The sequence below is a fragment of the Cedecea sp. AS113 genome, from assembly GCF_037152415.1.
Lineage (GTDB): Bacteria > Pseudomonadota > Gammaproteobacteria > Enterobacterales > Enterobacteriaceae > Cedecea.
Genome location: NZ_JBBCMI010000003.1, coordinates 115,344 through 172,585, shown reverse-complemented (window position 1 = coordinate 172,585; position 57,242 = coordinate 115,344). Strand labels below are relative to the sequence as shown.

Below are 57,242 nucleotides of genomic sequence, written 5' to 3'. Positions count from 1 at the left end.
ACCATGCCGAAAAAAACCGAATCTCCGGCCAGCTTCGAAACCGCACTGGTCGAACTGGAGCAAATAGTTACTCGTCTGGAAAGCGGCGATCTTGCCCTTGAAGAGGCGTTAAACGAATTTGAGCGCGGCGTGCAGCTGGCTCGCCAGGGACAAGTGAAACTCCAGCAGGCAGAGCAGCGCGTACAGATCTTACTGAGCGACAGCGAAGACGCCCCTCTGACTCCCTTTACCCCGGACGCCGAGTAATATGGATTTTAATCAACAGCTTCAGGCCCACGTTGTACGGGTTAACGACGCTATTGCGCGCTTTCTGGCGCCGCTGCCGTTTCAGAACAGTCCACTGGTTGAAGCGATGCACTATGGCGCACTATTGGGCGGTAAACGCCTGCGCCCGTTCCTGGTGTACGCCACCGGCGAAATGTTTGGCGTCGCCGACGAAGCGCTCGACGCGCCTGCTGCGGCAGTGGAATGCATTCACGCCTACTCCCTGATTCACGATGATTTACCGGCCATGGATAACGACGATTTACGTCGTGGGCAGCCGACCTGCCACATAAAATTTGGTGAAGAGAACGCCATTCTGGCCGGAGACGCCCTGCAAACGCTGGCGTTTTCTATACTGAGTGATGCGCCAATGCCCGGCGTTGATATGGCCGATCGCTTAGCCATGGTTTCGGAATTAGCCACCGCCAGCGGTGTGGCTGGTATGTGTGGCGGCCAGGCGCTGGATTTAGAAGCCGAAGGCAAGCAAGTTGACCTGGCTTCCCTGGAACGCATTCACCGTCATAAAACCGGGGCATTGATTCGCGCCGCCGTTCGCCTGGGCGCGCTGAGCGCCGGTGAAGCAGGCCGAAAAGCTCTGCCGATTCTGGACCGCTATGCTGCAAGCATCGGCCTCGCTTTCCAGGTTCAGGATGACATCCTGGACGTTGTCGGCGATACCGCTACGATAGGCAAACGCCAGGGTGCCGACCAGCAGTTAGGCAAAAGTACCTATCCGGCGCTGCTGGGACTTGAACAGGCGCAGGCAAAAGCGCAGGATCTCTATCAGGAAGCACTGCAGGCTCTGGCCGAACTTGCCGAGCTGTCGCTGGACACGGCGGCACTGGAAGCGTTAGCCAACTACATTATCCACCGTGATAAATAACGTATAACAACGATGAGTTTAGATTTCTGATGAGTTTTGATATCGCCAAATACCCGACCCTCGCTCTGGTGGATGCCAGCCCGGATCTGCGAGTGCTGCCTAAAGAGAGCTTACCTAAGCTTTGCGATGAGCTGCGCCGTTACCTGCTCGACAGCGTAAGCCGCTCCAGCGGGCACTTTGCCTCCGGCCTCGGCACGGTCGAACTGACCGTGGCGCTGCACTACGTCTATAACACGCCGTTCGATCAACTCATCTGGGACGTCGGCCACCAGGCCTACCCGCACAAAATTCTGACTGGGCGCCGCGATAAAATTGGCACCATTCGCCAGAAAGGCGGCCTGCATCCGTTCCCATGGCGCGCGGAAAGCGAGTACGACGTGCTGAGCGTGGGCCACTCTTCCACCTCCATTAGCGCGGGTATCGGGATCGCCGTTGCCGCTGAAAAGGAAGGGAAAGACCGGAAAACCGTTTGCGTGATTGGCGATGGCGCAATTACCGCCGGGATGGCCTTCGAAGCGATGAACCATGCCGGCGATATCCGCCCGGACATGCTGGTGGTGCTTAACGACAATGAAATGTCGATTTCCGAGAACGTCGGCGCGCTGAACAACCATCTGGCGCAGCTGCTTTCCGGCAAGCTTTATTCGACACTGCGCGAAGGTGGCAAGAAAGTCTTCTCCGGCGTGCCGCCGATTAAAGAGCTGCTGAAGCGTACCGAAGAACACATCAAAGGCATGGTGGTGCCTGGCACGCTGTTTGAAGAGCTAGGCTTTAACTACATCGGGCCAATTGATGGCCACGACGTGATTGGTCTGGTCAATACGCTGAAGAACATGCGCAGCCTGAAAGGCCCGCAGTTCCTGCATATCATGACTAAAAAAGGACGCGGCTACGCGCCAGCGGAAAAAGATCCGATCAGTTTCCACGCGGTGCCTAAGTTCGATCCGCAGAGCGGGACGCTGCCGAAAAGCACCGGAGGCCTGCCAAGTTACTCGAAGATTTTCGGCAACTGGCTGTGCGAAACCGCAGCCCACGATGACAAGCTGATGGCAATTACACCTGCCATGCGTGAAGGCTCCGGCATGGTGGAATTCTCGCGCCAGTATCCTGACCAGTACTTTGATGTGGCGATTGCCGAGCAGCACGCAGTGACCTTCGCGGCGGGCCTGGCGATTGGCGGCTATAAGCCAGTGGTTGCGATCTATTCCACCTTCCTGCAGCGCGCTTACGACCAGGTGATTCACGACGTAGCGATTCAGAAGCTACCGGTGATGTTTGCCATCGATCGCGCAGGCATTGTCGGCGCTGACGGCCAGACGCACCAGGGCGCTTTTGATATCTCCTTCCTGCGCTGCATCCCGGACATGGTTATCATGACGCCAAGCGACGAAAACGAATGCCGCCAGATGCTGCACACGGGTTACCACTACAGCGCAGGCCCAAGCGCCGTGCGTTACCCGCGTGGGACCGGAACAGGCGCAGAGCTGGAACCGCTCGTGGAGCTGCCGATAGGTAAAGGCGTTGTGAAACGCGAAGGCGAAAAAATTGCGCTGCTCAACTTCGGCACTTTGCTGCCGGAAGCCGCAGCGGTAGCCGAAGCGCTGAATGCCACGCTGGTCGATATGCGTTTTGTTAAGCCACTGGATGAAGCCCGGATTCTGGAACTTGCCGCCAGCCACGACTCTCTGGTGACGATTGAAGAGAACGCCATTATGGGCGGGGCCGGGAGCGGCGTAAACGAAGTGCTGATGGCTCACCGTAAACCGGTTCCGGTGCTTAACCTCGGCCTGCCTGATTTCTTCATTCCTCAGGGCACCCAGGAAGAAGCACGTGAGGCGATTGGCCTTGATGCGGCCGGGATCGAAGCTAAGATTCGGAGCTGGGTGGGTTAACTTCATCCGTACACTAAATAATTCAACCCACAGCACAACGGCAAGTGAGCATATCCCGATGAGCTTACTCAGGTAAGTGATTCGGGTATGAGAGCGCCGCCAACACCGCAGTGGTTTGAAGGATGACGTGTACGGCCTGCTATGCTTAATAGATATTCCTACATAGCAGGAGCGATATCATGCAATACAACCCGTTAGGCACCACCGACCTTAGCGTCTCCCGCCTTTGCCTCGGCTGTATGACCTTTGGCGAGCCGGACCGCGGCAGCCATGCCTGGACGCTTCCCGAAGAGAGCAGCCGGGAAATAATCCGCCGCGCGCTGGAAAACGGCATCAATTTCTTCGACACCTCAAATAACTACTCCGACGGCAGCAGCGAAGAGATTTTAGGCCGCGCGCTGCGCGACTTCGCTCGCCGCCAGGACGTTGTGGTTGCCACTAAGGTTTACAACAAAGTTGGCGACCTGCCTCAGGGCCTCTCCCGCCCACAGATCCTGCGTTCGATCGACGAAAGCCTGACACGACTCGGCACCGACTACGTCGATTTGCTACAAATCCACCGCTGGGACTACAGCACGCCTATTGAAGAGACGCTAGAGGCACTTAACGACGTGGTTAAGGCCGGGAAAGCACGTTATATCGGCGCCTCTTCAATGCGCAGCGATCAGTTTGCTCAGGCCCTGACTTTGCAGTCTCAGGCAGGCTGGGCAAGATTCGTTACCATGCAGGATCACTACAACCTGATTTACCGTGAAGAAGAGCTGGAGATGCTCCCGCTGTGCTACAAAGAAAAAATTGCGGTGATCCCCTAGAGCCCGCTCGCACGCGGCAAACTGACTCGTCCATGGGGAGATACCACGGCAAGATCTGTCTCGGATGAAGTGGGCAAATCGCTGTACCAGACCAATAACGAAAACGACGCGCTTATCGCCGAGCGGCTGGCAAATATCGCCGCAGATAAGGGCGTTTCACGCGCGCAGGTAGCGCTGGCCTGGCTGCTTAGCAAACCGGGTATTGCCGCACCAATTATTGGCCCATCAAGGCAGGAACAGCTGGACGACCTGCTTGGTGCGGTAGATTTAACGTTGAAACCCGAGGAGATTGCCGAGCTGGAGACGCCGTATCAACGGCATCCGGTGGCGGGATATAAATAATCGCCCTCGCAGGTTCACTCTTTCGACTTTGGGTTTTGCTCCCTCTCCCTTTTAGGGAGAGGGTTGGGGTGAGGGTCATGACCAGCTACCAGGAAAAGTGATCGTAACCCTTCATCTCCAGCGTCACCGGCTTCCCTTCACGGGTAAACTGCAGCCCTTCAGAGGAAGAAACAATCTGCCCGATACAGGTATAAGGCACGCCCAGATTGCCGATAGCCACTTCCAGCGCCCCACGATTTAGCTCCGGCACGGTGAAGCACAGCTCATAGTCTTCGCCGCCGGACATCGCCCATTTCAGCGCCTGCTCTGGTTCAACATGCTCGCGCAACGCTTCGGAATACGGCAGCAAATCGAGATCGATACGTGCCCCGCAGTCGCTGGCCTTCAGGATATGACCGAGATCGGAAATCAACCCGTCTGAAAGATCGATGGCACTGTTGGCCAGATCGCGCAGCGCCTGCCCGTGTAAAACACGCGGCGTTGGGCGCAGGTGCCGCTTAAGCAGATAATCCGCATGCTGTGTATTCGCAACATGCAGGCGCTTCTGCAGAATTGCCAGACCAGCCGCGCTGTCGCCCGGCGTGCCGGTGACATAGATCCAGTCCCCTGCTTTTGCACCGCTGCGCTTCAGCGCCCGGCCAGCCGGGATCATGCCGTGAATACCCAGCGTCAAAGAGAGCGGGCCACGGGTTGTGTCGCCGCCAATCAGCTGCATATCGTAATAATCCAGCTGTTCAAACAGGCTGTCGCTGAATGCCTCCAGCCACGCTTCATCCACTTCCGGGAGCGTGATCGCCAGCGTCAGCCAGGCCGGATCTGCGCCCATTGCGGCCAGATCGCTTAAATTCACCGCCAGCGCTTTGTAGCCCAAATCACGCGGGTCGATATCCGGCAGGAAGTGATTACCGCTCACCAGCGTATCGGTGCTGATCGCCAGCAGTTGTTTTTCGGGTACCGACAGCAACGCACAGTCGTCGCCAATACCGGCTTCCACATCACGACGAGAACTTGTAACGCGATCGAAGTAACGGGCAATCAGGGAAAACTCACCGCATGCCATGCGTGATACCTCAGGAATGTCAGTTGCAGGAAAAAAGAAGGCCGGGAAAACCCGGCCAGGAGATTACTTCTTGTGGGGACGAATAGCGGGAGCAGCTTTGTCGAGAACGCCGTTAACGAACTTATGGCTGTCTTCGGCACCGAAGGTTTTCGCCAGCTCAATCGCTTCGTTGATGGCCACTTTGTACGGCACATCATCACGTTTAGACAGTTCAAACAGCGCAATGCGCAGTACCGCTTTTTCCACCTGGCCCAGCTCTTCAAGCAGACGGGACAGGTAAGGCTTCATCAGCCCATCCAGATACGCGCTGTTGGTAGCCACGCCGCTCAGCAGCTCGCGGAAGTAGACAACGTCAACGTCTTTGACGTCCTGTTCCGCCAGGAACTGGTATTCAACATCAGCGATGTCGTTTTTAGACAACTGCCAGGAGTAGAGCGCCTGGACGGCACACTCACGGGCGCGGCGACGAGCAGCAGGTTTCACGGATTTCCCCTTACAAAAATCAGGCCTTGATGGCTTTCAATACATTAATCATTTCAAGCGCGGTCAGTGCAGCTTCTGCACCTTTGTTACCGGCTTTGGTGCCAGCACGTTCGATGGCTTGTTCAATGCTTTCAGTGGTCAGCACGCCGAAGGCAACGGGAATACCGCTGTCCTGGCCTACGCTTAACAGACCGTTGCTGGCACCGCCGGCAACGTATTCGAAGTGTGCAGTGCCTCCGCGAATCACGGTACCCAGCGCGATAACAGCATCGTATTTACCGGTTTTAGCCAGTGCATCAGCGGCCAGCGGCAGCTCGTAAGCGCCCGGCACCCAAACTACGGTGATGTTTTTGTCTTTCACCTGACCAATGCGTTTCAGGGCGTCGATAGCACCTTCCAGCAGGCTGTCATTGATGAAGTTGTTAAAACGCGCGATGGTGATGGCGACGCGAGCGTCAGGAGTAGCAACAGCAGCTTCAATAATGTTCATAATCTTCCTTTACGGGTTCTGTTTAGCCCCGCAGGGGGGCGGATTTTATCATAATCTTTTCGTGACTGCTTACGTTTTACTGGCGTCCGTAAATGGGCGTCAAATGCAGGCACAAATCGGGGCCAACCTGGCGGACTTCGCTAAAGCTGAACGCCGGCGCATCAGCAAGTTTTTCAAGGCCAGGAAGCTCGCACAAACCGCGGGCATCATTGCCTAATAATTTAGGTGCGACATAGACAATCAGCTCATCCACCAGGCCTGCCTGCAACAGCGCCCCGGCAAGCGTTGCCCCGGCCTCAACCCAGACAGAATTCACCTGGCGTTTGCCAAGCTGCATCATTAACACGACCAAATCAAGATGCCCATTATGTTCAGGCACCAGCAGTTGCTCGACGTCCTCCGGCCAGGATTGTTCATCCGCCTGGCTGCGGGCAAGCCAGGTTTGCCCCGGATTGGCAATAATTTGGTGCTGTGGCGTTACCCGGTTTTGACGATCCAGCACAATGCGAATCGGCTGACGTAAATCCTGCTCGGCATAAATAGCCTGGCTGGCGCTATCCAGCTCATCCCAGCGAACTGTTAATGACGGGTTATCTGCCAATACGGTCGCGTCGCTGGAAAGAATCGCGGCACTTTGCGCACGCTGGCGCTGCACATCGCGACGCGCCTGGGGAGAGGTAATCCATTTACTCTCTCCGCTTGCCATCGCGGTACGGCCGTCCAGCGAAGCACCAAGCTTAAGCTGGATAAATGGAAAACCCGTGCGCATACGCTTGAGGAACCCGCGGTTCAGCGCTTCAGCTTCGTTCATCATCAGGCCGTGGCTGACTTCAATGCCAGCCTGCTGCAAGCGGTAGAGGCCCCGGCCGGCAACCTGCGGGTTAGGATCCTGCATGGCGGCCACCACGCGAGAAACGCCTGCGGCAATCAAGGCATCACAGCACGGTGGCGTGCGGCCATGGTGGCTGCAGGGTTCGAGCGTGACATAGGCCGTTGCGCCCCGGGCCTGTTCGCCTGCCATGCGCAAAGCGTGAACTTCCGCATGAGGTTCACCGGCGCGAAAGTGGAACCCTTCCCCCACAATCTTGCCGTCTTTAACTATCACGCAGCCGACATTCGGGTTCGGTGCAGTGGTAAAACGCCCGCGCTTAGCCAGCTCAAGCGCTCGAGCCATAAACTGTTCATCAAGGGACATCGGCATTAATCCTGTAAACGGGCGATTTCTTCACCAAATTCTTTGATATCTTCAAAGCTACGGTAGACCGAAGCAAAGCGAATATAGGCGACTTTATCCAGCTTTTTGAGCTGCTCCATCACCAGGTTACCGATGAGTTTACTCGGGATTTCGCGTTCGCCGGTTGCTCGAAGGTGCGACTTAATATGGCTGATGGCCATTTCCACGTCGTCAGAATTGACCGGACGTTTTTCCAGCGCTTTCAGGATGCCGCTGCGCAGTTTGTCTTCGTTAAACGGCTCGCGCACCTCATTACTCTTCACCACTCTCGGCATCACCAGCTCCGCAACCTCGAAAGTCGTGAAGCGTTCGTGACAGACCAGACACTGGCGCCGACGGCGCACGGAGGAACCTTCACCCACCAGGCGAGAGTCGATAACTTTGGTGTCCACGGCGAAACAGAATGGGCAATGCATAGCGTTTCCTGCTGGGATTATAAAGATGAACAATAGTTTACCGCGAAGTTGCGGGAGTACAAAGACAGCGCCGACACTGCAACATCAAATATGACTTTTCAAGCGCGAAGAACTACGCTTAAATCAGCGAACCTTAGCAAGGAAAAACTAACCATGACAAAGACTTACTTAAGAATTATCCTGGTTTCAAGCCTGATAAGCCTGACCGCTTGTGCCCAGCAAACTGAAGTGCGTCAGATGCGCAGTCAAATTGGTTCGTTAAATCAGGAAATGACTAAACTTAGCCAGCAAACGGTGAAGCTGACCCAGCAGAATGCCCTGAACGCGAAGTCGACCAGCGGCGTTTATCTGCTACCGGGTTCAAACACGGCAGCGCGCCTCAACAGCCAGATAGGTAACCTGAAAATGTCGCTGACAAACGTTGCGGCTGAAGCCAACGGCACCCGCGCCACGCTGCTGATTCAGGGAGAATCCAACGATCCGCTGCCGGCATTTAGCGGCAAAGTAGAATGGGGGCAGATCCAGGGCACCACCGACAGTTTCCAGGAAGTTAATGTGCAAACGCAGTCCATAGACGCCCCGGCCAGCATTCTCGCCCCAAGCGACGTGTCGATTCCGCTTCGCCTGTCCGGCATCACGCCCGACCAATTAGGGTTTGTGCGCGTTCATGATATCCAGCCAGTTTCTTCCGCACAGCCAGCACCCGCGCAATAATTCTTTCGCCCCCTTGTCCGGCGCTCGCTTCAACCACAGCTTCGCTTCTTACCCTCTCCCTAAAAGGGAGAGGGAATAAATCATCGGCAGTTTTCCCCCTCTCCCTCCGGGAAAGGGCCGGGGTGAGGGCTGAAGTCACCCCACTCATCCGCAAAAATGTGAAAGCAAAAGATGGCTAAGAGACATTTTCCGGCGAGGCGCGCCTGTCACACTCTTTCACACCCCCCGCACAATATGTGAAGCAAACCCCCTGTTATCATCTCGTCTTTATAGTGATCCATATCACACTTACATGTAACAACTGGGCATACGTTTGCGTAATTTGTCGAAGCAGGTACAATCACGCCGTTTTTAATGTGCGCAAACGTGAACGCAATCGATTACGCATATGAGAAGAATGTGAAATAGAACATATTTTTGTGAGCAGGGATTTCTATAATAGTCGCGCTGCAAAGGTCCTTCCCTGAGACCGGCGGCCAGGGATGACATCTCACATCCGCATCGCACCAAAATTACGTAAACAGTGGCTAAAAATATGAAAAAAATTATTCTGGCAGCCGGCACCGTTCTGGCACTTTCCAGCTCTTTCTCTGCCAGCGCAGAAGAAGCAAAAAACAGCGAATACCTCTCCGACTGGTGGCACCAGAGCGTTAACGTTGTCGGCAGCTATCACACCCGTTTCGGGCCGCAGCTGCGCAACGATACCTACCTGGAATATGAAGCGTTCGCCAAAAAAGACTGGTTCGATTTCTACGGCTACGTGGATGCGCCAGTCTTCTTCGGCGGCAACACTCAGGCGAAAGGGATCTGGAACCACGGCTCCCCACTGTTTATGGAAATCGAACCTCGCTTCTCCATCGACAAGCTGACCGGGACCGACCTGAGCTTTGGTCCGTTCAAAGAGTGGTACTTCGCGAACAACTACATTTACGACATGGGTCGTAACCAGGCTAATCGCCAGAGCACCTGGTACATGGGTCTGGGTACCGACATCGATACCGGCCTGCCAATGAGCCTGTCGATGAACGTGTATGCCAAGTACCAGTGGCAGAACTACGGTGCGTCTAACGAAAACGAGTGGGATGGCTACCGCTTCAAGGTGAAATACTTCGTGCCGATTACCTCCCTGTGGGGCGGTAAGCTGAGCTATATCGGTTTCACCAACGTTGACTGGGACTCTGACCTGGGCAACGAGCAGTACCGTACCAATAACTCCGTTGCGTCCAGCCACATCCTGTCGCTGAACTACGATCACCTGCACTACTCCTTCGTGGCCCGTTACTTCCATAACGGCGGCCAGTGGAAAGATGGCGAGCAGCCGTTCTTCATGAACGAACGCGTGAAGTCGACCGGCTTCGGCTACTACGTGGTTGTCGGTTACAACTTCTAATCGCCACCACTTGTAAAAAACCGGCCCGCTGGCCGGTTTTTTTATTTCTCAGGCAGGTAACCTTTGGCCTTCTGAAGGGCAATAAAAGCCTGCAGAGAACGATCGTGTCGCTCCTGAAACACATTTCCTGTTAAATGAATATCCCGGCAGCGATCCAGCCTGAAGCTACGATAATCATTCCGAGCCTCGCACCAGGCCACCAGCAGCCAGACCTCTCCCCAAAATGACAGCCCCAGAGGGTGAATATCCCGCTCCGTCAATTCCCCTTTTTCATCCTCATACAGCAAATGAACAACCTGGCATTTGTCGATGGCGGAATGAAACAGATCGAACCGGGCTTTCACCTGCGGAAACTTGTTAAAATTAGGCGAAATTATACGGCTACGTTCGGCAACCCGACGCTTTTCCGGGGTGAGCACTGCGAGAAGCTTCTCATGCACGGACTCGGCAGATTTCGCCAGCGTTTCTCCGCTCCAGGTTTGCACCATTCTTAACGCCGCAATCACCGCCTCCACCTCTCCGGTCGTCAGCATCAGCGGTGGAAGATCGTACCCGGCCAGCAGGCGATAGCCGCAGCCAGCCTCCCCTTCTATCGGCACGCCGGAGAGAGAAAGATCCTGAATGTCGCGGTAGACAGTCCGCTCTGAGACTTCCAGCCGTTCGGCAAGCTGTGCAGCCGTCGTCAGGCGCCTGCCGCGTAGGATTTGCACTATCTGAAATAATCGATCGGCTCTTCGGCTCATGGATGTTCCGGAAAAAATAAGGCCTGCCCGAGCGGCAGGCTTTAGCGTCAGTATTGAGGCTTAAACAGGCTGATGCAACCCAACGCGATTGCCTTCGCTGTCGATCATTAACGCAATCGTGCCGATATCATAGGGCAGCACCTGAGGACCAAAGTCAAGCCGGCCTCCCGCCATCTCTACCTGCTGTAATGCTTTAACAATATCGGGCGTATAAAGATAAATCACCGCGCCTGTCGCAGAAGGCACAAACCGCTCCCCTTTCACTAAAGAACCACCGGTGGCCGGTTGGTTATACGAAAATACAGCATTCTCCACGCCGGCTATCGTTTCGCGACGAAATTCAGCGTTCAGTACTCGTTGGTAAAAAGCGACCGCTCGCGCCATATCGGTAACGGGGATCTCAAACCAGTTGATGAGTGTGCTCATTGTTTTTCTCCTGTGTTGTCAGTAACCACGAGTCTACTGGCCCCCTCCTGACACCATACTGTCAGGAGAAAATCACCGGACGAAAAAAAACCGCAGCTCGAAGGCTGCGGTTTTATCAAACGCTTAACGCTATTACGGCAGAATGGACGGCTGATCCGCCCCTTCTTTCTCTACCTTTTGCTGCAGCATGTGCTCGCGCTTCATGCCCAGTTTCAACGCCAGCGCAGAGGCGACGTAGATAGAAGACACGGTACCGATGGTGACACCGATAAGCATCGTCAGGGAGAAGCCTTTCAGCAGCGCCCCACCGAACAGATACAGCATCAGGATAACCACTAAGGTGGTACCGGATGTGATCAAGGTCCTTTGCAGCGTCTGGGTCAGGGAGACGTTAAAGATCTCGTAAGGCGTCCCGCGGCGGATCTTGCGGAAGTTTTCACGAATACGGTCCGAAACCACGATGCTGTCGTTCAGCGAGTAGCCGATAACCGACATCAACGACGCGACGATGGTCAGGTCAATCTCAATGTGGAACAGCGACAGCACGCCCATGGTAATTACCACGTCGTGCGCCAGCTTGATAACCACACCGGCAGCCAGACGCCACTCGAAGCGGAACCCAACGTACACCAGAATCGACAACAGCGCGACGAGCAGCGCCATCGCACCGTTTTGAGCCAGATCCGCACCCACGCTTGGGCCGACAAACTCAATACGCTTCACTGCCGCATTCTGACTGGTCGCTTCGTTAATCACGCTCACAACCTTGCTGCCGAGCACCTGGCCGCCGGTTTCGCCTTTAGCAGGTGGCATGCGCACCATGATGTCACGGCTGCTGCCAAAGTTCTGCACCAGCGGCTCTTCAAAGCCCGCCTTCTGCAGCGCGGCGCGCATGGTGTCCAGCTCGGCTGGTTTTTCCAGCCCGATTTCGATAACCGTACCGCCGGTAAAGTCCAGACCCCAGTTGAAGCCTTTCACGCCGATAATCGCGACGGAAAGGATCAGCAGGATACCGGAGATGCCGAAGGCCCAGTTGTCCCAGCGCATAAAGTCATAGACTTTACGGCCGTGGTTCAATTGTTCAACAGTATATTCCTGTGCCACAACGCACTCCTTAGATAGACAGCTTGTTGATGCGTTTGCCGCCGTACAACAGGTTCACGATGGCACGGGTGCCGACGATTGCGGTAAACATCGAGGTCGCAACGCCAATACCGGTGGTAATAGCAAACCCTTTGATCGCCCCGGTGCCCACGGCATACAGGATGATAACTTTGATAAGCGTGGTGATGTTGGCATCGAAAATGGAGCTGAACGCGCCTTTGTAGCCTTCATCAATTGCCTGCTGTACCGAACGTCCGTTTCGCAGTTCTTCTTTGATACGTTCGTTAATCAGTACGTTGGCATCCACCGCTACCGCAAGGGTTAAGACGACACCCGCAATACCCGGCATGGTCAGCGTCGCCCCCGGCAGCAGGGACATGATCCCCACAATCAGCACCAGGTTAGCCAGCAGCGCAGAGGTCGCAATCAGGCCAAACTTCTTATAGAAGAAGACCATGAAGATGATGGAGACCACCAGACCCGCCAGGCACGCTTCCAGGCCCTGCTTGATGTTTTCCAGGCCCAGGGTTGGACCGATGGTACGTTCTTCAACAATCTGAATCGGCGCAATCAGCGCACCAGCACGCAGCAGCAGAGAAAGCTGGCGAGCTTCATTCGGGTTGCTGATCCCGGTGATGCGGAAGCTGTTACCCAGGCGAGACTGAATGTTCGCCACGTTGATAACTTCTTCTTCTTTCATCAGGACGGAACGGCCATTCGCGTCTTTCTTACCGCTGTCCTTGTACTCCACAAAGAGGGTTGCCATCGGCTTGCCGATGTTGTCTTTAGTGAAGTTAGACATGATGTTACCGCCAGCGCTGTCCAGGGAAATGTTTACCTGAGGCTGGTTGTATTCATCCATGCTGGACGTGGAGTCAGTGATGTGGTCCCCGGTCAGAATCACGCGCTTGTACAGCACAACCGGCTGACCTTCGCGAGTCTGCTTCACTTCGGAGTCACCCGGCACGCGGCCAGAGGCTGCCGCAGAGGCATCCACGTTGGTGTTCACCAGGCGGAATTCCAGCGTAGCGGTTGCCCCCAGAATTTCTTTGGCACGCGCGGTGTCCTGAATACCCGGCAGCTCAACCACGATACGGTCAGCACCCTGACGCTGCACCAGTGGTTCGGCGACGCCAAGCTGGTTGACACGGTTACGCAGGATATTGATGTTCTGCTGGACCGCGTACTCACGCGCTTCGCTCAGGCGAGCATCGCTCATCACGGCACGCAGCGTATTGCTCCCCTGGTTGGAGAACACCAGATCGCGATGGCGGGAGGAGAGGTAATCTCTTGCTGAGTCGCGCGCGCTTGAATCACGGAAGACGATGTCTACGCCGTAATTGTCGGCTTTACGCACGTTGGTGTAAGCAATGCCCTTGTCACGCAGGTCGCTGCGCAGGCCATCGATATTTTGTTCCTGGAGCTTGCCCAGCGCTGTGTCCATATCGACTTCCATCAGGAAGTGGACGCCGCCGCGCAGGTCAAGGCCGAGCTTCATCGGGTTCGCACCGATAGTCGACATCCAGCGAGGGGTAGCAGGAGCAAGGTTAAGCGCCACGACATAGTTGTCGCCCATCACGCTCATCAACGCTTCACGCGCGCGGAGCTGGGTATCGGTAGAGTCGAAGCGAGCGAGAATAGCGCCCTCTTCCAGCGCCACAGACTTAGCGGTGATATTTTCTTGTTTTAAGGTGTTTTCGACCTGGATCAGCGTTTGTTCACTGGCGGCGGCACCGCGCACGCCAGTTAACTGAACTGCCGGATCCTCACCATACAGGTTGGGAAGCGCATACAGCAGGCCAATCGCCAGTACGGCGATCAGCATGATGTACTTCCACAAAGGATAACGGTTTAACACGTGTAGTTCCCTTAGGGAAAACGAAAATTACAGCGCCTTCATGGTGCCTTTCGGCAGAACGGCAGCTACGAAATCACGTTTGATAACCACTTCGGTGGTATCGTTCAGCGCGATAGCAACATAGCCAGTTTCAGCTACTTTGGTCACGCGGCCAACCAGGCCACCGTTGGTCAGCACTTCATCACCCTTGGAGATGGAGTCCATCAGTTTTTTATGCTCTTTGGTACGCTTTTGCTGCGGACGCAGGATCATAAAATAGAAAATCAGGCCAAACACCACCAGCATAAGAATCAAAGAGTACGGGCTACCCTGCGATGGAGCACCTGTTGCAGCTACCGCATCAGAAATGAAAAAGCTCATTAAAATTCCCTCATTATTAAATTAATCAACGTTCAAAGGTGGAACCGGCTTACCTGTCCGCTCGTAAAAATCCGTCACGAAGTGGTCTAATTTACCCTCTTCAATGGCCTGACGTAAACCAGCCATTAAACGCTGGTAATAGCGCAGGTTATGAATGGTATTAAGACGCGCGCCCAGTATTTCGTTGCAACGGTCAAGATGATGCAAGTAGGCACGTGAATAATTGCGACACGTATAGCAATCACACTCGGCATCGAGCGGGGCGGTGTCATCTTTATGCTTAGCATTGCGGATTTTCACTACGCCGTCCGTCACGAACAGGTGACCGTTACGCGCATTACGAGTTGGCATGACGCAGTCGAACATATCGATACCGCGACGTACCCCTTCAACCAGGTCTTCCGGTTTACCTACGCCCATCAGGTAACGTGGTTTGTCGGCAGGGATTTGCGGGCAAACGTGCTCCAGAATACGGTGCATGTCTTCCTTCGGCTCGCCTACCGCCAGGCCGCCGACAGCGTAGCCATCAAAGCCAATCTCTACCAGACCTTTTACCGAGATATCTCGTAAATCTTCGTAAACACTGCCCTGGATAATGCCAAACAGCGCATTTTTATTTCCAAGGGAATCAAAGCGATCGCGGCTACGCTGCGCCCAACGCAGGGACATTTCCATGGAGCGTTTCGCGTAATCCCAGTCCGCCGGGTACGGCGTACATTCGTCGAAGATCATGACGATATCGGACCCCAGATCGTACTGAATTTCCATGGATTTTTCAGGATCGAGGAAAATAGGATCGCCGTTGATCGGGTTGCGGAAATGTACGCCCGCTTCGGTGATCTTACGGATATCGCCCAGGCTGAATACCTGGAAACCACCGGAGTCCGTCAGGATTGGGCCTTTCCACTGCATAAAATCATGCAGGTCGCCGTGCAGTTTCATGATTTCCTGGCCAGGACGAAGCCATAAATGGAAGGTATTGCCCAGGATAATCTGCGCGCCCGTGGCTTCAACTTCTTCCGGCGTCATACCTTTCACGGTGCCGTAAGTACCCACCGGCATAAAGGCCGGGGTTTCGACGGTGCCACGTTCAAAGACCAGGCGACCGCGTCGTGCGCGTCCGTCGGTGGTATCTAATTCAAATTTCACATTTCCTCCAGCACCAGAGAAACAGTCTGGTGAGTCAATTAACGCCGTGGGCGGTGCTCACGGCGGAATAAGCGGGGGTGGGTTACCCTCACCCCGGCCCTCTCCCTGGAAGGGAGAGGGAGAATACTTTCTCTGTTACCCAATACTCTCACGGGGGAGAGGGCCAGGGTGAGGGGCAATCACGCCCCCGGGCGTTCGTTTATCGCCTGCGGATTACAGGTAATGAACATCGCATCGCCGTAGCTAAAGAAGCGATATTCCGCTTTCACCGCCTCGTGGTAAGCGTGCATTGTGTTTTTATAACCGGCAAACGCGGAGACCAGCATAATCAGCGTAGACTCCGGCAGGTGGAAGTTCGTCACCAGCGCGTCGATCACTTTGTACTGATAGCCCGGATAGATAAAGATTTGGGTATCGCCGAAGAACGGCTCGATCAGGTCGTTCTGCGCAGCCTGAGCGGCGCTTTCCAGGGAGCGTACCGACGTAGTTCCGACCGCAATAACGCGATTGCCACGCGCTTTACAGGCCAGCACTTCATCCACAACGTCCTGGGGCACTTCGGCATACTCAGAGTGCATGATGTGGTCTTCGATGCTGTCCACGCGCACCGGCTGGAACGTCCCCGCCCCGACGTGCAGCGTGACGAACGCCATATCGACACCTTTATTGCGCAGTTTTTCCAGCAGCGGCTCGTCAAAGTGCAGACCTGCTGTCGGCGCAGCAACCGCCCCCGGCTTCTGGCTATAAACCGTTTGATAAAGCTCGCGGTCGGCTTCTTCATCCGGGCGGTCGATGTACGGTGGCAGCGGCATATGGCCGATGTTATTTAAGATATCCAGTACGGCGCGCTCGTCGTTAAACTCGACCTCAAACAGCGCATCGTGGCGCGCAACCATGGTGGCGTGTACGCTTTCATCATCGCCCAACAGCAGCTCGGCGCCGGGTTTTGGCGCTTTAGAGGCGCGAATATGTGCCAGAATGCGTTTATCATCCAGCATACGCTCGACCAGTATTTCAATTTTCCCGCCGCTGGCTTTACGGCCAAACAGGCGAGCCGGGATTACGCGGGTGTTATTGAACACCAGCAGGTCGCCGGGGTTGAGCTTGTCGAGCAAATCGGTGAAAGTGCCATGCGCCAATGCGCCCGTCGGCCCGTCAAGTGACAGCAAGCGGCAGCTGCTGCGCTCGGCTTGCGGATAATGAGCAATCAGGGATTCAGGCAGTTCAAAGGAAAAATCAGCAACGCGCATGGTATAGCACTCAGACTTAAAAACAGGCGGCTTAGTCTAGTGGCAGGGGGCTTTCCCTGCAACACGTTTACCCTGCTCAGGCCGTTTTAACGCCATAAATGGAATAACTATTCGATGAATTTTCTCGCCCACCTGCATTTGGCACATCTGGCCCAAAGTTCACTGCTGGGAAATTTGCTGGCGGATTTCGTGCGCGGCAGCCCGGACGACAGCTTTTCGCCCGAGGTCGTGGCCGGCATTTATATGCACCGCAGAGTCGATGTCCTGACGGACGGACTGCCGGAGGTGGCTTTAGCCCGCGGCTGGTTCAGCCCAGAGACGCGGCGAGTTTCGCCGATTTCTCTGGATGTCATGTGGGACCACTTCCTGTCGCGCCACTGGCATAAGGTTTGCCCGGATATCGGGCTCGAGGATTTTATCGCCTATGCTCGCGGGCAGATTGTGCCCAGGCTTAACGACACGCCGCCGCGCTTCATTAATCTTAATAACTATTTATGGCGTGAACGCTGGCTGGAGCGTTATCAGGATATGGATTTTATTGCTAACGTTCTCAATGGGATGGCGAGCCGTAGACCAAAACTTGATGCCCTGCGAGCCTCCTGGCACGATCTCGACGCCCATTATGACCAGTTGGAGGAGTTGTTCTGGCAGTTCTACCCACGCATGATGGTGATGGCGGAACAAAAAAGTTTGTGATCGTTCCCGGTTCACGTTAGAACAACTTGCCCTTTTCGAAAAAAGGGCTATCTTGGTTATCGGCATCAAGATATGCGTCTTTTTGATAGCCAAAACCTATCTGATTGATTGGCAAGATGCCATTGAGCTACATGGAATGGAGCCCCTATACTCCCCCCGTTGCGTTAACATTCACTTTAACAAAATTAACAGGAGTACATATGGTCCTGGTTACTCGTCCAGCCCCTGACTTTACCGCTGCTGCCGTTCTGGGCAATGGCGAAATCGTTGAAAACTTCAACTTCAAAAAACACACCAACGGTAAAGCCACCGTTGTGTTCTTCTGGCCGATGGACTTCACCTTCGTTTGCCCGTCTGAACTGATCGCGTTCGACAAGCGTTACGAAGAATTCCAGAAACGTGGCGTAGAAGTCGTTGGTGTATCTTTTGACTCCGAGTTCGTTCACAACGCATGGCGTAAAACCCCGGTTGATAAAGGCGGCATCGGCGAAGTGAAATACGCGATGGTTGCTGATATCAAACGTGAAATCCAGCAAGCCTACGGCATCGAACACCCGGAAGCGGGCGTTGCGCTGCGCGGTTCCTTCCTGATCGACAAAGCCGGTATCGTTCGCCACCAGGTGGTTAACGATCTGCCGCTGGGTCGTAACATCGACGAAATGCTGCGTATGGTTGACGCGCTGCAGTTCCACGAAGAGCACGGCGAAGTGTGCCCGGCTCAGTGGGAAAAAGGGAAAGAAGGCATGAACGCGTCTCCGGACGGCGTTGCTAAGTACCTGAGCGAGAACGTTGCTAAGCTGTAATGGCTAAGCAAGTTCGAAGAAAAGGCCGCGATTGCGGCCTTTTTTGTTTTTGTCAGAAGGCGAAGCAGGAACAGCCCATCATGCCCCAGAACGCCGTCTCATCGCCGACGGGAATCGAGGAATTACGCGCCACATCATGCTGATGCCCGTGGACGTTACAGCTCCCGCAGCACTGATGCACCGATGCCATCATCCCCACTTTTGCCGCCGCTGGTGGCGCGGAGCGGTAATGCCCCGGCACGTTCACCACAGGCGACCAGTCAGGCACAACGGGAATGGCTGGCGGTGCCAGAGGCGTAAAGGCTCCAGTGGCATAAACCACTTTTCCATCCACCACGGTCATCACCGATTCAATACCCTTGATAGCCTCTTCCGCCACGCTGAAGTAGTCCTGAGACAGCACAACCAGGTCAGCCAGTTGCCCCGCCTGAATCCGCCCTTTCTTGCCCTGCTCGTTAGAGAACCAGGCGCTGCCTGCGGTCCATAGCTCAAGGGCGACATCGCGGGACATACGGTTATTCTCGTCGTACATCTGCATACCGCCCACAGTGCGCCCGGACACCAGCCAGTAAAGCGCCGTCCACGGGTTGTAGCTCGCCACGCGCGTGGCGTCGGTGCCTAACCCCACGGGCACACCTGCGGCTAGCATTTTCGCCACCGGCGGCGTTTGTTTCACCGCCTCAATCCCGTAGCGCTCCGCATAGTATTCGCCCTGGAAAGCCATGCGGTGCTGAACCGCAATCCCACCGCCCAGCGCCTTAACCCGGTCGATATTGCGTTCGGTAATCGTCTCTGCGTGGTCAAACAGCCAGTGCAGACCGTTGAACGGAATATCGCGATTGACCTTTTCGAACACGTCCAGCATGCGGCTGATGGACTCGTTGTAGGTGGCATGCAGCCGGAACGGCCAGCGGTGTTCAACCAGATGGCGCACCACACGCTCCAGCTCCTGTTCCATGCCGTCCGGCAAATCCGGGCGTGGCTGCAGGAAGTCTTCAAAGTCTGCCGCCGAGAACACCAGCATTTCACCGGCCCCGTTGGCGCGGTAGAAGTCGGTGCCCTGCCCCGGCGCCAGCATGTCGGTCCATTTTTCAAAATCTTCCAGCTCATGCTGAGGGCGCTGGGTAAACAGGTTATAGGCAATGCGCACCGTCATCTGCTTTTTACTGTGCAGCTCGTCGATAACCTGGTAATCCTCAGGGTAGTTCTGGAAACCACCGCCCGCGTCAATCGCGCTGGTCACGCCCAGGCGGTTCAGCTCCCGCATAAACTGCCGCGTTGAGTTCACCTGCATCTCCAGCGGCAGTTTCGGCCCTTTTGCCAGCGTGGAATAAAGGATCATCGCGTTAGGCTTCGCCACCAGCATTCCGGTCGGATTCCCGTTGCCGTCACGGACAATCTCGCCACCCGGCGGGTTTGGCGTCTCTTTGGTATAGCCCACCGCTTTCAGCGCGGCGCGGTTGAGCAAAGCTCTGTCGTACAGATGCAGAACGAATACCGGCGTATCGGGCGCGGCCTCGTTAAGTTCTTCGATGGTAGGCATGCGGCGTTCGGCAAACTGGAACTCTGTCCAGCCCCCCACCACGCGTACCCACTGCGGAGACGGCGTGCGCAGCGCCTGTTCTTTTAGCATGCGCAGGGCATCGGCCAGCGAAGGCACGCCTTCCCAGCGCAGCTCAAGGTTGTAGTTCAGCCCGCCGCGAATCAGGTGCAGGTGCGAATCGTTCAGGCCGGGGATCACCGTGTGGCCTTTCAAATCGACGACCTGGCTACCTTCTCCGGCAAAGCTCATCGCATAGGCGGTGCTGCCCGCTGCCAGAATTTTACCGTCTTTAATCGCTACCGCTTCGGCAAGCGGATTCTCTTTATCCAGCGTGTGAAACTGGCCATGAGTTAAAATCAGTGAGGCATGTTGAGACATAATCAGGGACTCCTGAGAAATCATGCTTTTTTTAGCCAACCGGCAAACAGCTTCGTCACCATCGGCATCCAGAGCCAGACCACCAGCGCTACCACGCAGGCATCGTTAAGCAAGTGCCCGGGAAGCGTGCCGCGTAAACCTGGGAACAACATGCCCGTCAGCCACGGCACAAGGTTGGTACTGGGGAAGATTACCAGCAGCGTGATCAGGAACTGCTTCCACTGCGGCGGGCGTTTCACCGTCGCACTTTCCGGGGTAAACCAGAAGGCCGTTTCGGTGTGCACCTGCACTTTGTCGTCATCGGCAAGAGAGGATTTGATCTCTGCCACAAGGCGATGGCGTTCAGGGGAGTCAGTCCAGGCATTGAGATGCTCGAGCGTGTCGAAGCGAATCACCACGTTATAGGTGTCGTTCCCGGCCGTGGGGCGAATCACATGTACCCCAAGGTGACCGGGGAAACGAGCGGCGGTCGGCATGATCTTTTCCAGCCATTGTTCGTAGCGAGCGGCCTCGCCTGGCCGGATTTCGTGGGTGATCACCAGCGTAACGGTATTGTTGTCGGCCATGCCGCAATTCCTGAGTCAGAATAGGGAGGAAAAACGGAGCGGCGAACCCGCCCCGAGTGTGATCCATCAGGCTTTACGTTCCGGCGCGCCGTGAACCATCGTATAAGCGTAGTCGACGCCCATGCCATAAGCCCCGCTGTGCTCACGAACCAGGTTCATCACCGCGTCATAAGTTTCTTTGCGTGACCAGTCGCGCTGGTACTCCAGCAGAACCTGCTGCCAGGTCACCGGCACGGCACCGGCCTGCACCATCCGGTCAATGGCGCGTTCGTGGGCATCCACAGAAGTCCCGCCGGAAGTGTCGGTCACCACATACACTTCAAAGCCTTCTTCCAGCGCCATCAGCGCCGGGAAGGTCAGGCACACTTCGGTCCACAGCGCTGAAATAATCAGTTTTTTACGGCCCGTCGCCTTCACCGCCTCAACAAAGGCTTTATCTTCCCAGGAGTTCATGGAAGTACGCTCAATGGGCTTAATGTCAGGATGAACAGCTAATAATTCAGGCCAGATATAGCCGCTGAAGCTTTTGGTTTCGACGGAGGTATAAATCGTCGGCACCTTAAATATTTTGCCCGCCTTTGCCAGCGCCACGGTGTTATTTTTCAGGGTCTGGCGATCGATATTCGCCACGCCGAAAGCCATTTGCGGCTGGTGATCGATAAAAATAAGGGTGGAGTTAGTTGGGTCAATCAGTTCACGAATAGACATTTTATTCCCTCAGCTATCAATGAGTTATTAAGGTATCCATCTCTGGATGACGCCTTTATTTTCTGCATACAGCCGCAGGGTTGATAGCCGGAATTTTCTAACGTCTTATTTAATTTTTTGGTGATAGACTTTTGCAAGGCCAAAGCCCGAACGGATTATCACTATGCGCGTAAATTTAGATGTGCTGCTCATTCTTGATGCCTTAGATAAGCACGGCAGTTTTGCCGCCGCCGCTGAATCGCTGTTTAAAACGCCTGCGGCGCTGAGTTATATGGTGCAGAAGCTAGAAAACGATCTGAATATTAAACTTCTGGATCGCTCAGGCCATCGGGCAAAATTTACCGACACCGGCAGGATTGTGCTGGAAAAAGGGCGGATGGTGCTCAGCGCCGCGAAGGATCTGGAAAGCCAGGCTTTGCGCTCCACCTCCGGCTGGGAAAAAACGCTGACCATTGCGCTGGACGGTTCATTTCCCTTCCACCTGCTGCTGCCGTTGATGGAGGAGTTCTACGCTCTCGACCAGCAAACCACGCTTAATTTTACCCACCATACGCTGGCAGGAGCCTGGGAAGAGCTGACCCACAACGGCGCGAACATTATTCTCGGCGCCATTAACGAGCCGCCGACGTCATCCGAATACGCCTACAAGATGCTGGGCACGCTGGACAACGTGTTTGTCGTCTCCCCCAAGCACGCGCTGGCAAAAGCGGAACATGTGCTTTCCAGTGACGAAGTTTGCCGCCATCGTGCGGCCATCATTGGCGATACGGCACGTTACTGCCAGCCAATCAACACCAATTACATTGAAGAGCAAGAACGCGTGGTGGTGTTCGACTTCCCTAGCAAGGTCGCTATTTTAGTCTCGGGCCTGGCCTGCGGATTTTTACCCCGCCACATCGCCCAGCCACTCCTTAACAGCGGCAAATTAATTGAAAAACCAGTTGTATCGTTCCGCCAGACGGACGTGACCTACATCGGCTGGCATAACCGGGGTGAAGGCCTGGCCGCACGCTGGTGGCGAGAAAAGATCATTGAAGGGGATTTGGTCAACGCCCTTTATCAGCCCCCGGCGGAGAGCTAAACCTCTCCCCGCCGGGTTACCGACCTAAAGACTGCGCCAGACCGCGGCGCTGACGGCAGGCAAGCTCAGCTCGCGGTTATTGAGCGCCGCCTCGCCTTCGATCTGCGTCCAGGCTCTGCCGCTCAGCAAGGCATCCCACGGGAGCGTGGCCTGAACCTCGCTGCCGCGATTGATGGCCACCAGAACACGTTCGTTTTGATAAGCACGCACGAACACGACGACGTCCTGCTCAGCGTAGATGACCCGGCAACCACCGTGACGAAGCGCCCGGCTTTGTTTGCGCAGCTTGCCGAGCCGCTGATAAAGCGCCAGCAGATCTAAATCCTGATCCTGTTTCTGCCACGGGAAAGGCTTGCGGCAGAAAGGATCGTTGTTGCCATCCAGCCCCACCTCATCGCCGTAATAGATACAGGGCACGCCGGGCCAGGCGTACAGCCAGATGACGGCCAGCGGCAAGCGGGCAACATCTTTACCAAGAATCGACTTAAAACGGGCGGTATCGTGGCTGTCGAGCTGGTTAAACATGCGCAGCTGCTGCTGATGGGAAAGTGCCGAGCGGTACTCTTCCATCCATGCTATACAGGTTTGGGCGTCAATATCCTGCGGCTCGTAAGAGATATCGGTGTTTGCCAAAAATCCCCACAGCGGGAAAGTAAAACCGCGATAGTTCATGGCGGCATCTTCGGCATCGGCCTGCAGCCACTGCCGGGCATCGCCAAAGTGCTCGCCGAGGACGTAAGCATTCTGTTTGGTTTCTTTTGCCGCCTGGGTAATGCCGCTGACGTGCAGAAGATTATTTTTCGCCCCGCCTTCCTCTCCCAGCATATGCACTACGTCCAGCCGCCAGCCGTCAATGCCCCAGGGCTCCCGCAGCCAGTGCCGCACAATGCTTTGCTCGCCGCGATAGATCTCATCCACCAGCGTGGCCGAGCGATAATCCAGCTTAGGCAGGCTGGAATAGCCCAACCAGTCCAGCGCCAACCCTTCGTCAGAAAAGCTGTACCAGTCGCGCCACGGAGACTGTGGGTGATGGCAGGCGCCATTCTCACCGTTCTGATGCCTGTCAAACCAGCCGTGCGTATCGCCGCTGTGGTTAAAAACGCCGTCCAGCATCAGCTTCATCCCCTGCCGGCGCGTATTTTCCCTCAGCCGCAGGAAAGCGGCATTACCGCCAAACTGCTCGTCTACCTGCCGGTAATCCTGAGTGTCGTACTTATGCACGCTGGGCGCGGTAAAAATAGGGTTCAGATAAAGTGCCGTCACGCCGAGCTTTTTCAGGTACGGCAGCTTTTCACTGATCCCGTCCAGATCGCCGCCGTAAAACGTCGATCCTCCGGCTTCCCCGGTTAAAGGCTCATGCCACTCCCGGCGGACGATATCCCGCCCGGCCGCATGATGAAAATAAACGTTATCCTGCACCGGCTGGCGATTAGCCCCGCGCGCAAAACGATCCGGGAAGATCTGATAGAACACCTGGTCCTGCACCCAATCCGGGCCGTCATCCGGCGTATCAAAAGCGAACTGTTCCAGCCGGGCCGGCGGCGTTTTTTGGAAGCCCTGAGGTGTGTACCAGCGCTGCCTGTCCTGCCAGAGTAGCTTAAAGCTGTAGCGACGGCGCGGCTGCCCTTCGGCGGTATCGAGGGTGACTTTCCAGGCGACAACGCCCTCAAGGGGAGCCTGTTTCTGGCGCACCATGACCAGAGAAATCTCTTCGTTATCTTTTTCGCCACGCAGAATCACTTTTTCCGGCAGGTCGTCCCCCGCCAGCCACAGGGTAATGACAAGGCTGCGTTCCCGCGTCTGGATAAACGGCGCCACCGGCAGGTGCCAGGCATTCAACATAGTAACTTTCCCATCGCTTAAAAATGACGCCACCTTGCCACAGCATAAGGCTTTATCACTCATCATTCCGGGTTAATTTGGGGGAGGACAGGAGGGGTGGAGACGGGAGAAATTATTCCCCTCACCCCGGCCCTCTCCCCAAAGGGGCGAGGGGGAAAAACGAATGAGGAGAACACTATTTATTCCCTCTCCCTTCCTGGGAGAGGGTCAGGGTGAGGGTAAAACCAGATACCGAGTTCTAACCGAATCAGCCACTACACTGGCAACGACTGCGCCTTAACCCGGCGCTTAACAACCCAGCCAATAAGCAGCAGCGCAATCCAGCCGCAGCCCACGTACAGCGAAATACGGGTATCCGGGTGGTAACCAATCAGCCCGATAATAAACACCAGGAACACCAGGCCCACGACGGTCGTCGCTACGCCACCGGGGATCGGGAATTTCAGCGCTTTCGCCTCTTCTGGCGACAGGCGGCGGCGGAAGGCAATCTGCGACAGCAGGATCATTATCCAGACCCAAACGGTGGCGAACGTTGCCAGCGACGCAATCACCAGGAAGACGTTTTCCGGCATGATGTAGTTCAGGTAAACCGCCAGCAGCAGCGCGCAGGCCATCACCACAACGGTGACCCACGGAATACCGTTGCGGGAAGTCCTGGCGAAGATTTTAGGCGCGCTACCCTGCTCGGCCATGCCGTGCAGCATGCGGCCCACGCCAAACACATCGCTGTTAATCGCCGAGAGCGAAGCCGTGATAACCACAAAGTTCAGAATACCGGCTGCAGCGGTAATGCCCATATGCTGGAAGGTCATCACAAACGGACTGCCCTCGGTGCCCACCTGGTTCCAGGGATAAATGGACATGATGACGAACAGCGTCCCCACGTAGAACACCAGAATACGCAGCGGCACGGAGTTTATCGCGCGCGGAATGGATTTCTGCGGATCTTTCGCTTCGCCTGCGGTGATGCCGATAATCTCAATCCCGCCGTAGGCAAACATCACCATCTGCAGAGACATGATCATGCCCAGCCAGCCGTTGCTGAAGAAGCCACCGTTGCTCCACAGGTTGTGGATACCGGTCGCCTGGCCGCCGTTGCCAATCCCCCACACGATAATGCCGATCCCGGCAATAATCATGATGATGATGGTGGCGACTTTAAAGAATGAGAACCAGAACTCCAGCTCGCCGAACACCTTGACGCTCATCAGGTTGATGGCGCAGATAATCAGCACCACGCTCAGCACCCAGACCCAGTGCGGCACCGCCGGGAACCAGATACCCATGTAGATCCCGAACGCGGTCACGTCGGCGATGGCAACAATCAAAATCTCAAAGCAGTAGGTCCAGCCGGTAATATAGCCAGCCAGCGGCCCAAGGTTGTCCTGAGCATAGCGAGAAAACGAGCTGGCAGCGGGATTGTGCACCGACATTTCGCCCAGCGCGCGCATAATAATATAGGCCGCCACGCCGCCGATGATATACGCCAGCAGAACGCTCGGCCCCGCCATTTTGATGGCGTCCGCCGAACCGTAAAACAGCCCTGTGCCAATCGCCGACCCCAGCGCCATAAATCGAATATGCCGGGTGCTCAAACCGCGCTTGAGCTTGTTGGTGTTTTCCATGAATCCAGGTTCCACGCTTTACAATAAAAAAACCACGGAGGACGACTCCGTGGTTACTTAGCAATCAAAAAATTAGTGGGCGGCGGAGGTGACCTGACGCCCCGCTGCTTTGTCCCAGATAGCGGTGATCACCACCATCGCAACGGTCGGCAGCAGCCAGGCAAGTCCCTGATCCGCCAGCGGCAGTTTCGCCGCCCAGCCAGGCAGCATGTCGCTGATGGCCGATGCCTTAATGCCGTCAATCATACCAAACAGCAGGCTTATCAGCATCGCCGGGGCAATAACGCGGGTGGAGTTGTTCCACCACGGACGGGTGAAGCTCAGCACCACCAGGGCAATACAAGGTGGATAGATTGCCGTCAGTACCGGGATCGAAATCTGAATCAGGTGGCTCAGGCCCAGGTTAGATACCACCATCGAGAACAGGCCGAGGATAAACACCAGCGAGCGGTAAGAGAGCGGCAGATACTGGCTAAAGAACTCCGCGCAGGCACAGGTCAGGCCCACGGCGGTAACCAGACAAGCCAGGAAGATCAGCGCCGCCAGGAAGAAGCTACCGGCCCCGCCAAAGGTATGCGCCACATAAGCGTGCAGAATAGCCGCGCCGTTGGCTTTCTGATCGACCAGGTTCGCGCTATCGGAACCGAGGTGGAACAGTGCCAGGTAGATAACCGTCAGGCCGATACCGGCAATCAGGCCAGCCCAAATCGTGTAGCGGGTCAGCAGGCGAGATTCGGTCACACCGCGAGAGCGCGCGGCATTCACGATAACAATCCCGAACACCAGCGAAGCCAGCGTGTCCATCGTCAGGTAGCCGTTCACGAAGCCGTTAGAAAACGCCGCGTTCTGGTAGGCTTCAGTCGCCGTGCTCAGGCCACCGGCTGGCCACAGCACCGCCCCGGCCGCCAGGATCAGCAGCGCGATGATTTTCACCGGCGCCAGCACGTGGCCCACGGTGTCCAGCAGCTTACCCGGATAAAGAGAAATCCCGATCACCAGCGCAAAGTACACCAGGCTGTAAATAAACAGCGGCATATCGCCCATACCGGTCAGCGGAGCAATTCCCACTTCAAAGGAAACGGTGGTGGTACGCGGCGTGGCAAACAGCGGCCCTACGGCCAGGTAGCAGACGGTCGCCAGCAAAATACCGGCGCGGCGGCCAATCGGCGAGCTAAGGCTGTCAATACCGCCGCCGACGCGGGCAATCGCCACGATAGTCAGAACGGGTAAACCTACCGCCGTGACCAGGAAGCCAAGCGCCGCCGTCCAGACGTGCTCGCCAGCCTGTAAGCCAACCATAGGAGGGAAAATAATGTTGCCCGCGCCGACAAACAGCGCAAAGGTCATAAAGCCCAGAGCGATGATGTCACGAGATTTCAAATGATAGGTCATAAAATAAAGCAGCCTGTGGATGTGTGGTGTTGAAAATGCTCAAATTTTTAAACCGACGTTCAGTCCAAATAACGTTCGGTAAAAACGCGGTTATTACCGGTAACGACAGCGGAATATGCTTCTCCGGATCGGTGGCGAAGAATAGTTAGTCGAATTACCACGCAATTTCAGTCGGTCTGGTAATAACAGGGGGGCAATTAAAACGCTTATAGCGTTTGAAGACAAGAAGGGATCGGGAAACCAGAAATATATCCTTTAAAAATACGCATAACCAGTGAATAAAGTTGATTATACGCTTTTGTTATGGCTTATCATGCGGACAAAAAAGCATCAATTCGATATTCATCGCTTAACGATTGGTGAAAATACAAACAAAAAGGCCAGAAAACTGGCCTGTGGAAAGTGTACTTGACGGTTGCGGTGAATTAATGTGCAGCCACCGCTGACTCAGGAGCGATTAAGCGCTCGGGCAGGATGAACGAAAACGTCGAGCCCTGCCCCGGTACGCTTTCGATATCCAGCCGCGCATCATGATGGCTAAGGGCATGCTTCACGATGGCCAGCCCAAGCCCGCTGCCTCCGGTCTGCCGGGAACGCGCTTTGTCTACTCGGTAGAAACGCTCCGTCAGGCGCGGAATGTGCTCGGCGGAGATCCCCGGCCCGGTATCCTTCACGCTGAACGCTACGCCGTGAGGCAGCCTGCGCCAGGTGACGGTGATGTGCGTCCCGGCAGGCGTGTGATTCACCGCGTTATACACCAGGTTAGAGATCGCGCTGCGCAGCTGCTCTTCGTTACCGTAAACCTGCAGCCCTGGCTCAACGTTAAAAGTGAGCGTTTGCTTCTGCTGGCTCAACGTCTGCGCCTCTCGTTCCACCACGCGCAGCATCAGCGGCACGTCGATTTTCTCATTCATCGACAGCGTGGGCGCGGCTTCGATGCGCGACAGCGTTAACAATTGCCTCACCAGCCCTTCCATGCGTGAAGTTTGCTCGCGCATGGTATGCAGGGCTTTATCCCGCAACGGCCCTTCCAGAGCCTGATCCTGCATCATCTCCAGGTAACCCTGTAACACGGTCAGCGGCGTGCGCAGCTCATGGCTAACGTTGGCAAAGAAATTGCGGCGAGCGCCTTCAAGCTGGTGCATCTGCGTGACGTCTCGCGCCACCATCAGCCACTGCCCGTCGGCGTAGGGCATCACGCGGAACTCAAGATGACGGCCATTGTTGAGTATCAGCGTCAGCGGGCGACCAAACTGCTGCTTCGCCACGTATTGTGAGAATTCAGGGTAACGCAGCAGGTTGAGGATATTTTGGCCGCTGTCGTCAGGCCAGCGCAGGCCAAGCAGCTGTTGCGCCAGGCCGTTACACCAAAAAATGGTGCCTTCTTCGGTGGTCAGCACCACCGCATCGGGCAGCGATTCGGCTCCGCTTCGGAAGCGTTTGATCAGGTTGCCCAACTCTTTGCGGCGCTTTTTATTACGCAGCTGCATCTGGTGCAGCCCGTACAGCAGAGGTTCCCAGCTTCCCCGCCCGGGCGGCGGGGTCATGCTGCGGTCAACCCACAGCCACCAGGAAAGACGAAGTAAATTCCAGAAATGCCAGCTTAACAGGGCGGTCACCGCCGCCAGTAAAAACCACGGCAGGTGGCCAAAAATCAATCCGAGAATTGCCGCTGGCATACAACAGAGCACCAGCTCCAGTACCAGCCTTTTCCATGACAGCCGTTCCAGCACGCGTCACGCTCCTGTCAGCATATTAAAAACGGGTTGAAAAACGATAACCCGTGCCGCGAACTGTTTGCACCATTTTGTCATGACCACTTGTTTCCAACGCTTTACGCAGGCGACGAATATGCACGTCTACGGTACGGTCTTCAACGTAAACGTTCGTTCCCCACACGTTATTGAGCAGCTGTTCACGGCTGTAAACGCGCTCCGGGTGGGTCATAAAGAAGTGTAACAGCTTAAATTCAGTTGGCCCCATGTCGAGCGGATCTTCGCCGGTCATCACGCGGTGTGAGGACGGGTCCAGGCTCAGCCCCTGCATCTCAATCACTTCTTCCACCGCCATCGGGGAAATACGGCGCATCACCGCTTTAATACGCGCCACCAGCTCTTTAGGCGAGAACGGCTTAGTGATGTAATCATCGGCACCGACTTCAAGGCCACGCACGCGATCTTCTTCTTCGCCACGCGCGGTCAGCATCATCACCGGAATTTCGCGGGTCAGCGCTTCACGTTTCAGGTGCTTGATAAACTGGATCCCGGAACCGCCTGGCAGCATCCAGTCCAGCAGGATCAGGTCGGGGAAAGGTTCAATCAGCAGGTTAACCGCGCTGTCATAATCTTCCGCCTCTACCGACTGGAAGCCATTTTGCTCGAGCACAAAGCTCACCATTTCACGAATCGGAGCTTCATCTTCTACGACTAAAATGCGTCTCGCCATGATTTACCCTGTTGAAAAGAGACCATCTCTTATTAATTGTGCGCCAGTATGCGTCAGATTTGTGACAGATTTATGAAAAAGATGACGGCAAGATATTTCACCTTTTTGAATTATGACAGCCATGGATTTTTACTGGCGGTTACGCTGCCAGCTCAATAGCTTATAATCGGTAATTCGCCTCTTTGCCATGGGACAGGTTATGCGCATTCTCCACACATCAGACTGGCACATCGGCCAAAACTTCTATACCAAAAGCCGGGCTTCTGAACATCAGGCCTTTCTCGACTGGCTATTAAACGCCGCGGTCGAGCATCAGGTGGATGCGATCCTCGTCGCGGGAGATATCTTTGACACCGGCTCGCCGCCGAGCTACGCCCGTGAAATGTATAACCGTTTTGTCGTGCAGCTGCAGGGCACCGGCTGCCAGCTCGTGGTGCTGGCGGGGAATCACGATTCCGTAGCTACCCTGAATGAATCCCGGGAGCTGCTGGCCTGCCTGAACACCCGCGTCATTGCCAGCGCCCGCCATAACAAAGACGAACAGGCGCTGCTGCTCAATCAAAAAGACGGCACGCCGGGGGCGATACTCTGCCCTATTCCTTTCCTGCGTCCTCGCGACATTCAAAGCAGCCAGGCGGGGCTGTCCGGCCATGAAAAACAGCGCTCTTTAATGGAAGCCATCAGCGAACATTATCAGCAATGTTATGCCGCCGCCGTGGCGCTTCGCGGTGACCAGCCGCTGCCGATAATTGCCACCGGGCACCTGACCACGGTAGGCGTCACGAAATCCGATGCGGTGCGTGACATTTATATTGGCACACTGGATGCCTTCCCGGCGCAGCACTTCCCGCCCGCCGACTACATTGCGCTCGGGCACATCCATCGCGCGCAAAAAATTGGCGGCACGGAGCATATTCGCTACAGCGGCTCGCCGATTCCGCTGAGCTTCGACGAAACCGGCAAAGCAAAAACCGTTTTTCTGGTGACATTCAGCGGCGGAGCGCTAACCAGCGTCGAGCCTCTGGAAGTCCCCATCAGCCAGCCGCTGGCCATCGTGAAAGGGTCGCTGAGTGAAATCGAGCGGCAGCTAGAGCAGTGGCGAAACGCGCCTGCTGAACCCAAAGTCTGGCTGGATATCGAAATCGCCACCGACGAATATCTGCACGACATGCAGCGCCAGGTGCAGGCGCTCACAGACGATTTGCCGGTTGAAGTCGTTCTGCTGCGCCGCAGCCGCGAACAGCGCGAGCGGGTGATTGCCAGCCAGCATAAAGAGACGCTGAGCGAGTTAAGCGTTGAAGAAGTTTTTGAGCGGCGGCTGAGTCAGGAAGAAACCAGCGAGGAGCGCGCCGCCCGGCTAAGAACGCTGTTTGCCCAAACCCTTTCAGATTTGCACCAGCGGGAGGAACAGGCATGAAGATCCTCAGCCTGCGGTTAAAAAACATTAACTCCCTGAAAGGCGAGTGGAAAATTGATTTCACCCAGGAGCCTTTCGCCAGCAACGGGCTGTTTGCCATCACCGGCCCCACGGGCGCGGGCAAAACCACCCTGCTGGATGCCATTTGCCTGGCGCTGTACCACAAGACACCGCGCCTCAGCACCGTGTCGCAGTCGCAAAATGACTTGATGACCCGCGACACCGCAGAATGCCTGGCCGAAGTCGAGTTTGAGGTAAAAGGTACGGGCTATCGCGCCTTCTGGAGCCAGAACCGCGCCCGCAACGCGGCAAACGGCAATCTTCAGGCGCCGCGCGTGGAGCTGGCTCAAATCAGCGACGGCAAAATCCTGGCGGATAAAATCAAAGACAAGCTGGAGATTATCGCCGCGCTCACCGGGCTGGACTACGACCGTTTCACCCGCTCAATGATGCTCTCCCAGGGGCAGTTCGCCGCCTTTTTAAACGCCGATGCCAACGACCGCGCCTCGCTGCTTGAAGAGCTGACCGGCACGGAGATTTACGGCACCGTTTCCGCTGCGGTGTTTGAAAATCATAAGCAAATCAAAAGCCGCCTTGAAAACCTGCTGGCTCAGGCTTCCGGCGTCGCGCTACTAACCGCTGAGCAGCAACAGCAGCTTACCGAGAGTTTGCAGGCGCTCACTCTGGAAGAGAAAAAGCTTTCCGTGGAGCACCAACAGCAGCAGCAGCACCAGCAATGGCTCGCTCAGCTAACCCGGCTTTCTGCCGACAAAGCCCAAAAGCAGCAGGCGCTGGGCACAGCCAGTCAGGCGGTCAAAGACGCAGAGCCCATGCTGGCGAAACTGACCCGAGCTTTGCCCGCCGAAAAACTTCGCCCTGACTGGCAGCGGCTGCAGGAAAAGCAGCAGTCGCTGAAGCAAAACAGCGAGGCGGCGGAGAAAGTGAATACCCGCTTACAGCAGCTTTCCGTCCGCCGGCAGCAAACCCGAATGCTGGCCGCCGAACAGGCTCAGCGGCTGAAGAGAGAAGCTCAGCAGGTCGAAGACTGGCTCGCGGCGAATGACCGTTATCGACTTTGGTCTGCCGAACTGACGGGCTGGCGCATGGCATTCACGCAGCAGCAGCGCGACGAAAAACAGCTTACTGAGCTAAAGCAGGCGCTCGAGGCCAGTCGGCAAAAGCTGCAGGCGCTGCCGGAGCCAAAGCTTAGCCTTTCTCCTGATGAAGTGAGCGCTCATTTACAGCGGATGCTGGCAACCCGGCCTGCTCGCCAACTGTTGGCTACTTTGCAGCCGCAGTTTGCCACGCTGGAGAAACGCAAAACCGAGCAACAGCGCGAGCTTGCCGAGCTGGAGAAACAGATTGCCGAGCGAGACGTTGACCTGGGGCAAAAGCGCCAGCAGTACAAAGACAAACGCCAGCACGAAGCGGATCTGGAAAAAGTCGTCGAACAGGAAAAGCGCATCCAAAGCCTCGAAGCCGAGCGCGCACGCCTGCAGCCTGACTCGCCGTGTCCGCTTTGCGGCTCAACCCAACACCCGGCTGTAGAGGCGTATAAGGCTCTCGAACCAGGGGAGAACCAACAGCGCCTGGCCGCCCTTAAGCAAGAAGTGGCTAAACTCGCAGAGCTTGGCTTTGCCCTTAAAGGTCAGCTTGATACCCAGCGCCAGCAGCGCGAAAAACTGGCGCAGGCCAGCACCGCCATTGAGGCAGAGGAAACGTCGCTCTCGGCCCGCTGGCAGCAGCAGTGTGCCGAACTTGCCATCGCTTTAACGCCTCAGGACGATCTCAGCGCCTGGCTTGACGAGCAGGAACAGCGCGAGCTGCAGCTGCGCCAGCTTGGCGAGCGGCAGGCGCTGGAGGCGCAATATCAACGCGACAGCCAGCAGCATGAAAAACTGAAAGCAGACTACCTGGCACAGCGCGCGTCGCTGCAAGCGGGGCTGGAGCAGGCCGGTCTCCAGCATCCTGAGCCTGGCGAAGAGCAAACCTGGCTGGAGGCTCGCCAAAGGGAATCTCAGCAATGGCAGCACCAGCAGGACAAACTGCCGCAGCTTCGCCAGCAGCTCTCCGCTCTCGACATGTTGCTCTCAACCCTTGCGGACGATGGCTCCGCCCCGCAGCCGCTGGATGAACACGAGCATCAGGCGGCGCTGCAAAACTGGCAAGCGCTGCATAACGATTGCAACCTGCTGGAAGGTCAGCGCCAGTCTCTGCAGGAGCAACTGAAGCAAAGCGAAGAAGAAAGCACGGCGGCTCAAACGCAGTTCAGGAATGCGCTTTTGGCCAGCCAGTTCAGCGACGAAGCCGATTTCCGCCGCGCTCTGCTGGAAGAAGCCGAGCGCCTTGAGCTGGAACAGCGTAAACAGCTTCTGGAACGCCAGCATCAACAGCAGGTCACTCTGCTGGAACAGGCGGAAAGTGCGTTGACCCAACACTTATCGGCGCGGCCAGAAAATCTGCATGAAGAAACAGATCCTGGCGCACTGGAGGCGAAAATCACGGCGCTGGCCCTCCAACTGCGTGAGAATGCTTCACAACAGGGTCAAATTACCCAGCAGCTGCGGCACGACGAGGAAAACCGCGTTCGCCAGCAAACGCTGATGCAGGAAATAAAAGCCTGTGAAGCGCAGGCGGAAGACTGGGGCTACCTCAACGCGCTTATCGGTTCCAAAGAAGGGGATAAATTCCGCAAATTTGCGCAAGGCCTGACGCTGGATAACCTCGTCTGGCTGGCAAACAATCAGCTCAATCGCCTGCACGGGCGCTACTTGTTACAGCGTAAAGACAGCGAAGCGCTTGAATTACAGGTGGTCGATACCTGGCAGGCCGATGCGGTACGTGACACCCGCACGCTTTCCGGCGGCGAAAGCTTCCTGGTAAGCCTGGCGCTGGCGCTGGCGTTATCCGACCTGGTCAGCCATAAAACCCGGATTGATTCCCTGTTCCTGGATGAAGGTTTTGGCACCCTGGACGCGCAGACGCTGGATACCGCACTCGACGCGCTGGATACGCTGAACGCCAGCGGCAAAACCATCGGCGTGATCAGTCACGTTGAGGCGATGAAGGAGCGGATCCCGGTGCAGATTAAGGTGAAGAAGATTAACGGGTTAGGTGTCAGCCGGCTGGATAAGGCTTTCGCGGTGGAGTGATCCTTGCCAGGCTCTCACCAGAGGGAACGCTCTTTAAGTCACAAGTACGCTTATGAAGGAACGGTTAAGGTTCCGTTCACTTCCAGTTCGGTTTCATATGTCACCACCGCATCGGTGAACGTCTCAGGGGAATCACCGTCATTCCCCTGAGAACCCGGACTCCCGGCGAAATAAATCGACCGCTGAAGCGGCAGACCTCCGTTTTATCTCCCAGTCCTGGGCCGGCTGAGATGCGTTCCCGACGCTCTCAGCCTCCGGCCGTTCCCGACGTCCGGACCCTGGCCAGTCGGAGAGAAAACGAAGGCGATTTAAGCCTGAACCGTGTTTCGCTTTAAACCCGGTACTAGCTTCAACTACGCTGTCGCTTCTGGTTTTTCCCTTCCCCCCTACTCCTCTCCCAGAGGCATAGGGAAAAAACCACGTTTCCGGCATCTGTTTTCCGCCTCTCCCCTTTGGGGAGAGGGCTGGGGTGAGGGGCGATTTACTTCTCTATCGGCCACAGCCACGCCGCACCGCGAACGCCGCTGGAATCCCCGTGCACCGCTTTGCGAACGGGCGTTTCACACTCGCCGCCAAACACCCACGGTTTGATCAGCTGCGGCACCGTCCGGTATAAACGCTCCACGTTGCTCATCCCGCCGCCCAGCACGATCACGTCCGGATCGAGAATGTTGACGATATGCGCCAGCGACTTCGCCAGACGCGTCTCATAGCGGCTGATAGCCAGCTCTGCCAATGGATCCTGCTGCTCTGCCAGACTGATGATTTCGTGCCCTTTCAGCGTTTTCCCGCTCAGGCGCTGGTAGTCCGTGCCGAATCCGGTGCCGGAAATAAAAGTCTCAATACAGCCCTGTTTGCCGCAGTAGCACGGCACCTCTTTCCGAAAACGCAGTTCGTCTTCATCCATCCACGGCAGCGGGTTATGCCCCCACTCGCCCGCGGTGCCGTTGCCACCGATCAGACTTCGGCCATTGATCGCCACGCCCGCGCCGCAGCCGGTGCCGATGATCACCGCGAAGACGATCGGCGCCCCTGCGGCAGCGCCGTCAATCGCTTCCGACACCGCCAGGCAGTTAGCATCGTTCGCCAGCCTGACTTCGCGCTTGAGCGCCACGCTAAGATCCTTGTCAAACGGCTGCCCGTTCAGCCAGGTTGAGTTCGCATTTTTCACCACTCGGGTATAAGGGGAGATCGATCCCGGGATCCCAAGCCCTACCGTACCGGTCTCGCCCGTGGCTTCTTCCGCCAGCCGCACCAGCTCAACAATGTTTTTGATGGTGGCCTGGTAGTCGTTTTTTGGCGTGGGCAAACGGTGGCGATAAAGTTGTTTACCGTCGTCTGCCAGCGCGATCACTTCTGTTTTAGTCCCACCGAGATCGATACCTATGCGCACAAGAACTTCCTCATTTGGTGATAATTATCAACTACCTAAAATGCAGGCCAAGCAAAGACAATGAAACGAGGCCGTCAATTCGTTATCATGCCCGCTGCGTTTAACTGACAACCTGGGACAGAATCATGCTGTGGTTTAAAAATTTAATGGTTTACCGTTTAAGCCGTGACATCACGCTGACGGCGGATGCAATGGAAAAACAGTTAGCCGCCTTCACCTTCACCCCTTGCGGCAGCCAGGACATGGCCAAAACCGGCTGGGTGTCGCCGATGGGCTCGCACAGCGATGCATTAACCCATGTTGCCAACGGCCAGATTGTGATTTGCGCCCGTAAAGAAGAAAAAATTCTGCCCGCTCCGGTCATCAAACAGGCTCTTGAAGCCAAAATCAATAAGCTCGAAGCGGAACAGGCCCGCAAGCTGAAGAAGACCGAGAAAGATTCCCTCAAAGACGAAGTGCTGCACTCCCTGCTGCCGCGCGCTTTCAGCCGCTTTAGCCAGACTATGATGTGGATAGACACCGTCAACGGCCTGATCATGGTTGACTGCGCCAGCGCCAAAAAAGCGGAAGATACGCTGGCTCTGCTGCGTAAAAGCCTGGGTTCTCTGCCGGTGGTCCCGCTGGCGCTGGAAAACCCTATCGAACTGACGCTGACCGAGTGGGTACGTTCAGGGGATGTTCCGGCAGGCTTTGCGCTGATGGACGAAGCTGAGCTCAAGGCAATCCTTGAAGGCGGCGGCGTGATTCGCTGCAAGCAGCAAGAGCTGGTGTGCGATGAAATCGCCGCGCACATTGAAACCGGCAAAGTGGTCACCAAGCTGGCGCTGGACTGGCAGGAGCGTATTCAGTTCGTGCTGGCGGACGATGGCTCAGTCAAACGCCTGAAGTTTGCCGATATCCTGCGCGAACAGAACGACGATATCGACCGGGAAGATTTTGGCGGACGTTTCGACGCCGATTTTATTCTGATGACCGGCGAGCTGTCGGCGCTGATTACCAACCTGGTGGAAGCCCTCGGCGGAGAAGCACAGCGTTAATTGCCGTGGCTGACGCATAAAAAAGCCCCTCGCGGTGAAACGAGGGGCCTGAAAGTCAGTTATTTATCGGCCAGGTAGCGGCAAAGGTAGGACGTTGGCTCAGCAACCTGCAGATGAAACTCGCTGTGGCCCGGAACGTTAAAGACTTCGCCCGAAGCATAGGTTTTCCACTCTGTTTCCCCCGGCAGCAAAACGTGCAAAGCGCCGCTCACTACAGTCATCTCTTCCGGCTGGGCGGTCCCGAAGGTGTATTCCCCCTCCGCCATCACCCCAACGCTCGCACGGCCAGTGCTGCTGCTGGTAAAACCGATGGATTTTACTTTCCCGGAGAAGTACTCGTTACTCTGAAGCATGGACAGGCCCTTTATCGACATTAGTGAAAAAACCACTATAGAGGCGAACTCTCCGGCCTGTCACGCAAATTGTTAATTCCGTTCAGATAAGCAATTCTGCGGCTAATCTGGCCACCAGTACGTTGGATAAGAGCACCGGCACATCCAGCTGCTTTTGCAGTAAATCCCGGTGTTTTTGATGGTAGCCAAGGCAGTCGAGGACCAGAACATCCGCCCCTTCAGCCATCAGTTTTTTTCCGGCCTCCAGCAGCTCGGCTTCACTACCGTGGATCGGGTTCGCAAGCGAATAAAGCGGCGGATGGGTCAGCTTGCGCCACTTCAGCTCCTGAAACTTAATCATTTCTGCAACCGGCAGAATGATCCCTACCTGATGACCATCTACAATCGACGCTACCAGCGGAGGAATGATACGTTCAGGCTCCAGCAGGATGGCGTTGCGGGCGCTTAACCCCGTCAGCGGCATCGTGCTCATCAGCAGGATAACTTCGTAGCCCTGATTATCCAGCTGTTCGATGATGCCCTGCATCGCAATGGAGATTTTGTCCAGCCCGACTGACGTAATGGTGTTATCCGCCAATAGCGTGAGCAGCGTTTCTTCACCGGGGGACGGGGAAAACTGACGGCGAACCTCATCGGGGGAGAGATTGCCCAACAGGCTGACCTGAGAGATTTGTTGTTCAGAGATATGTTCAGTTAAAAAAGGTAAAACCTCACTGACTGACACTTTGCCGACGGTGAGAATGGCTACAGTTGGTTTCATGCTTCGCTCCGCTATTACTCAGTTACCGCCCTCTTCGCTGCATTGCTCCACGTCCGCTATGAAATAACTCCGCCGGGTCGATCATTTTTTGATCGCCACAATCCGCAGCATACAACCAGAGCGACATCGAAATCCTTAACGAAACATCAACTACTGAGCAACATCTCTAAGGAATATATTTTAGCTAAATGAATGAGATAAACGTTTCTCTTAGGAAGAAGGTCGCACGCACGGCGTACGCCTGATCCTGCCGGTCAGGCTCTCGACGAAAAGTGGCTGAATGGCCATCGCTCGTCCTTAATTTCTTATGGATGAGCGTTAAGTATAGGCTAACTGGCGCGGGCCATTTGTAACGCGCTGAGGATTGCTTCCACTACCGCATCAGGAGAGCGAGTGGCGTCCACAATGTGGCGGGCAACCTGCCGGTAGAGCCCTTCGCGAGCGGCGAGCACGTCAACGATTTCATCGGTAACGCCTTTCCCTGTGAGCGTTGGGCGTTGCCCTTCTTCCGGAGAGGCAGTCAGGCGTGAAGCCAGAACCTGCGCCGGGGCATGTAACCAAACGGGGATGCCGTTTTCCTGCATAAACTGCCGATTGCCCTCTGCCAGCACCATGCCACCACCGGTTGCCACCACGGTCGCCGGGGCCGTCACGCGCTGCAGCGCATCGGATTCACGAGCCCGAAACCCTTCCCAACCCTCTTCGGCCACAATCTCCGCCACGCTCTTGCCGGTGTGGTTCAGCAGAAAACTATCGGTATCGACAAAGGCGTAACCCAGCGTTCTCGCCAATGCCTGACCGACGGTCGTCTTACCACAGCCGCGAGCGCCGACTAAGAATAGGGGTTGAGTCATCAAAGATAATCCTCGGAAATGCGGGCCTGAGGCCACAAGGGGTAAAAGCAGGAAAACAGAATGCGATAATACCACTAAACTAGTACGCGACAAGTGTAAACCTATGATTACAAAAAATGAAACCTGTCGCTTAAAGCCCAGCTATAACGGCATTAACTGATGCGTAACAAGTGTAAACTAAATCCACCACCTGCTAACTGCGCCACAATACTTTAAACGCCAGGCCAATGACAACCCTTAATCTGAGATTCGGTAACACATTTATGGTTAGCTTTACGATTAAGGCGTTTCACCTACGCTGAATGTGATCCAGACTCGTTTTAAGATTTCATCATGACAGAGGTATGAACCATGCAAGCTGAAGAGCAGCGTCTTATTGACGGGCTTTTTGACCGTCTGAAACAGGCCGAAAGCCAAAGTGCCACCCGCGATGCGGCCGCCGAACAGCGGATTGCGCAACACCTCAGCCAGCAGCCGGGTGCCGCCTACTACATGACGCAGACGATCCTTATCCAGGAAGCGGCCATGAAGCAGCTGAATGGCAAAATTCAGGCCCTGGAAGCGCAGGTGAGCGAGCTGGAGCAGAAATCTCGCCAGCAGCAAAGCAGCGGCGGTTTCCTTGCCGGGTTGTTCGGCGGCGGCAGCAGCAGTAATAATACTGCGCGTGGCTCCGATCCGATTCCGGGTAGCCAGAACTATGGCACCTCTTCTGCGCCAGGCTACGGCGCGCCACAACAGGGCGGATATGGTGCACCACAGCAACAGGCTGCCCCGGCCAGCGCCCCACGTGCCGGAGGCGGGTTCTTATCTGGCGCGCTGCAAACCGCAGCGGGCGTAGCCGGTGGTGTCGTGGTGGCAGAAATGCTGACCAGCATGTTCCACCGCAGCCAGCCGGAAGAGATCGTCAATATTATCAATGAACCGGCGCCGACCTTCGACAACAGCTCATTCGACTCGGTCAACGACTACAGCCAGGTCGATGACCGTCAGTTCCAGAACCAGGGCGGCTGGCAGTCGCAGGACAATACCGATTACGGTAACGATGATTTTGGCGGCGACGATTACGGCGACGATTACGGCGACGACGACGACAGCTTTATCTAAGACTTTTGCGCCCGCGCGACCTTCAGCAGCCACTTTTCCAGCTCATTGGCAAACTGCTGGCGGTCGCGCTGGCTCAGGCTGTCCGGCCCGCCGGTTTGCACGCCGCTGGCGCGCAGAGTATCCATAAAGTCACGCATCGTCAGGCGTTCACGAATGGTTGCAGGGGTATAAAGCTCGCCCCGGGGATTCAGCGCCACCGCCCCTTTCTCCAGCACGTCTGCCGCCAGCGGAATATCGGCGGTGATAACCAAATCGTCTTTCTCGCAGCGACGCACTATTTCGTTATCCGCCACGTCAAATCCAGAGGCAACCTGCAGGCTGCGAATAAACCGCGACGGCGGCGTTTTCATCCCCTGATTAGCCACCAGCGTGACCATAACCTGAGCGCGATCTGCCGCGCGAAACAGCACCTCTTTGATGACTTTTGGACACGCATCGGCATCCACCCAAATTTGCATTATGGCTCCTGACTTTCGGTGGGAATGGGGGCGATTTTGCCGTGCTTTTGCCGAATGACAAAATTTATCTGTTTCCACCCCGGCCGTTCGCCGTTGCGTGCAAACATAGCCTAAGCGGTAAAAAGCGCGTTAAGAGATTGCTGACAAAGAGGGAAAAAGCGTGGTTTTTCCCTCTTTGTGGTTATCATCCGAAAATCAATGAATTGATTTTCCAGTTTATTTTTATGGCGACACATTGCAGAATTTTATCCCCATTAGATTTGTCAGAAGTCTGGTTAAGCTATTACCATCAAATAACAAAACACATCACCATGGAGTCATGCTATGGACAAGAAAATAGGGTTTATTGGCTGCGGTAATATGGGCAAAGCCATCCTCGGCGGCCTGATTTCCAGCGGCCTTGTGCCTGCCGGCAATATCTGGATCTACACCCCGTCGCCGGACAAAGTTCAGGCCCTGTGCGAAGAATACGGCATTAACCCGGCGCAGAGCGCGCAGGAAGTTGCGCAGATAGCCGACATCGTCTTTGGTGCCGTGAAGCCAAACATCATGCTTAAGGTGCTGAGTGAAGTTAACTCCGACCTGAACAAAGACACCGTGATTATCTCCATTGCCGCGGGTATCACTCTGGAAACCCTGGCCAAAGTGCTGGGCCATGACCGGAAAATTATCCGGGCAATGCCGAATACCCCTGCGCTGGTGAACGCGGGCATGACGTCGGTCACGCCAAACGCGCTAGTCACGCCGGAAGACATTGCCGATGCGGTGAGCATTTTCCGCAGCTTTGGCCAGGCCGAAGTCGTAAGCGAAGCGATGATCCACCCGGTCGTGGGCGTCAGCGGATCTGCCCCGGCTTATGTATTTATGTTTATCGAAGCCATGGCCGATGCCGCCGTGCTGGGCGGTATGCCGCGCAAACAGGCCTATCAGTTTGCCGCTCAGGCGGTGATGGGCTCGGCGAAGATGGTGCTGGAAACCGGTACCCATCCGGGTGAGCTGAAAGACATGGTTTGTTCCCCTGGCGGCACCACCATTGAAGCGGTCAAAGTGCTGGAAGAGAAAGGTTTCCGCGCTGCCGTGATGGAAGCGATGGTGAAGTGTATGGCGAAGTCAGAGCTGCTCGGGAAGTCCTGATTTTGATATAGCCCCTCACCCTAACCCTTTTCCCGCGGGGGAGAGGGGATTAGATCGAGCATAAATCCCCTCATTAAAACCCAAAATAAAAGCCCTCTGCCGAGGGGAGAGGGCTCTGAATCGAGCATAAATCGACCGTTCCCCCCTCTCCCTCTCAGGAAGAGGGCCGGGGTGAGGGTCATTCAAAACAACTTATTTTTTCTTCAGGCAATTACTCATAAAGGTTTTTCTGGCGTCGCCCTTCAGCGATTGCTTCGCCGCGTCCGCATTACAGTCCTTCATTTTTTGTTGCTGAGGCGTCAGGGTTTTCCCCGCCGCGGCAGGCGCTTCCCCTTTGAGACAGCTGCTCATGTAGCTCTTACGCTGCTCCCCTTTCAGAGACTGCGAAGCCGCCTGCTGATTACAGGTCGTCATACGCTGCTGCTGCGGCGTCATCGTTTTATCCGCCGCCGTTGCTGACCCAACCAGCCCTACCAGTAACACCGCTAATAATGAAAATTTCATACCTTATTCCTTTTTTATTGTGACGTTTAAAGTCTGGCCTAAGGCAAAAAAAATGCGACGTTTCCGCCGCATTTTTTTCTTACCTGTTACGCAAGCTCACCTTTACTCCAGCGCCATCGCTGATTTCATGGTGTAGAACAGGTCGGTCTGGTCGGTCAGCCCCACCACATTGGCTGCATGTGGGCCATAGGCCGCCACGCGTAGCTGGGTGCCGGTGTGCTCCTGAGATTCACCCTCGGAGTTGCCGTAGCTGATGACCATCACCGCGCCATCTTTGGTGTTCAGCGCCTGAGTCAGTCCTGGGGCTTTGGTGTCCGGCGCCACAATCTGGCTGGAATGAGCGTGATCGGCGGTGACAATAACGAGGGTATTGCCGTCTTTACGGGCAAACTCCAGCGCTTTTTGCACGGCTTCATCGAGGTCGACCGTCTCGCCAATCTGCCCGCATGGGTTAGCGGCGTGATCCTGTTTATCAATAGAAGCGCCTTCGACCTGCAGGAAGAAGCCTTTCTCGTTTCCTTTCAGCAGGTCGATAGCTTTTTCGGTCATCTGCGCCAGGGTCGGCACGCTGCTGTCGCGCTTCGGATTAGGCGTACAGGTCACGGCTGGCTGATCGATATTCCCGTGGTAAGTGGCCTTCGGGCCTTCCCAACGCACAGGCATATTGCCGTCGGCGAACATACCGATCAGCGGTTTTTGCTGGTTAGCTTCTGTCACCGACGCAAGGCCGGCGGCGTTATCCACCCACTGATAGCCACGGGCATCGGCCTGCTCGCGCAGCGTTTTCCCGTTCCATTCACCGGCTTTTGCCGTTTCACTAAAGGTTTTTGCCCCACCACCAAGCGTCACGTCGGCGCGGGTATTCAGCAGTTGCTCGGTAATGGAGCCTTTGCCCCCGTTTTCCAGCGCGTTAGTGGCACATTTTTCGCTGGTGGCGCTTGGGCCATAGCATTTACGCCCTGTCACGTGGGAAACCAGCGCCGCTGGCGTGGCATCCTGAATTTCCGCCGTGGATACGTTGCCCGTCGCCTTACCGGCCGCCTTCGCCAGTTCGAGGATGGTGACGTGATCTTTCCCGTCAACGTCCACGCCCAGCGCACCGTTATAGGTTTTCACGCCGGTACTCCACGCCGTGGCGGAAGCAGCAGAATCGGTGACGTAATCCGGCTTTTTCGTTTTCTTGTCTAAAGAATAATGGGTGTATTGCCCGGTCAGCGGTAAGGCATCAATTCCTTTAAAGAAACCACCAGCCCCTTCGGCATAGTTTCTGGCGGCGGTAATTTCCGAATCGCCCATTCCGTCGCCAATCAGCAGAATAATGTTCTTCGCTGTTTTATTGTTGAGCGAGGCACGGATCGCTTCAGTTTGATCGCCTGTAATACGGCGAGCACCACCCGGCTGAGTTAAATCTCCCTGAGCGGCGCGATTTTCCAGAGGGGAAGAGGATGTTTCTTGTGATTTTGATGGGGCGCTGGCAAGCAGCAAAGGCAGCAGGCTGGCGATAATTACGCTCTGTTTCACTTTATTTTCTCCATGTAGTAACTACTGAATATAAATAAAAACAGAGCGAGTATAAAAATGACTTATGACACTAATATGACAGTAAATTTTGATTCAACTACGGGGATGGATAAGGAGCTTTTTTAAATATTGTCGGAGTAATTCGGTATCCTGGACCGGCACTGCCGTCTTTGGGGAGGCATCATCTAACGCCCCTTCAATGCTGGCAACCAGCGCCGAACGTTCTCCCTGTTCAAGGCGTCTCAATAAGGCTGTGACCACTATTTCCAGCGCTTCAACCTGAGCAACCAACTCTTTCGATTCTTCTTCCTTTTCGGCGAGCTTAACCAATAACTCAGCAATAAGATTTTTCATTTTCTCAGTCCCTGCGGGGTTAAGGCATGACGTTAACACTCAGATCCACCTGAGAGCAATATCTCAGGTTAAATATGTGCGTCACAGCAAATAGCAGCAATATTAAAATGATTCCGTCTGATAATAATCCCGACAACGAATTTTTTGCACCACAAAAAAAGAATAATGGAATATTATTCTCTAAATCTGTGGTAGCGACTAAATGAATAATAAGTCGAAATCAATCTTCATATTTTGCTCAATAATATCCCGCACAGAGAAACTGGCTGGCGGCTAAGTGCTTTTACTGGCCAGCGCCTGGCGGGCATTCTTGCGCTTAAAAGCCACCGCCAGCTGCCAGACATTGAACAGCACAACCACGGCGGTTGCCGCAAAAACGTAACGAAAACCGGCCATTGCGGAAACCCCTGCCCCCATTAAAGGCCCGGCGACATTCCCCAAATACATAAACGACTGGTTATAACCGAAGATACGCCCGGTGACCTGGTCGCTGCAGTATTTGAGCAACAGCGTTTGCACCGCCGGTAACATTGCCCCGTCGGCAAAACCCAGCAAAAAGCGCAAGATGCCAAGCTGCATCGGCGAGGTGACAAAGGACATGGCAAGGAATAACACCACGGCGCAGCACAGCGTCGCCATCAAAATACGTTCAGTGCCAATCCGGTCGCCCAGTTTGCCCAATTTAGGTGCGGCAAAGAGCGCGGATATGCCCGGCAAGGCGGCGATAAACCCGCTCATAAACGCAATATTGTTGCTGTCCGGGGCCAGCTGTTTAATAAACAGCGCCAGAATCGGGCCAATCGAGCCGTTACAGAGCTGGATCACCAGCGTGGTGATAAACAGACTGAGGATCAGCCAGGGGTAAGGCAGCGTGGCGAAAACTTCTTTCCCGGTCAAGCGCTCATCTTTGCTGATTTTCGGGCGAGCGCCCTCTTTTATCAGCAGCAGCGTCACCAGGAAACTTACCATCAGCAGCCCCGCGGTGGCAAAGAATACCGGCCTTAGCCCAAGATGATCCGCCATAAAACCGCCGAGCAGCGGGCCCACAATCACGCCGCTGATTTGCCCGGTTGAGAGCGTACTGATAGCCCAGCCGCTGCGCTCGCGTGGCACCTGAGAGGCAATCAGCGCCATTGCATTAGGAATATAACCCGACGTTAACCCCATTACCGCGCGCAAAAGGAACAGCTGCCAGACGTTGGTGGCAAAGGCCTGGAGAAGAATCGCCACCGCCATACCAAACGAGGCGCGAAGCAACATCAGCTTGCGCCCTTTGCGGTCGGCCAGGCTGCCCCACATCGGCGAAACGATAGCCGAAACCAAAAACGTGACGCTGAACGTCAGGCCGGACCAAAGGGAAAGGGCTTCGTGGGAAGTGACGCCAAGCTGCTCAACGTAGAGCGGAAGAAAAGGCAAAATTTGGCTGATCGCAAGGCCGGTAAAAAAACAGCCGAACCAGACCGAAATGAGATTGACCTTCCAGGACTCCATAGCGCGCTTTTTCAAAGGGGATGCAACCAGAATAGAACGATTTCAGGAAAGCTTATCACACTAATGAATATTGCCGTCAGCGCCCCGGCGCTGTCATTACGATCCAGACATGATTGCTTACTAAAGCACATATCCTGCCCGACCGGACAGGTTGTTGCAGGAACCACATGAATCCCCGGAATGAGCGTGCTATGTTGTCCTCTTTCGTAAAGTTTATGGGTGGATTAAAGGCATGGCAAAACTGCGGGTTGGTATCGTGTTTGGTGGAAAATCGGCAGAACACGAGGTGTCGCTGCAGTCGGCAAAAAATATCGTCGACGCCATTGATAAGTCGAAGTTTGATGTTGTGCTGCTGGGGATTGATAAACAGGGCCAGTGGCATATCAACGATGCGTCCAGCTACCTGCTGAACGCCAACAATCCGGCGCTTATCGCCCTGAACCGGTCAGAGAAAAACGTGGCGCTGGTCCCCGGCCAGACCGAACACCAGCTGATTGAAACCAGCACCGCAGAACAGCTTTCCCAAATTGACGTGATTTTCCCGATTGTGCACGGCACGCTGGGCGAAGACGGTTCCCTGCAGGGCATGCTCCGCGTCGCCAATCTGCCGTTCGTCGGCTCCGGCGTGCTGGGCTCAGCGGTCAGCATGGATAAAGACGTCGCCAAACGCCTGCTGCGCGATGCGGGCCTAAACGTGGCTCCGTTCATCACGCTAACCCGCGCTAACCGCGCCAAAATCAGCTTCGCCGAGGTTGAAAAACAGCTGGGTCTGCCGCTGTTTGTCAAGCCAGCCAACCAGGGTTCCTCCGTCGGCGTCAGCAAAGCCAGCACCGAAGAGCAATATCACGCGGCGGTGGCGTTAGCCTTTGAGTTTGACCATAAAGTGGTGGTTGAAACCGGCATTAAAGGCCGTGAAATCGAGTGCGCCGTGCTGGGGAATGATTACCCGCAGGCCAGCACCTGCGGCGAGATCGTGGTGAACAGCGAGTTCTATTCGTACGACACCAAGTACATTGATGAGCAGGCGGCACAGGTTGTCGTTCCGGCGGCGCTCGACGCCGACGTTAACGACAAAATCCGTAAAATTGCGGTTCGTGCCTATCAGGCGCTGGAATGTAGCGGCATGGCCCGCGTCGACGTGTTCCTGACGGAAACTAACGACGTGATCATCAATGAGATCAACACGCTGCCGGGCTTTACCAACATCAGCATGTATCCCAAGCTGTGGCAGGCCAGCGGTATCAGCTACCAGGAGTTGATAACCCGCCTGATTGAGCTTGCCCTTGAGCGCCACCAGCAGGATTGCGCGCTGAAAAGCTCGATCACTTCGTAATTCTTAAGGCTCCGCCGTGTCCGACTCTTCCCGGGGACGGCGGATAATAAAGCCCGCAAGCCAAAAACCGATCGCCCAGCTCACCAGCCCCACCGCATAGCTCTGCCAGCCCTTCGTTTCCAGGCCCAGCAGGCCGACCACGCCATTCAGAATAAAAATCAGCCCAATCGCCACCGCATAGTAGTGCCAGTCCCGACGCATTTTCAGGGTTAACATAGCCGCCTCACGCATTCAAAAATAAGCCTGCTGGCATTGTCGCACATCGGCGGCAGAGAAACGCGCGGTTGCCACGCACTCCGCTAGCATAATGTTAACGAGATTTACCTTAGGTTACGAAAATGTGAACTTGAGCAAAAAATGCAAATCCAGGAGGATTCTGGCCTCCAAATTACCAGCAATCTGATATTGACAACGCTTATCACCTGCCAAAATTCACGCCATGAGATGCCACACATTCGGTTCAGATTGCGTTTTTACGGGAGGTCGTGATGCCTGATATTTCATTGTCGAAAGCCGTTATTCCGGCTACTCGGGTCATAATGACAGCAAAATCAGAAAGATCGGTGCCGGGCAATATCGCCTATGCGCTGTTCGTTCTCTTTTGCTTCTGGGTGGCCACCCAAATGCTGAATCTTATTGTGCAGGCGCCCGGCCTGCTGGAATACCTGGCGCAAGGCAACGATGCCAGCCGCCCGCGCATTGAGATGGGCCTGGCGGTCAGCACCGTGTTCGGGCTGATTCCCTTCCTGCTTGGCGCTGTCGCCATCGGCATTGTCGCCCTGACGATACGCCTGAGAAACCGCCACCACTCCGCCTGGTATTACTGATCAAAAAGGCGGAAGCTTTGCCGCTTCCGCCCGCCATCGTCACCTCTGCATACAGCTTGCCCGCCTGTCGTCCACGCGTTTTGCAAACCAGGCCGTGGTCAAATTACGGGTGATTTTAGGGCTTTCAAGCACGATCCCCGGCAGCACTTCTCTGGCCAGCGGCTGCCCCGCTTTTTTCTCCGCTATCGCGAAGACCTGCTTGTAAAGACTGGTTTTTTCAAACCCAATGCTGTCGCCTTTTTGTAGCGCCCGGCGGATTTCGCTGTCGCTCATATCCAGCTGTTTCGACAGCTTACGTACCGCCATTTCGGTGCTGCTCGGTTTATCGCTGGTGTACAGAATCAGATCCCCGTCCAGCGCCAGCTTCATGCCCGTCGCCTTACTCACTGCGCTCTGGAAAGCCGCATTGCGGCTGGCGTACCAGCCCGCGTTGTAGTCGGCGAAGCGATAAAGCGGTTTCGTATAGTTAGCCGGGTAATTCAGCAAGTGGTAAGTCCCGAACCAAAGCCCACCGCGGCGGGTGAAAACTTCCTGCCTCACCGTCCCCTCTATTTTCCACGGGTAGCCATCGGTATGTTTCTCGGCAAACGCCACGCTGACCTGCATCGTGCCGCCGGTGCGTACCGGGTTAAAGCTGCCGAACAGCTTTTGCCCCATCGGCACCATCGTCAGGAAATCATCGAAAATAGCGCTGAGCTGCCCTTCGGTTTTGACGTTATCCAGCCGCTCGCTATAGCTTTTGCCGTTGGGGGAGTTAATGCGCAGCGCGGTGTGCACCAGCAGCAGCGGGATGTGCATTTTTTCCGCGCGGCGGTCGATCTCTTTCCAGGCAATTTTATTCAACCCCGGCACCGCCGGATCGGCCTGCAAATTAGACTCCTGCAGCGCCACCGCCAGCACCGAACAGATATTCTCTTCGCTCTGTTCGAGGTTCTGGCTTTTCAGGGTCGTCAGCAGATCTTTTGCCAGCCCCGCGCGATCCTTCACCCCGTCAGGGATTTTGCGCTGGGCCAGGGTTTCGATATCTACCGGTTTTGCCGCCGTTGTCGTGGTACCCGGCGTTGTGGTTTTAGTTGTACAGCCGGCCAGCACAAGCAGCGCCAGCAGCCCCGGCACGGCAAGCCGCCGGGCCGGAGAGAGAGAACCCACCATGTTAATATCCTTTCCCTTTCATCATCAACCGCACCACCCTGCCTGTTTTTCAGTTTGTGCGCTACTGGAAATCACCGATTGACAACTAGATGCCTGGTCAGTAATTTCATTTGCAACTACTGACCAGGCAAATACCATGAGTAATACTACGGGTAATCCCTATTTCAAACTGCACCTTGGCCTGCTGATTCACCTGTCGAACCAGTTCAAAGACCAGCTCATCACCCAGTACTTTTCGCCGATGGGCATCACCGGTGCGCAATTTAAAGTCTTGATAAGCATCTTTAAGGGCTTTAACAGCCCGGTAGAAGTCAGCAAAAACCTGGTGATGGATACCGGCGCCATGAGCCGCATGCTTGAACGAATGGTGAAGCGAGATCTGATCGTGCGAAACGTGAATCCCGAAGATAAACGCCAGGTCATTCTGGCGCTGACTGAGAAAGGGCAAGAGCTGTGCGAAGCTTTCCAGAACGATGCGCTGGCGTCGATCATCGGCACCCTTACCGAGCGCCTGACGCCTGAAGAAGCAAAGCAGCTCAATGAACTGCTGATCAAAATGCTGCCGGATGAGATCACCGAGCGCCACCTCTAAGCTTTCTGATTAAGGCCACATAAAAATGCAAACCTCTACCGAGCAGGTTGAACGCGCGCCGAGCAAGCGCAAGCGTAACTTCGCCATTTTTCTCATTATCCTGCTGCTGATAGGCGCCGGCTGCGTGGCGTGGTACATGCTTTACGCGCGCTACTACGAAACCACAGACGACGCCTACGTCAACGGCAACCAGGTCACGCTGACGCCGCAAATCGGCGGCACGGTAACGCAGGTCAGCGTCGATGAAGGAGACTACGTCGAAAAAGGGCAGCCGCTGGTACAGCTCGACCCAAGCGACACCGAAATCGCGCTCCAGCAGGCAGAAGCCAACCTTGCGAATACCGTGCGTCAGGTACGTGGACTTTACAGCACCGCGGATAACTACCGGGCTCAGGTCGCCGCGAAGCAGGTGGCACTGCAAACGGCACAGAGCGACTACGCTCGCCGCCAGAAGATTTTTGCCACCGGGGCTATCGCCGCTGAAGACCTGTCCCATTACCGCGATGCCGTGACCAGCGCGCAAAGCGATCTCACCGCTGCCCAGCAGGCATTGCGCACTAATTTAGCGATGGTGGATGACACGGTTATCGACAGCCATCCGGAAATTAAAAGCGCCGTAGCCACGCTGCGCCAGCGCTTCCTCGATAACGCCCGCAGCACCATCGTTGCGCCGGTGAGCGGCTTTGTCGCTAAACGCGCCGTTCAGCTGGGAATGCGCGTTGATTCCGGCACCACCCTGCTGGCGATTGTGCCGCTGGACCAGGTCTGGGTAGACGCCAACTTCAAAGAGAGCCAAATGCAGGACATGCGCCTGGGGCAGAAGGTAACGCTCACCGCCGATCTCTACGGGGACGACGTGGAGTATCACGGTACCATTGAAAGCCTCGGCATCGGCACCGGCAGCGCCTTCTCGCTGCTACCGGCCCAGAACGCCAGCGGGAACTGGATCAAAATCGTTCAGCGTCTGCCGGTGCGCATCACGCTTGATCCGCACGACATGCAGAAACACCCGCTGCGGGTAGGCCTGTCGATGTTCGCTCGCGTTGATATTCGCAATGCAGACGGCCACCTGCTGCCGCAAAAAACCGTCGCCGCGCCGCGCTTCACCACCGACGTTTACCAGAACGCGCTGGACGAAGCTGACCAACTGGTCACCAAAATCCTTCATGACAACAGCCAGCCGGTAGCGTCAGCCAACCGCTAAGAGAGACGTTATGCAAGATAAGGCGGCGTTTACGCCTCCCAGCCTGCTGCTGGCGACGATCGCGCTGTCGCTGGCGACGTTTATGCAGGTGCTGGACTCCACCATCGCTAACGTGGCGCTGCCGACGATCGCCGGTAACCTCGGCGTCAGCGCCGACCAGGGTACCTGGGTTATCACCTCGTTCGCGGTGTGTAACGCCATTGCCCTGCCGCTGACCGGCTGGTTTACCCGCCGGTTCGGGCAGCTCAAGCTGTTTGTGGGTTCTGTGGCGCTGTTCACCCTCACCTCGTTCCTGTGCGGCTTTGCCCACAGCATGACCGAGCTGATTATCTTCCGCGCGCTGCAGGGCTTTTTCGCCGGGCCGATGTTCCCGATGTGCCAGACGCTGTTGCTGATTATCTTCCCGTCCAGCAAGCGGAGTATGGCGCTGGCGCTGCTGTCGATGGTGACGGTTGTCGCGCCGATTGTCGGGCCGATCACCGGCGGCTGGATCACCGATAACTATTCCTGGCCGTGGATCTTCTACATCAACGTGCCGATCGGGATCTTTGCCGCCATCGTGGTCTGGACGCAGCTGCGCGAGCGTGAAGAAACGACCACCATCGCCCCTATCGACTACATCGGGATTGCGCTGCTGGTGCTGGGCGTGGGGCTGCTTCAGGTGGTGCTGGATAAGGGGAACGATCTCGACTGGTTCGCCTCGCCGGAGATCATCACCATGTCGGTTATCTCCGCGGTTTCACTGGTGTCGTTTGTCATTTGGGAGCTTGGCGAGCGTCACCCAATAGTCAACCTGCGGCTGTTCGCCGACCGCAACTTCGCCATCGGCACGCTGTCGCTGACGCTGGGCTACGCCGCGTTCTTCGCCATCAACATTATTCTGCCGCAGTGGCTGCAAACCCAGATGGGCTACACCGCCATCTGGGCCGGGCTGGCCGCCGCGCCGATGGGTGTGTTACCGCTGTTGCTGACGCCGATTGTCGGGCGCTACGCCAATAAGGTTGATATGCGCCTGCTGGCCACGCTGTCGTTCCTGACCATGGGCGCTTCGTGCCTGCTGCGCGCGCAGTTTAATACCAACGTGGATTTCCGCACCATCGCCGAAGTGCAGCTGTTTATGGGGATCGGCGTGGCGTTCTTCTTCATGCCGATCACCACCATTGTGCTGTCGAACCTGCACGGCGTTGAGGTCGCGGAAGGCTCCGGGCTGGCAACCTTCTTCCGCGTGCTTGGCGGGTCGTTTGCTTCGTCCCTGACCACCTGGATTTGGTCGCGCCGCGAGGTTTATCACCATGCCAACCTGACGGAGAGCGTCTCAGCCTACAATCCGTCGGCGGTGGATTACCTGCACAAGATGGGCGGCGCCACGCAGCAGCACCTGGCCGTGGTGGATAAAACCATTGAGCAGCAGGCCTATATGATGTCGACCATCGACTACTTCTGGCTGCTGGGCTGGGGCTTTATGGCGCTGATTGTCGTGATTTGGTTTGCCCGTCCGCCGTTTATACGGGCTGGAGCGCCGGGTGCCCCTTCCGCAGGGCATTGATCAGAAAGAACCAGTAAAAAGGGATGGCATTACGCCATCCCTTTACGGTTGCTGACGAAGAGGGAAAAAGTGTGGTTTTTCCCTCTTCGTGGTTATCAGCCGAAAATCAATGAATTGATTTTCCTGATTTTTTAAAAAGCTGCCTGGTATTTCTTCTGCCCACAGTGCTTACCACCAGTCTGAAAGGGATGGCATTACGCCATCCCTTTTCTTTTCGCCTCAGACGGCTTCTTCGGTGCCCGGCACCGGCACATCCTGCAGCGTTCGCTCGAAGCTGCGCAGACGTTTGTAGATAGACATCAATTCAACCAGCGTGGTCCAGGAACTGATCAAGTACTGGAACGAGCCGCGCACCTGGCCAAAAGCGTTGGTGATCTGCTGCATCAGCCCCAGGGTAATCGCGCCTGCGGCAATAGAAGGGAACAGCAGGAAAAGACCAAACACGTTGTCTATCTGCAGATAAAGAATCCGCACAATATTAAAGTAGGTGTAGTGGAAGTAGAGACGGAAATAGTTATGCCGCACGTCGCCAAACAGCGCTTTAACCGTTGGCGGCGTAGCGCGGCTGCCGTCGTCTTCCCCGTAAACCAGCTCTTTACGGTAGGCGGCCTCAACTTTTTGGTTATTAAACTGCAGCCCCGGCAGCTTTATCCCGACCGCGGCCAGCAGGCCGGTGCCCATTAGCGACCAGATAATCGCCGCAATCACCAGGCCATAAGGCACCGCCCCGACAATCGGCAATTCTTTCACGTGTGGAGACAGCGCGACAAGAATCGGCAGGAAAGCAATCAGCGTCATCACCGACTGCAGCAGGCTCACGCCCATATCCTCAAGCGTTGAGGCAAAGCGCATGGTGTCTTCCTGCACACGCTGGGCAGCCCCTTCGATATGGCGCAGCTTCTGCCAGTGCTCCATATAGTAGTCGTTCATCGCCGTGCGCCAGCGAAACACATAATGGCTGATAAAGAAGCTGTTCAGCACGCCGACGGTGACATAAATCAGCGCGATACCAAGAAACACGCCGGTTTCGCTATAGAATCGCTGCAGCGGGACTTTATTCGGGGACGCTAACGCGGTTTGGATAAGGTCAAAGAACGGTGCATACCAGGCGTTGATCGCCACGCCCAGTTCGACCATAAACCAGGTCACAAAGACGATAAGCGAAGAGCCGAGAATCGACCAGCGCTGCCACGGATGCGGACTCACCAGTGCCCATACACCGGCAAAAAGGCCCACACTGACAGCATAAAAAGCATAAAAAACAAATGCTTTTAACGTCCAAAAACGTGCCGCACTGATCGGTATTTGCTGGCTGGCACCCGCAAGGTTTTCCAACCACAGGCCGCCGCCGGCCTGCCAAAATATGACTGCGAGTAGTCCCCATATTGCCGCCGAAAGAAAAAACAGCTTCGGCGACGGGAAGAAAGATTTGAACATGACAACACTCCTGGGACGACTTTTTGTTGTTATATCTGCTGGTTATAGCGAACGTTCTACGATAATGCTTGCAGAATGTTGTATCAAGGAGTGAGAGAGGCTTACATAAGCTAGCGCCAGCCTTTGAGAATGGCCTCGGCCGTTCTTATGCGGGGGACAGGAGACCGTTGTGCCCCTTCTCCGCCACCACAAGGCCGGGTTCAGGCCTGCCAACGCACTTCAAAAACGTGGCACGCCTGCCTGAAAATTAAATCGTGTAAAGCCTGGCGTGGCCAAAAGGCCGGGTTTTAAAACGGCGGTGCAGCCACAGATACTGCTCCGGCGCGCGCATAATTTCGTGCTCAATTTTACGGTTCATATAGGCTGCGGCGGCCTGCTCATCTTCGCCGGGATAATCACAGAACTCCGGCTCGATGACCAGCTGGTAGCCCGTCCCACAGGGCTTGCGGATCAAAACCGTGGTCAGAATGGCGGGTTTTGCCAGACGGGCAATAGTAAAGGTACCGTTGGTTGTCGCAGCCTGTTGAACCGCGAAGAAAGGCGCAAAAGAACTGCCTTTCGGACCATAGTCCTGATCCGGGGCGAACCACACCGCCTCGCCGGATTTCAGCGCTTTCACCATTCCCTTCAGGTTACGCCTGTCGAGCATCGATTTGTTCGAGCGCGAGCGCCCACGGGTTTGCACATATTCCATGACTTTGTTGTTGTGCGGCCGGTACATCGCCATCATCGGGCGACACAGCCCCATGACGCGCCCGCCCAGTTCCAGCGACATAAAATGCACGCCGATCACCATCACGCCTTTGCCTTTGTCGCAGGCGGCATTGATGTGCTCCAGGCCACGAACATCAAACCATTTTTGCACTCTCTCATCCGGCCAGAACCAGGCCATACCGGTTTCAATCAGTCCCATGCCGAGGGAGGCAAAGTTTTGCAGCACGGTGGCCTCAACCTGCGCTTCGCTGTAGTGCGGGAAGCAAAGGTGAAGATTCTGGCGGGCAATGGTGACCCGGCGCTTGAGAAAATGCATCGAGAAACGGCCAATCATGTCGCCCATTTTCATCAATACCGGGTACGGAAGCTGAACCCACAGCCAAAGCACACCCAGCCCAAACCAGGTCAGCCAATAGCGAGGATGCAGGAGGCACTTATAAAACAGCGGTTTAGTAGACATATTCACTTCTTTAATGCGAGGGGATAATGTATCGCATAAAGAATTGAATCAATCGCGGTACGCCTTAAGCCGTTACTAAGATTCCGGGGTTCAGAAATAGTTGCACTCAGACCGTTAATAACGGGCAGGATAATACGCACTTTTTGCTAAAGCAGCGTAGCGAAATCATCGGTCTTTAATCTTATTTAAGATCTTTCTTTATGGTCGCCCGGCAACAGCGCCAGCCTGAGTGTAAAAACAGGCAAAAAATGCTTTATTAAACCGCAACTGACAAACTTTTGTGCGTCATCTGGTGATGTAACGCACGGTTACGCTTTTCAGGCCGTAAAGGCTAAATTGACGCTTTGCATAAGGGCGCGGAGTAGTATAAATATCTGCTATACCGCCTTATTTTTTAAACTGGATTTTTGCGTTGAAAACTCGTCTTCCTCGTCTTCTTTTGCTGGCCGCTGCGCTGCTGCCAGCGCTCAGTTTTGCGCAACCGTCTCCGGCACCTGAATTTGCCGCCGACGTTGTCGATCGCTATGCCAACCATATTTATTACGGCAGCGGAGCCACCGGCATGGCTATCGTGGTGATTGACGGTAACCAGCGGGTGTTTCGCAGCTTCGGCGATACCCGGCCAGGCAATAACGTTCGCCCGCAGCTGGATTCGGTGATCCGCATCGCCTCACTGACAAAGCTGATGACCAGCGAAATGCTGGTAAAAATGCTCGATCAGGGGAAGGTTCAGCTCAACGATCCGCTCAGCAAATATGCGCCTCCCGGCGCCCGGGTGCCGACCTTTAACGGCCAGCCGATTACGCTGATTAACCTGGCCACTCATACCAGTTCCCTGCCGCGCGAACAGCCCGGCGGCGCAGCGCACCGCACGGTGTTCACCTGGCCGACGCGGGATCAGCGCTGGAACTGGCTCTCGCAGGCCACGCTGAAAGCCGCCCCGGGCACCGTGGCCGCCTATTCAAACCTGGCGTTTGACCTGCTGGCTGATGCCCTGTCCCGCGCAACCGGCAGGCCATATGCCGACCTGTTCGATGAGCAAATCGCTCGCCCGCTGGGGATGAAAGACACCACCTTTACCCCGTCACCAGACCAGTGCAAGCGCCTGATGATTGCCGAGAAAGGCGCCAGCCCTTGCGATAACACGCTGGCGGCGGTGGGCAGCGGCGGCGTCTATTCTACCCCCGGCGATATGATGCGCTGGATGCAGCAATTCCTCTCTTCCGACTTCCATCATCGCGGCAGCCAGGCAGACAGAATGCAAACCCTGATTTATCAGCGCAGCCAGCTGCATAAGGTCATTGGCATGGATGTGCCGGGAAAAGCCGACGCGCTGGGCATGGGCTGGGTCTGGATGTCACCGAAAGAGGGCCGCCCGGGCATTATTCAAAAAACCGGCGGCGGCGGCGGCTTCATTACCTATATGGCGATGGTGCCGCAGAATAACGTGGGCGTTTTTGTGGTGGTCACACGCTCGCCGCTGACTCGCTTCGTTAACATGAGCGACGGCGTGAACGATCTGGTGACTGAACTTAGCGGTAATAAGGCTGTAGTAACACCGGCATCCTGAGGATTGCGCGCGGCGTTTAGCTTACCGCCGCGCCATTTTTACGGCGCTTCTTATCCACATACATAAGCGTGTCCGCCTCGCGTATCGCATCGTCCGGCGTGATAGTAGCCGGATTCACGGCGATAGCCCCGATGCTGGGCCCCGCATAATCAATCACGCAGGATTTTAGCTGGTACTCGCCGCTCAGCAGCTCTGCCAGTCTGGCACGAAAAGCCATGGTCGCTCGCAGAGCTTCGCTGTATTCCGTAGGCCCCGCACCGGCAACGATAAACTCATCGCCGCCCAGGCGACCTAATATTTCGTCCCCCCTCACGCCCTCTTTCAGCCGCTGGCCGATGGCGCAAAGGAAATCGTCCCCGGTTTCATGCCCGTGCAAATCGTTTATCTGTTTAAATCCATCCAGATCGGCAAAGGCCACCAGCACGTAGCGGGCGTCATCTTTGGCGCGCGAGAACAAACGAGGCAGCTGATCGAAGACCGCGCGGCGGTTAGGCAACCCGGTTAATTCATCGGTGTAGCTGGCGGTCGTCAGCGCGACGTTGGCCTGCTGAAGCTTTTTCAATAGCTGCTCATTCTGAATCTGCTGTGCAATCAGCTGAGAAAACAGCTGCAAGACCTGTTCGCTATGATCGGTCAGCTCGCGCTGTTCAGAACTGGCGGCGCAGAGCGTGCCGTAGAGCGAACCATCGGCAAGGGTCACGGGCGTGCTGACGTAGGTCACAATCCCCAGCGCCTTTGCCGCTTCAGAGTCACCCCATACGCTTGCGACATCGCAGGTATAGCGGCGGCCTTCGTCTAAAGCGCGTTTACATAGCGTGTCTTCCCAGGGCACGGAAAGCCCTTCGGGAATATTCATCGCCTTGGTATTGCGGGAGAAAACAATTTGCTGCTGGCTACCCTCCGCATCAATGCGGGTCAGGTAGGTG

The 57,242-nt window shown here is 55.7% G+C and carries 53 protein-coding genes and 1 pseudogene (1 of these 54 only partly in view); 20 read left to right on the top strand and 34 right to left on the bottom strand.

The features are described 5' to 3' along the window. The first annotated feature begins 3 nt into the window (after window positions 1–3). The 4 genes and pseudogenes from xseB to WFN87_RS04745 all read left to right on the top strand — a co-directional run bounded on the left by xseB (window position 4) and on the right by WFN87_RS04745 (window position 4,193). Window positions 4–246: an exodeoxyribonuclease VII small subunit gene (xseB, locus tag WFN87_RS04760; RefSeq protein WP_039290760.1), complete on the top strand. Its 243-nt coding sequence runs from the start codon at window positions 4–6 to the stop codon at window positions 244–246. A gap of 1 nt (window position 247) precedes the next feature. Next, complete coding sequence (gene ispA, locus WFN87_RS04755) at window positions 248–1,147, top strand: (2E,6E)-farnesyl diphosphate synthase (RefSeq protein WP_336982998.1); 900 nt, start codon at window positions 248–250, stop codon at window positions 1,145–1,147. Window positions 1,148–1,176: 29 nt separating this feature from the next. Then, complete coding sequence (gene dxs / locus WFN87_RS04750) at window positions 1,177–3,039, top strand: 1-deoxy-D-xylulose-5-phosphate synthase (protein WP_336982999.1); 1,863 nt, start codon at window positions 1,177–1,179, stop codon at window positions 3,037–3,039. Window positions 3,040–3,218: 179 nt separating this feature from the next. Next, window positions 3,219–4,193 (top strand): annotated as a pseudogene (locus WFN87_RS04745) (aldo/keto reductase). Window positions 4,194–4,278: 85 nt separating this feature from the next. On the opposite strand, the gene thiL reads toward WFN87_RS04745, so the two are convergent. From thiL to nrdR, 5 genes are all read right to left on the bottom strand, one after another. Then, window positions 4,279–5,253: a thiamine-phosphate kinase gene (gene thiL / locus WFN87_RS04740; protein WP_336708938.1), complete on the bottom strand. Its 975-nt coding sequence runs from the start codon at window positions 5,251–5,253 to the stop codon at window positions 4,279–4,281. Between the two features lie 63 nt (window positions 5,254–5,316). Further along, a complete protein-coding gene (gene nusB, locus WFN87_RS04735) occupies window positions 5,317–5,736 on the bottom strand; it encodes a transcription antitermination factor NusB (RefSeq protein ID WP_008454563.1) in 420 nt (139 codons plus the stop codon). Window positions 5,737–5,755: 19 nt separating this feature from the next. Beyond that, window positions 5,756–6,226 (bottom strand): 6,7-dimethyl-8-ribityllumazine synthase, encoded by a 471-nt coding sequence (gene ribH, locus WFN87_RS04730; RefSeq protein ID WP_008454557.1) that lies wholly within the window; start codon window positions 6,224–6,226, stop codon window positions 5,756–5,758. Window positions 6,227–6,302: 76 nt separating this feature from the next. After that, window positions 6,303–7,421: a bifunctional diaminohydroxyphosphoribosylaminopyrimidine deaminase/5-amino-6-(5-phosphoribosylamino)uracil reductase RibD gene (gene ribD / locus WFN87_RS04725; RefSeq protein WP_336983000.1), complete on the bottom strand. Its 1,119-nt coding sequence runs from the start codon at window positions 7,419–7,421 to the stop codon at window positions 6,303–6,305. A gap of 5 nt (window positions 7,422–7,426) precedes the next feature. Then, entirely contained in the window at window positions 7,427–7,876 is a 450-nt protein-coding gene (gene nrdR / locus WFN87_RS04720; protein WP_008454553.1) for a transcriptional regulator NrdR, read from the bottom strand. 153 nt (window positions 7,877–8,029) lie between these two features. Here nrdR and WFN87_RS04715 point away from each other — a divergent pair, with 153 nt between their 5' ends. Continuing rightward, entirely contained in the window at window positions 8,030–8,590 is a 561-nt protein-coding gene (locus WFN87_RS04715; protein WP_008454551.1) for a DUF3251 domain-containing protein, read from the top strand. A gap of 535 nt (window positions 8,591–9,125) precedes the next feature. After that, window positions 9,126–9,980, top strand: coding sequence for a nucleoside-specific channel-forming protein Tsx (locus WFN87_RS04710; RefSeq protein WP_008454549.1), 855 nt, complete (start codon window positions 9,126–9,128; stop codon window positions 9,978–9,980). A 41-nt stretch (window positions 9,981–10,021) separates the two neighbouring features. Here the strand turns inward: WFN87_RS04710 and WFN87_RS04705 are convergent, their stop codons facing one another. The 7 genes from WFN87_RS04705 to queA all read right to left on the bottom strand — a co-directional run bounded on the left by WFN87_RS04705 (window position 10,022) and on the right by queA (window position 16,870). Then, the gene (locus WFN87_RS04705; RefSeq protein WP_034807592.1) at window positions 10,022–10,723 is read right to left on the bottom strand and encodes a helix-turn-helix transcriptional regulator; all 702 of its coding nucleotides are present in this window, start codon (window positions 10,721–10,723) and stop codon (window positions 10,022–10,024) included. 60 nt (window positions 10,724–10,783) lie between these two features. After that, a complete protein-coding gene (locus tag WFN87_RS04700; protein ID WP_166994395.1) occupies window positions 10,784–11,149 on the bottom strand; it encodes a VOC family protein in 366 nt (121 codons plus the stop codon). Between the two features lie 132 nt (window positions 11,150–11,281). Next, a complete protein-coding gene (gene secF, locus WFN87_RS04695) occupies window positions 11,282–12,253 on the bottom strand; it encodes a protein translocase subunit SecF (protein ID WP_008454542.1) in 972 nt (323 codons plus the stop codon). Between the two features lie 10 nt (window positions 12,254–12,263). Further along, window positions 12,264–14,111 carry a protein translocase subunit SecD gene (gene secD, locus WFN87_RS04690; protein ID WP_071842707.1) on the bottom strand — a complete coding sequence of 616 codons (1,848 nt, stop codon included), beginning with the start codon at window positions 14,109–14,111 and terminating at the stop codon, window positions 12,264–12,266. Between the two features lie 27 nt (window positions 14,112–14,138). Next, window positions 14,139–14,471: a preprotein translocase subunit YajC gene (yajC, locus tag WFN87_RS04685; RefSeq protein ID WP_166866388.1), complete on the bottom strand. Its 333-nt coding sequence runs from the start codon at window positions 14,469–14,471 to the stop codon at window positions 14,139–14,141. A 21-nt stretch (window positions 14,472–14,492) separates the two neighbouring features. Further along, entirely contained in the window at window positions 14,493–15,620 is a 1,128-nt protein-coding gene (gene tgt, locus WFN87_RS04680; protein ID WP_039290735.1) for a tRNA guanosine(34) transglycosylase Tgt, read from the bottom strand. Window positions 15,621–15,799: 179 nt separating this feature from the next. Further along, window positions 15,800–16,870: a tRNA preQ1(34) S-adenosylmethionine ribosyltransferase-isomerase QueA gene (queA, locus tag WFN87_RS04675; protein ID WP_336983001.1), complete on the bottom strand. Its 1,071-nt coding sequence runs from the start codon at window positions 16,868–16,870 to the stop codon at window positions 15,800–15,802. Between the two features lie 114 nt (window positions 16,871–16,984). Here queA and acpH point away from each other — a divergent pair, with 114 nt between their 5' ends. Then, window positions 16,985–17,566, top strand: coding sequence for an ACP phosphodiesterase (acpH, locus tag WFN87_RS04670; protein WP_166994392.1), 582 nt, complete (start codon window positions 16,985–16,987; stop codon window positions 17,564–17,566). A 200-nt stretch (window positions 17,567–17,766) separates the two neighbouring features. Further along, complete coding sequence (locus tag WFN87_RS04665; RefSeq protein ID WP_008454530.1) at window positions 17,767–18,369, top strand: peroxiredoxin C; 603 nt, start codon at window positions 17,767–17,769, stop codon at window positions 18,367–18,369. Window positions 18,370–18,421: 52 nt separating this feature from the next. Here the strand turns inward: WFN87_RS04665 and WFN87_RS04660 are convergent, their stop codons facing one another. From WFN87_RS04660 to WFN87_RS04650, 3 genes are all read right to left on the bottom strand, one after another. Continuing rightward, on the bottom strand, window positions 18,422–20,290 hold the full coding sequence (locus WFN87_RS04660) for an amidohydrolase (RefSeq protein ID WP_336983002.1): 1,869 nt from the start codon (window positions 20,288–20,290) through the stop codon (window positions 18,422–18,424). 20 nt (window positions 20,291–20,310) lie between these two features. Continuing rightward, complete coding sequence (locus WFN87_RS04655) at window positions 20,311–20,856, bottom strand: antibiotic biosynthesis monooxygenase (RefSeq protein WP_336983003.1); 546 nt, start codon at window positions 20,854–20,856, stop codon at window positions 20,311–20,313. 66 nt (window positions 20,857–20,922) lie between these two features. Continuing rightward, a complete protein-coding gene (locus WFN87_RS04650; RefSeq protein WP_336983004.1) occupies window positions 20,923–21,564 on the bottom strand; it encodes a hydrolase in 642 nt (213 codons plus the stop codon). Between the two features lie 163 nt (window positions 21,565–21,727). Here WFN87_RS04650 and WFN87_RS04645 point away from each other — a divergent pair, with 163 nt between their 5' ends. Continuing rightward, complete coding sequence (locus WFN87_RS04645) at window positions 21,728–22,645, top strand: LysR family transcriptional regulator (RefSeq protein ID WP_336983005.1); 918 nt, start codon at window positions 21,728–21,730, stop codon at window positions 22,643–22,645. A 24-nt stretch (window positions 22,646–22,669) separates the two neighbouring features. Here the strand turns inward: WFN87_RS04645 and malZ are convergent, their stop codons facing one another. The 5 genes from malZ to phoB all read right to left on the bottom strand — a co-directional run bounded on the left by malZ (window position 22,670) and on the right by phoB (window position 29,949). Continuing rightward, window positions 22,670–24,487, bottom strand: a complete 1,818-nt coding sequence (gene malZ / locus WFN87_RS04640; protein ID WP_336983006.1) for a maltodextrin glucosidase — start codon at window positions 24,485–24,487, stop codon at window positions 22,670–22,672. Between the two features lie 254 nt (window positions 24,488–24,741). After that, entirely contained in the window at window positions 24,742–26,112 is a 1,371-nt protein-coding gene (proY, locus tag WFN87_RS04635; protein WP_166994385.1) for a proline-specific permease ProY, read from the bottom strand. A 72-nt stretch (window positions 26,113–26,184) separates the two neighbouring features. Beyond that, entirely contained in the window at window positions 26,185–27,504 is a 1,320-nt protein-coding gene (gene brnQ / locus WFN87_RS04630) for a branched-chain amino acid transporter carrier protein BrnQ (RefSeq protein WP_008454510.1), read from the bottom strand. A 425-nt stretch (window positions 27,505–27,929) separates the two neighbouring features. Beyond that, window positions 27,930–29,237 (bottom strand): phosphate regulon sensor histidine kinase PhoR, encoded by a 1,308-nt coding sequence (gene phoR, locus WFN87_RS04625; RefSeq protein ID WP_008454508.1) that lies wholly within the window; start codon window positions 29,235–29,237, stop codon window positions 27,930–27,932. A gap of 22 nt (window positions 29,238–29,259) precedes the next feature. Then, window positions 29,260–29,949 carry a phosphate response regulator transcription factor PhoB gene (gene phoB / locus WFN87_RS04620; RefSeq protein ID WP_008454506.1) on the bottom strand — a complete coding sequence of 230 codons (690 nt, stop codon included), beginning with the start codon at window positions 29,947–29,949 and terminating at the stop codon, window positions 29,260–29,262. A gap of 199 nt (window positions 29,950–30,148) precedes the next feature. Here phoB and sbcD point away from each other — a divergent pair, with 199 nt between their 5' ends. Both sbcD and sbcC read left to right on the top strand, forming a co-directional pair. Then, entirely contained in the window at window positions 30,149–31,366 is a 1,218-nt protein-coding gene (gene sbcD / locus WFN87_RS04615; RefSeq protein ID WP_336983007.1) for an exonuclease subunit SbcD, read from the top strand. After that, window positions 31,363–34,518 (top strand): exonuclease subunit SbcC, encoded by a 3,156-nt coding sequence (sbcC, locus tag WFN87_RS04610; protein WP_336983008.1) that lies wholly within the window; start codon window positions 31,363–31,365, stop codon window positions 34,516–34,518. The genes sbcD and sbcC overlap by 4 nt, the downstream gene beginning before the upstream one ends. A 481-nt stretch (window positions 34,519–34,999) precedes the next feature. Here sbcC and mak read toward each other — a convergent pair whose 3' ends face one another. After that, window positions 35,000–35,911 (bottom strand): fructokinase, encoded by a 912-nt coding sequence (gene mak / locus WFN87_RS04605; protein ID WP_166994379.1) that lies wholly within the window; start codon window positions 35,909–35,911, stop codon window positions 35,000–35,002. A 125-nt stretch (window positions 35,912–36,036) separates the two neighbouring features. On the opposite strand from mak, the gene rdgC reads away from it, so the two are divergent. Continuing rightward, entirely contained in the window at window positions 36,037–36,948 is a 912-nt protein-coding gene (rdgC, locus tag WFN87_RS04600) for a recombination-associated protein RdgC (protein WP_008454497.1), read from the top strand. 59 nt (window positions 36,949–37,007) lie between these two features. Here the strand turns inward: rdgC and ppnP are convergent, their stop codons facing one another. The 3 genes from ppnP to aroL all read right to left on the bottom strand — a co-directional run bounded on the left by ppnP (window position 37,008) and on the right by aroL (window position 38,915). After that, window positions 37,008–37,301 carry a pyrimidine/purine nucleoside phosphorylase gene (gene ppnP, locus WFN87_RS04595; RefSeq protein ID WP_336983009.1) on the bottom strand — a complete coding sequence of 98 codons (294 nt, stop codon included), beginning with the start codon at window positions 37,299–37,301 and terminating at the stop codon, window positions 37,008–37,010. Between the two features lie 82 nt (window positions 37,302–37,383). Beyond that, window positions 37,384–38,061 (bottom strand): AroM family protein, encoded by a 678-nt coding sequence (locus WFN87_RS04590; protein ID WP_336983010.1) that lies wholly within the window; start codon window positions 38,059–38,061, stop codon window positions 37,384–37,386. A gap of 329 nt (window positions 38,062–38,390) precedes the next feature. Then, window positions 38,391–38,915 (bottom strand): shikimate kinase AroL, encoded by a 525-nt coding sequence (gene aroL / locus WFN87_RS04585; RefSeq protein ID WP_008454483.1) that lies wholly within the window; start codon window positions 38,913–38,915, stop codon window positions 38,391–38,393. A gap of 351 nt (window positions 38,916–39,266) precedes the next feature. Between aroL and WFN87_RS04580 the strand changes: the two genes are divergently transcribed. Beyond that, window positions 39,267–40,019, top strand: a complete 753-nt coding sequence (locus tag WFN87_RS04580; protein ID WP_166994377.1) for a DUF2076 family protein — start codon at window positions 39,267–39,269, stop codon at window positions 40,017–40,019. Here WFN87_RS04580 and WFN87_RS04575 read toward each other — a convergent pair. After that, window positions 40,016–40,477 (bottom strand): YaiI/YqxD family protein, encoded by a 462-nt coding sequence (locus WFN87_RS04575; protein WP_008454481.1) that lies wholly within the window; start codon window positions 40,475–40,477, stop codon window positions 40,016–40,018. The two genes, WFN87_RS04580 and WFN87_RS04575, sit on opposite strands and share 4 nt — an antisense overlap. Before the next feature lie 324 nt (window positions 40,478–40,801). Here WFN87_RS04575 and proC point away from each other — a divergent pair, with 324 nt between their 5' ends. Then, window positions 40,802–41,611, top strand: a complete 810-nt coding sequence (gene proC / locus WFN87_RS04570) for a pyrroline-5-carboxylate reductase (RefSeq protein WP_008454480.1) — start codon at window positions 40,802–40,804, stop codon at window positions 41,609–41,611. A 192-nt stretch (window positions 41,612–41,803) separates the two neighbouring features. On the opposite strand, the gene WFN87_RS04565 is transcribed toward proC, so the two are convergent. From WFN87_RS04565 to WFN87_RS04550, 4 genes are all read right to left on the bottom strand, one after another. Beyond that, window positions 41,804–42,115 (bottom strand): PsiF family protein, encoded by a 312-nt coding sequence (locus WFN87_RS04565; protein ID WP_336983011.1) that lies wholly within the window; start codon window positions 42,113–42,115, stop codon window positions 41,804–41,806. A 102-nt stretch (window positions 42,116–42,217) separates the two neighbouring features. After that, window positions 42,218–43,636 carry an alkaline phosphatase gene (gene phoA / locus WFN87_RS04560; protein WP_336983012.1) on the bottom strand — a complete coding sequence of 473 codons (1,419 nt, stop codon included), beginning with the start codon at window positions 43,634–43,636 and terminating at the stop codon, window positions 42,218–42,220. Between the two features lie 93 nt (window positions 43,637–43,729). Beyond that, the gene (iraP, locus tag WFN87_RS04555) at window positions 43,730–43,990 is read right to left on the bottom strand and encodes an anti-adapter protein IraP (RefSeq protein WP_038475168.1); all 261 of its coding nucleotides are present in this window, start codon (window positions 43,988–43,990) and stop codon (window positions 43,730–43,732) included. A gap of 273 nt (window positions 43,991–44,263) precedes the next feature. After that, on the bottom strand, window positions 44,264–45,481 hold the full coding sequence (locus WFN87_RS04550) for an MFS transporter (protein ID WP_166994373.1): 1,218 nt from the start codon (window positions 45,479–45,481) through the stop codon (window positions 44,264–44,266). A gap of 232 nt (window positions 45,482–45,713) precedes the next feature. On the opposite strand from WFN87_RS04550, the gene ddlA reads away from it, so the two are divergent. Next, window positions 45,714–46,814: a D-alanine--D-alanine ligase gene (ddlA, locus tag WFN87_RS04545; protein WP_008454473.1), complete on the top strand. Its 1,101-nt coding sequence runs from the start codon at window positions 45,714–45,716 to the stop codon at window positions 46,812–46,814. Between the two features lie 3 nt (window positions 46,815–46,817). On the opposite strand, the gene WFN87_RS04540 is transcribed toward ddlA, so the two are convergent. Then, window positions 46,818–47,030 (bottom strand): DUF2754 family protein, encoded by a 213-nt coding sequence (locus tag WFN87_RS04540; protein WP_336708929.1) that lies wholly within the window; start codon window positions 47,028–47,030, stop codon window positions 46,818–46,820. Between the two features lie 272 nt (window positions 47,031–47,302). On the opposite strand from WFN87_RS04540, the gene WFN87_RS04535 reads away from it, so the two are divergent. Then, entirely contained in the window at window positions 47,303–47,641 is a 339-nt protein-coding gene (locus tag WFN87_RS04535; protein WP_442892750.1) for a DUF2755 family protein, read from the top strand. Window positions 47,642–47,680: 39 nt separating this feature from the next. Here WFN87_RS04535 and WFN87_RS04530 read toward each other — a convergent pair whose 3' ends face one another. Beyond that, window positions 47,681–48,793, bottom strand: coding sequence for a DUF1615 domain-containing protein (locus tag WFN87_RS04530; RefSeq protein ID WP_336983014.1), 1,113 nt, complete (start codon window positions 48,791–48,793; stop codon window positions 47,681–47,683). Window positions 48,794–48,929: 136 nt separating this feature from the next. Between WFN87_RS04530 and WFN87_RS04525 the strand changes: the two genes are divergently transcribed. From WFN87_RS04525 to WFN87_RS04515, 3 genes are read left to right on the top strand one after another with little or no spacing between them, the layout of a single operon-like run. Next, on the top strand, window positions 48,930–49,385 hold the full coding sequence (locus WFN87_RS04525; protein WP_336983015.1) for a transcriptional regulator, SarA/Rot family: 456 nt from the start codon (window positions 48,930–48,932) through the stop codon (window positions 49,383–49,385). A gap of 25 nt (window positions 49,386–49,410) precedes the next feature. Further along, window positions 49,411–50,589: an HlyD family efflux transporter periplasmic adaptor subunit gene (locus WFN87_RS04520; RefSeq protein ID WP_008454462.1), complete on the top strand. Its 1,179-nt coding sequence runs from the start codon at window positions 49,411–49,413 to the stop codon at window positions 50,587–50,589. 10 nt (window positions 50,590–50,599) lie between these two features. Further along, window positions 50,600–52,135, top strand: coding sequence for a DHA2 family efflux MFS transporter permease subunit (locus WFN87_RS04515; protein ID WP_008454459.1), 1,536 nt, complete (start codon window positions 50,600–50,602; stop codon window positions 52,133–52,135). Between the two features lie 219 nt (window positions 52,136–52,354). Here WFN87_RS04515 and sbmA read toward each other — a convergent pair whose 3' ends face one another. Further along, entirely contained in the window at window positions 52,355–53,572 is a 1,218-nt protein-coding gene (sbmA, locus tag WFN87_RS04510) for a peptide antibiotic transporter SbmA (protein ID WP_008454456.1), read from the bottom strand. A 247-nt stretch (window positions 53,573–53,819) separates the two neighbouring features. Continuing rightward, window positions 53,820–54,746 carry a kdo(2)-lipid IV(A) palmitoleoyltransferase gene (lpxP, locus tag WFN87_RS04505; RefSeq protein WP_336983016.1) on the bottom strand — a complete coding sequence of 309 codons (927 nt, stop codon included), beginning with the start codon at window positions 54,744–54,746 and terminating at the stop codon, window positions 53,820–53,822. Between the two features lie 412 nt (window positions 54,747–55,158). On the opposite strand from lpxP, the gene ampH reads away from it, so the two are divergent. Beyond that, window positions 55,159–56,316, top strand: coding sequence for a D-alanyl-D-alanine-carboxypeptidase/endopeptidase AmpH (gene ampH / locus WFN87_RS04500; RefSeq protein ID WP_166994367.1), 1,158 nt, complete (start codon window positions 55,159–55,161; stop codon window positions 56,314–56,316). Between the two features lie 16 nt (window positions 56,317–56,332). Here ampH and WFN87_RS04495 read toward each other — a convergent pair whose 3' ends face one another. Beyond that, window positions 56,333–57,242, bottom strand: partial view of a diguanylate cyclase domain-containing protein gene (locus tag WFN87_RS04495; protein WP_166994582.1) — the 3' portion only. It continues 113 nt past the right edge of the window; the window shows 910 of its 1,023 coding nt (coding positions 114–1,023); its start codon lies beyond the right edge, outside the window — the gene reads right to left on this strand; the stop codon is at window positions 56,333–56,335.

What these genes read in the sequence shown, in the direction of transcription:
- WFN87_RS04715 (WP_008454551.1), top strand. Translation starts at nt 8,030, where the DNA reads ATGACAAAGACTTACTTAAGAATTATCCTGGTTTCAAGCCTGATAAGC.
- ppnP (WP_336983009.1), bottom strand. Translation starts at nt 37,301, where the DNA reads ATGCTTCAGAGTAACGAGTACTTCTCCGGGAAAGTAAAATCCATCGGT.
- dxs (WP_336982999.1), top strand. Translation starts at nt 1,177, where the DNA reads ATGAGTTTTGATATCGCCAAATACCCGACCCTCGCTCTGGTGGATGCC.
- sbmA (WP_008454456.1), bottom strand. Translation starts at nt 53,572, where the DNA reads ATGTTCAAATCTTTCTTCCCGTCGCCGAAGCTGTTTTTTCTTTCGGCG.
- malZ (WP_336983006.1), bottom strand. Translation starts at nt 24,487, where the DNA reads ATGTTGAATGCCTGGCACCTGCCGGTGGCGCCGTTTATCCAGACGCGG.
- phoB (WP_008454506.1), bottom strand. Translation starts at nt 29,949, where the DNA reads ATGGCGAGACGCATTTTAGTCGTAGAAGATGAAGCTCCGATTCGTGAA.
- aroL (WP_008454483.1), bottom strand. Translation starts at nt 38,915, where the DNA reads ATGACTCAACCCCTATTCTTAGTCGGCGCTCGCGGCTGTGGTAAGACG.
- proC (WP_008454480.1), top strand. Translation starts at nt 40,802, where the DNA reads ATGGACAAGAAAATAGGGTTTATTGGCTGCGGTAATATGGGCAAAGCC.
- brnQ (WP_008454510.1), bottom strand. Translation starts at nt 27,504, where the DNA reads ATGACCTATCATTTGAAATCTCGTGACATCATCGCTCTGGGCTTTATG.
- xseB (WP_039290760.1), top strand. Translation starts at nt 4, where the DNA reads ATGCCGAAAAAAACCGAATCTCCGGCCAGCTTCGAAACCGCACTGGTC.
- sbcC (WP_336983008.1), top strand. Translation starts at nt 31,363, where the DNA reads ATGAAGATCCTCAGCCTGCGGTTAAAAAACATTAACTCCCTGAAAGGC.
- ddlA (WP_008454473.1), top strand. Translation starts at nt 45,714, where the DNA reads ATGGCAAAACTGCGGGTTGGTATCGTGTTTGGTGGAAAATCGGCAGAA.
- WFN87_RS04535 (WP_442892750.1), top strand. Translation starts at nt 47,303, where the DNA reads ATGCCTGATATTTCATTGTCGAAAGCCGTTATTCCGGCTACTCGGGTC.
- queA (WP_336983001.1), bottom strand. Translation starts at nt 16,870, where the DNA reads ATGCGCGTTGCTGATTTTTCCTTTGAACTGCCTGAATCCCTGATTGCT.
- WFN87_RS04705 (WP_034807592.1), bottom strand. Translation starts at nt 10,723, where the DNA reads ATGAGCCGAAGAGCCGATCGATTATTTCAGATAGTGCAAATCCTACGC.
- WFN87_RS04520 (WP_008454462.1), top strand. Translation starts at nt 49,411, where the DNA reads ATGCAAACCTCTACCGAGCAGGTTGAACGCGCGCCGAGCAAGCGCAAG.
- WFN87_RS04550 (WP_166994373.1), bottom strand. Translation starts at nt 45,481, where the DNA reads ATGGAGTCCTGGAAGGTCAATCTCATTTCGGTCTGGTTCGGCTGTTTT.
- WFN87_RS04575 (WP_008454481.1), bottom strand. Translation starts at nt 40,477, where the DNA reads ATGCAAATTTGGGTGGATGCCGATGCGTGTCCAAAAGTCATCAAAGAG.
- WFN87_RS04590 (WP_336983010.1), bottom strand. Translation starts at nt 38,061, where the DNA reads ATGAAACCAACTGTAGCCATTCTCACCGTCGGCAAAGTGTCAGTCAGT.
- WFN87_RS04665 (WP_008454530.1), top strand. Translation starts at nt 17,767, where the DNA reads ATGGTCCTGGTTACTCGTCCAGCCCCTGACTTTACCGCTGCTGCCGTT.
- iraP (WP_038475168.1), bottom strand. Translation starts at nt 43,990, where the DNA reads ATGAAAAATCTTATTGCTGAGTTATTGGTTAAGCTCGCCGAAAAGGAA.
- nrdR (WP_008454553.1), bottom strand. Translation starts at nt 7,876, where the DNA reads ATGCATTGCCCATTCTGTTTCGCCGTGGACACCAAAGTTATCGACTCT.
- ribD (WP_336983000.1), bottom strand. Translation starts at nt 7,421, where the DNA reads ATGTCCCTTGATGAACAGTTTATGGCTCGAGCGCTTGAGCTGGCTAAG.
- yajC (WP_166866388.1), bottom strand. Translation starts at nt 14,471, where the DNA reads ATGAGCTTTTTCATTTCTGATGCGGTAGCTGCAACAGGTGCTCCATCG.
- WFN87_RS04580 (WP_166994377.1), top strand. Translation starts at nt 39,267, where the DNA reads ATGCAAGCTGAAGAGCAGCGTCTTATTGACGGGCTTTTTGACCGTCTG.
- WFN87_RS04655 (WP_336983003.1), bottom strand. Translation starts at nt 20,856, where the DNA reads ATGGCCGACAACAATACCGTTACGCTGGTGATCACCCACGAAATCCGG.
- acpH (WP_166994392.1), top strand. Translation starts at nt 16,985, where the DNA reads ATGAATTTTCTCGCCCACCTGCATTTGGCACATCTGGCCCAAAGTTCA.
- WFN87_RS04660 (WP_336983002.1), bottom strand. Translation starts at nt 20,290, where the DNA reads ATGTCTCAACATGCCTCACTGATTTTAACTCATGGCCAGTTTCACACG.
- WFN87_RS04515 (WP_008454459.1), top strand. Translation starts at nt 50,600, where the DNA reads ATGCAAGATAAGGCGGCGTTTACGCCTCCCAGCCTGCTGCTGGCGACG.
- ribH (WP_008454557.1), bottom strand. Translation starts at nt 6,226, where the DNA reads ATGAACATTATTGAAGCTGCTGTTGCTACTCCTGACGCTCGCGTCGCC.
- WFN87_RS04540 (WP_336708929.1), bottom strand. Translation starts at nt 47,030, where the DNA reads ATGTTAACCCTGAAAATGCGTCGGGACTGGCACTACTATGCGGTGGCG.
- WFN87_RS04710 (WP_008454549.1), top strand. Translation starts at nt 9,126, where the DNA reads ATGAAAAAAATTATTCTGGCAGCCGGCACCGTTCTGGCACTTTCCAGC.
- sbcD (WP_336983007.1), top strand. Translation starts at nt 30,149, where the DNA reads ATGCGCATTCTCCACACATCAGACTGGCACATCGGCCAAAACTTCTAT.
- WFN87_RS04700 (WP_166994395.1), bottom strand. Translation starts at nt 11,149, where the DNA reads ATGAGCACACTCATCAACTGGTTTGAGATCCCCGTTACCGATATGGCG.
- ispA (WP_336982998.1), top strand. Translation starts at nt 248, where the DNA reads ATGGATTTTAATCAACAGCTTCAGGCCCACGTTGTACGGGTTAACGAC.
- lpxP (WP_336983016.1), bottom strand. Translation starts at nt 54,746, where the DNA reads ATGTCTACTAAACCGCTGTTTTATAAGTGCCTCCTGCATCCTCGCTAT.
- WFN87_RS04525 (WP_336983015.1), top strand. Translation starts at nt 48,930, where the DNA reads ATGAGTAATACTACGGGTAATCCCTATTTCAAACTGCACCTTGGCCTG.
- rdgC (WP_008454497.1), top strand. Translation starts at nt 36,037, where the DNA reads ATGCTGTGGTTTAAAAATTTAATGGTTTACCGTTTAAGCCGTGACATC.
- WFN87_RS04650 (WP_336983004.1), bottom strand. Translation starts at nt 21,564, where the DNA reads ATGTCTATTCGTGAACTGATTGACCCAACTAACTCCACCCTTATTTTT.
- thiL (WP_336708938.1), bottom strand. Translation starts at nt 5,253, where the DNA reads ATGGCATGCGGTGAGTTTTCCCTGATTGCCCGTTACTTCGATCGCGTT.
- WFN87_RS04530 (WP_336983014.1), bottom strand. Translation starts at nt 48,793, where the DNA reads ATGGTGGGTTCTCTCTCTCCGGCCCGGCGGCTTGCCGTGCCGGGGCTG.
- proY (WP_166994385.1), bottom strand. Translation starts at nt 26,112, where the DNA reads ATGGAAAACACCAACAAGCTCAAGCGCGGTTTGAGCACCCGGCATATT.
- WFN87_RS04565 (WP_336983011.1), bottom strand. Translation starts at nt 42,115, where the DNA reads ATGAAATTTTCATTATTAGCGGTGTTACTGGTAGGGCTGGTTGGGTCA.
- WFN87_RS04645 (WP_336983005.1), top strand. Translation starts at nt 21,728, where the DNA reads ATGCGCGTAAATTTAGATGTGCTGCTCATTCTTGATGCCTTAGATAAG.